Consider the following 57671-nt stretch of genomic DNA (forward strand, 5'->3'; position numbering starts at 1 on the left):
CGGTTGCTCGCGGGGAAGAACCGGGGGGGCGGGGGGGGGGACCGGGGGCCGGGGCGCGGGGGGGGGCGGCGCGCCCGCCCCCGTCCGGCGGGGTCGGAGCTCAGGCCTGACCGTCCGCGCCGCCGTCGGCACCGCCGTCCGCGCCGCCGTCGCCGGCGCCACCGTCGGCCGGGCCGTGACCCGCGCCGCTGTCGGCGCCGCCGTCCGCGCCGCCGTCGCCGGCACCGCTGTCGGCGCCACCGTCGGCACCGCCGTCGCCGCCCGCGGCGCCGCCGTCGGCCGGGCCGTGACCCGCGCCGCCGTCCGCACCGCCGTCAGCACCGCCGTCCGCGCCGCCGTCGGCGCCACCGTCGGCCCCGCCGTCCGCGCCGCCGTCGCCCACGGTGGTCATGTCGTCGTCGTCGAGCGCCATGCTGCTCCCATCGGTCGTGGGGGGGGGGGGGGGGGGGGGGGGGGGGGGGGGGGGGGGGGGGGGGGGGGGCGGGGGGCCCCGCGGCCCCCCCCCCCCCGCCCCGCCCGCGCCCCCGCCGCCCCCCCCCCCCCAGCCGCCCCGCGGGGCGCGCAGAGTTTGTGAGTGTTGTGGTTGTGTTGTCGCTCGACCGCAAGGGGGCGCCCGTGGGGGGCGCCCCCCCCCCCCCCCCCCCGCCGGACGTGCCTTACCTCGATCATCCTGCCCTCACACACCCGCCCCGACCAGCGGAGATCCGGCACGGGACCGGCCGGACAACGGGTCGGTCACGACACGCCGACGACGCGCCGGGAGGGCCCGTCGGGCCGTACTGTCCCCCCAGGGATCGAACAGGTGTTCGAGGAGGGGAGTGGCGTGACGGGCGGGGGCCGGGCGGGGGGACGGGCAGCGGGGTGCCCGGTGCTGCACGTGGACATGGACGCCTTCTTCGCCAGCGTCGAGGTGCGCCGCCGGCCGGAGCTGGCCGGCACGCCGGTGATCGTCGGCGGCCAGGGGAACCGCGGCGTGGTCACCTCGGCGACCTATGAGGCGCGCCGGTACGGCGTGCACGCCGCCATGCCCACCGCCCGCGCGCTGCGGCTGTGCCCGACCGCCACGGTGCTGCCGGGGGACATGGCCCTCTACGCCGAGGTCTCCCGCTCGGTGATGGCCCTGTTCCGGTCGGTCACCCCGCTGGTCGAGCCGCTGTCGATGGACGAGGCGTTCCTCGACGTCTCCGGGGCCGGCCGGCGGCTGGGCGACGCGGCCGAGATCGGGGAGTACCTGCGGGCCCGCGTCTTCGACGAGCAGGGGATCACCTGCTCGGTCGGGGTGGCGCCCACCAAGTTCGTCGCCAAGCTCGCCTCCACCTCCGCCAAGCCCGACGGGCTGCGGGTGGTCCGCCCGGCCGAGGTCATGGACTTCCTGCACCCGCTGCCGGTCGGCGCCCTCTGGGGGGTGGGGGCCAAGACCGAGGAGGTGCTGCTGCGGCTGGGGCTGCGCACCGTCGGCGACCTGGCGCACGTGCCGGCCCGCACCCTGCAGCGGGCGGTGGGCGCGGCGGCCGGCAGCCACCTGCACGAGCTCGCCTGGGGCCGCGACCCGCGGCGGGTGGTGCCCGACGAGCCGGAGAAGTCGACCGGCCACGAGGAGACCTTCGGCACCGACGTCGACGACCCGGCCGTGATCCACCGGGAGCTGCTGCGGCTGGCCGAGCGCACCGCCGGCCGGCTGCGGGCCGGCGGCTGGCTGGCCCGCACGGTGAGCATCAAGGTCCGCTTCGCCGACTTCGCCACGATCACCCGCAGCCGCACCCTCGCCGTGCCCACCGACGTCGGGCAGGAGCTGTACGAGACCGCCCGGGCGCTGTTCGACGCCCTCGGCCTGGACCGGGCCCGGATCCGGCTGGTCGGGGTGCGCGCCGAGCGCCTGGTCGAGACCGGGTCCGCACCCCGGCAGCTCGAGCTCGGGGCCCGCGAGCACGGCCGCCGCGACGCCGAGCTGGCCGCCGACCGCGCGGCCCGCCGGTTCGGCGCCGGGGCGGTGCGCCCGGCCACGCTGCTGCACCGGGCGGGGGAGGGGCGCCCCGACCCGCGCGACGCGCCGGGGCGCCGGGAACCACGGACCCCGCCCGCTCGTCGGACCCGGTGAGGCCACGAGCCCTCACGGGGACCCTCCGCCGGGGCCCTCCGCGACCCGTCGCGGGGGCGACGGCGAGGCTCCCGAGGCACCCTCGGGAGTGATCTCCGGGGCATCGGTGGCGGGTCGGTGCCGACTCGCCTTTCGCGCCCCGCGAACGGCTCGTATCCTCGGTGTCACCGTCGGCGGGAGCCTCCGACGGCCATGGCTCCGCCCACATGGAGGTCCCGGTGCCGCTCTCCGAGCACGAGCAGCGACTGCTGGAGCAGATCGAGCGCGCCCTCGTCGACGACGATCCCAAGTTCGCCTCCTCCGTACGGACCGGCGACCGCCGGCTCAAGGCCCGGCGAAAGCTCCAGCTCGGTGCACTCCTGGTGCTCGTCGGGCTCGGGCTGCTGGTCGGCGGCGTGGCGCAGTGGGTGGTCCTCGGCTTCCTGGGCTTCGTCGTGATGTTCGCCGGCGCGGCTCTCGTCGTCCTGAACTACCGGTCGGCCACCGGCGCGCCCGACCAGGCCGCCGGCGGCGCCCCCGGCGGGCGCGGTCCGGCGGGTCGCGGCCGCGCGGGCAAGGCCCGCCGCCAGCCGCTCAAGAACCGGCTCGAGGAGCGCTTCCGCCGCCGCTACGACCAGTAGCACACCCGGCTCCCGGCAGCCGCCGTCCCCGCGGGGACGGCGGCTGCCGTCGTCCGTGGCCCGTCCGGTCCGCCACCGCCGGCCCCGGGGACACCTGCACACCCGGGCCCCCGCGCGCCGGGCGCTCGCCGCGCCGGCGGAGGGGCGGAGGGTCGCCCGGGCGGCGGGTCGGGTCCCGGCCCGGGCGGACGGGGTCCGCGCTCAGCCCGCGGGGCGCGGGCGGCGCCCGCCGGTCCGCCGGCGCAGCCACCGGCCGGCGCCGAGGCCGCCGAGGGCGCCGGGCACCGAGGCGGGCAGCAGCAGGGCCCGCAGCCGCACCCGCGGCTCTGCCGCGGCCAGCAGACCCCGGCGCGCCACGTGCACCGCCCGCGCCAGCTCCTCCGGCCCGGGGCCGCTGCCGGGGCGGGCGTAGCTGGCCGCCTCCTCCGCCCGGGCCAGCCGGTCCACCGCCTCCCGCGCGCCGGCGCCGCGCCCACCGTCGGAGCGGTGCGCGCCGCGGCCCGGCGGCGGCGCGCCGGGCAGGGCCCGGGCCAGCCGGACGGCGACCTGCCGCGGGGTCTCCCACGGGTCCCAGGGCAGGCCGAGGTCGCGGGCGGTGGCGGCGAGCTCGTCCCACGCCGCGGCCGCGCTGCCGGTGGCCAGCCGGCGGCGGCGCTGCAGCGTCCGCAGCCCGGCCGGCGCCGCGACCAGCGCCGCCGCGCCGAGGACGGCGGCGGCCACGGGCAGCACCGCCCCGGCCCAGCCGGTGTCCGCGCGCGCCGCCCCGGCGGCCGGCACCTCGCCGTCCACCCGGTCGACCGGCGCCTCGGTCGGGGCCGGGACCGGCAGCGGCGCCGTCGGCAGGTCGGTGCGGGGGTCGACCTCCTGGTCCGGGGGACGCGGCGCCCACGGCAGCGCGACCGCGCGGTCGCTGTCGATCGGCGTGGGGTCGTAGGGCACCCAGCCGACGCCGTCGAAGTAGACCTCCACCCAGGCGTGGGCGTCGTTGCTGGTGACCAGCCGGCTGCCGTCGGGCTGGGTGATCCCCGGCGTGTAGCCCAGCACCACCCGGGAGGGCACCCCGGCCGCGCGGACCATCGCGGCCATCGCGCCGGCGTACTGCTCGCAGTAGCCGCGGCGGTTCTCCAGGAAGTCGGCGAGGTCGTCGCCCGTCGTCCCCGGCTCGGTGGTCAGGCTGTACACCCAGCCGTTCGCCGGGTCGGTCATCCAGCCGTAGACGGCCTGCACCCGCTCCGCGGGGGTGGTCGCGCCGGCGGTCAGCGTCCGCACCTGCTCGGCGACCGCCTCGTCCAGCAGCGGCGGGGCGGCCAGGGCGGCCTCCGGCGCGGCCGGCGACAGCTCGCCCGCCCCGGCCAGCTGCTCCGGCGTGGGCTGCGGCTCGACGCCGGTGGTCACGTAGGTCAGCCCCGGCGTCGTCGTGACGCCCGGGCTGAAGACCGTCGCGCTGGCGCGGTCGAACCGCCAGTCCTCGGCGCCGTCCAGCTCGTTGACGTCCAGCGGCGAGCTGAGCACCGGCAGGAAGTGGTCGTCGTGCTCCAGCACGGTCACGGTCGCCTCGACCGGCCGGCTCGCCGTGCGCCCGGGCAGCGGGGCCAGCACGTCGGTGCGGTCCAGCGACTGCCCGTCGCCCAGGTCGTCGAGGGTCCAGCCCACCTCGGGGTCGTACACGTCGAGCGCGACCGCGCGCAGGTAGCCGGGGTCGGCCACGGTGGCCCGCACCTGCAGCAGGTCGATCGGGTCCTCGCGGGTCAGCTCCCCCTGCAGCGACGCGGCCGGGTCCAGCGAGGTGCCCGTGGAGCCCCCGCCGCCGGAGCCCGCCCGCCACCGGTCGGCCAACTCGCCCTCGCCGAGCGTGGGCACCAGCGAGCCCAGCACCATCGCCGCGGCCAGGGCCAGCAGCCCGGTCCGGACGGCGGGCAGCGCCCCGGCCGCCGGCCGCAGCCCGCCGCGGGGCTGCCAGGACAGCCGACGGTGCTGGTCGGCCCACAGCAGCAGCGCCAGCCCCGCCACGGGCAGCGCGACGGCGGCGAGCCCGATCCCCCCGTCGATCGTGCTGACCGGCACGCAGAAGACGACGAGCAGCGGCAGCGCCGCGAGCGCCGGCTGCCGGCCGCCCACGGCGACCAGGTCCACGACGACGGCGAGGATGCCCATCATCAGGACCGTCAGGGCGCAGAGCCCGGCGAGCGGGTCCGCCGGCGTGAACTGCTCCCGGATCTGCGCGCTGCCGTCGCGCAGCACCGCGCCGAGGTCGGCCACGCTCTCCTGGGTCGGCACCAGGTCGAACACCGCCCGGTCCGGGGCGAACAGCGCGGTGAGCACGCAGCCGACCGCGAGCAGCTGGCCGAGCGGGACCAGCGGCACCCCCAGCGCCGACCAACGCAGCGAGGGCGGGCGGCCGCCGCTGGCCCAGTGCCACAGCGCCGGGCCGGCCCAGCGCAGGACGGCGCCGGTGACCGCGACCGCGGCCACGACCAGCAGCACCCCGGGCAGCCAGTCCTGCCGGTTGAACACCGGGGCCAGCGCCCCCGCCCCGAGCGCCGTGGCCACCGCGGCGGTGACCGCCGCGCCGGCGTCCTGGCGCAGGGCCCGGGCCGCCGTCCCCGTGGCCGTCGTGCTCACGCCGGCACCCCCTGCGGGCGGCCGGCCCGCACGAGCGCGTCCCAGACCTCCTCCACCGGCTGTCCGGCCGAGGCGACGGCGACCCGCCAGCCGGCGTCGCGCAGGACCGTGGTGGCCTCCTCGAGCTGGCGGGCCAGCGTCGCGCGGGCGGCGTCGGTGGTCGACCGCCGGCCCCGCGCCCCGCCGGCCGGGACGAACCCGCCGACGTCGACCAGCACGGCGAGGTCCGCTCCCGGCCCGGAGCGGGCCCGCGCCAGCCGGGCCACGTCGTCCGCGCCGACGGCGCCCAGCAGCGCCACCACCGGACCCTCGCCGCCGGCCCGGGCCAGCTGCTCGGCCGCCGCGGCGAGGTCATGGGCCCGGGAGGCCTGCAGGACGGCGAGGCGGTCGAGCAGCTCGGCGGCGCCCAGGCCGCGGCGGCCGTCGGTCGGGGAGAGCTCCCCGGCGTCGGTGAGCACCCGCAGGGCCGCGCCGCGGCCGGCCAGCGCGCTGCCGATGCTCGCGGCGGCCTCGACCAGCCACTCCAGGCTGTCCGCGGGCTCGTCGCCGGCGACCGCCGCGGGCGTGCCGGTGCGGGCGAGCAGGTGGGCGCGGGTCCGGGTGTCCAGCAGCAGGGTGGCCGACGAGCGCCACGGCCGCTCCTCCAGCCGGACCATCAGCTCGCCGGTGCGTGCCGTCGCCCGCCAGTGGACCTTGCGCAGGTCGTCGCCGTGCCGGTAGGCGCGGGTGCTGACGTCGTCCTCGCCGTGGACGGCGATCGAGCGGCGGGCGCCCTCGCCGCTGCGCCCGGCGCCGCCGGTCAACCCGCCCGCGGGCAGCGGCCGCACCCGGGGCACCACCAGCAGCGACCCGGCGTCGGTGCCCGTGACCGACCGGGTCACCAGGCCGAAGGGGTCCACCAGCCGCAGCCGCAGCGGGCCGAGCGGGTACCGGCCGCGCCGGGACCCGGCGACCCGGTAGCGCAGCGGTGCCGTCTCGCCGGCGGGCAGCCGCTCCAGTACGTGGGACGGCGAGGGGCCGAGCTCGGCGGGCAGCGGCTCGGTGAGCAGCCACAGCCCGCCGGCCCGCCGGTCGGCGTTGGTCACCTCGAGCAGCACCTCGGCGCCGCTGCCGCGCGGTACCCGCGGCGGGCTCACGGTGCGCCGGGTGGACAGCCGGAACCGGTGGCGCGCCACGCTCGCGGCCGACAGCAGGGGCAGCACCAGGACGAAGACGGCGACCTGCACCAGCGGCAGCTCCCCGAGCAGGGCGCCCAGCGCCAGCAGCGTCAGCCCCACCGCGACCATGCAGCGGCCGCGGACGGTGAGGGAGGACAGCGCCCGGCCGACGGGCCCCCGCGCCACGGTCAGCGCCCGCGCGGGACGGGGGTGGTCCGCAGCAGGGCGGCCACGACCTGCTCGCCGGTGCGCCGCGCGGCGGTGGCGTCGGCGGACAGCAGCAGCCGGTGGGCCAGCACGGGCACCGCCAGGTCCTGGACGTCGTCGGGCAGCACGTGGTCGCGGCCGGCGAGGGCGGCGGCCGCCCGGGCGGTCCGCAGCAGCTGCACGCCGGCCCGCGGGGAGGCGCCCAGCCGCAGCTCGGGGGAGCGGCGGGTGCCCTCCACCAGGGCCACCACGTAGCGGCGCACCGCGTCGGACACGTGCAGCCCGCCGACCGCGTCGACCAGCGCCCGGACCGTGGCCGCGTCGGCGACCGGCAGCAGCGTGGACAGTGGGTCGACGCCGGTCTGGTCGTCGAGCATGGCCAGCTCGGCCTCGCGGTCGGGGTAGCCCATCGACACCCGGGCGGTGAAGCGGTCGCGCTGCGCCTCGGGGAGGGGGTAGGTGCCCTCCATCTCCACCGGGTTCTGCGTCGCGACGACGATGAACGGCCGGGCCAGCTCGTAGCTGACGCCGTCCACGGTGACCTGTCGCTCCTCCATGCACTCCAGCAGGGCGGACTGGGTCTTGGGGGAGGCCCGGTTGATCTCGTCGGCGACGACGACGTTGGCGAAGACCGCGCCCGGCTTGAACTCGAACTCGCGCGTCTCCTGGTCGTAGACGGCCACGCCGGTCACGTCGCTGGGCAGCAGGTCCGGGGTGAACTGGATGCGGCGCACGCTGGCGTCGATCGACCCGGCGAGCGCCTTGGCCAGCGTCGTCTTGCCCACGCCCGGGACGTCCTCCACCAGGAGGTGCCCCTCGGCCAGCAGGACCACCAGCGCCAGCCGGACGACGTCGGGCTTGCCGCGCACGACGCGGCCCATGTTCGCGAGGATCCGGGCACCGGCGGCGGCGACGTCGGCCGCGGGGACGGGCCGGTACACGTCGGTCACCGGCCCACGGTACGTGCTCGGCGCGCGGGCGGGCCGGTTCCCGGACGCGGTCACCGGCGCCCCCTGTGCCCGGCCGGCCGCGCTCGACGTGTCCACTCCGTCCTGCACGTGCGGTGCGAGCCCGCGGTTCACCGGGGCTCGCCGCGACGTCCCCACCCCGCCGTCCCCACCCGCCGTCCCCACCCGCCGTCCCCACCCGGACCCCACCCGTGCGCTCCCACGGCGCCCCACCCCGGGTCCCACCGGCGCCCCACGCCCGGTCCCCACCGGGCCCCACCCCCCGCCCCACCGCGCCCCACGGGGCGCCCCACCGCGCCCCACCCCGCACCCTCCCGGCGCCCCCGGGGCTCCTCCCGGGCTCCTCCCGCCCACTCCGGACCACCCGTGGCGGGCCCGGCGGAGGGTCGCCGGCGGGCGGCGGGGCCGGGGCGCGCGCCGCCGCGGAACCGCCCTCTCACCTGCACCGGGACCGCGGCGGGCGGCGGTGGGGGAGCGCGGTCACGACATGGTGTCGAGTGGTGTCCAGTGGGGCCCAGTGGGTTACTGTGTGGCCCGGTGGGGAGGCAGGGCCCGTCCCGGGGTCCCCGCGGAGGTCAGGGAGGACGCATGGGGGAGGTGGTCCGGTGTTCGTCGGCAGCTACCCATTGCGCCTCGACGAGAAGGGCCGGCTCGCGCTCCCCGTCCGCTTCCGCGACCAGGTGGGCGACGGCATGGTGATCAAGAAGGGCCAGGAGCGCTGCATCTACGGCCTCACCATGGCCCGGGTCGCCGAGCAGAGCCGCACCGCCGCCGCCATGGCGCCCTCCGACACCGCCGAGGCCCGCATGCGGGCCCGCATGAGCTTCGGGTCGATGGTCGAGGTCGAGCCGGACAAGACCGGCCGCATCACCATCCCGGCGAGCCTGCGCGAGTACGCGGGCCTCGACCGCGACGTCGTCGTCGTCGGCGTCGACACCCGGTTCGAGATCTGGGACGCCGCCACGTGGGACGCCTACGTGGCCGAGCAGGAAGCCGCCTACGCCGCGATGGAGAGCGAGGGGATGCCGACCCTGTCCTGAGCCGCACCGCCCCGCGACACCTCCGCACCGCCCGACCGAGCCGTCTTCCCCGCGGCTCGACCGGCCCGGCCCGAGTCGCCTTCCCCGCGACTCGGTCCACCCGCGGAGCCCCCGCCGACTCCCCTCGGCGCGTCGCGACCCGGCCGCCCGGCCGGGCACCGCGGACTCCGGCGTCCCCGCGGAGCACCTCCTGACGCACTTCCCCGGCGCCAGGCGACCGCTCCGCGGGGCGCCCGGAGACCGCTCCGCACACCTCCGGCCGCGACGGACCCCGCGCCCGATCCCCGCGACATTCCGCGACCCGCCCGGCCACTGACACCGCCGACGCCGCGCTCCGCGCCACCATGGACGAGCCCGCATCCGACCCGTTCGAGGAGCCTGTCGACGATGAGCAGCAGCGAGCCCGCTGTGCACGTCCCGGTGCTGCTCGAGCGGGTCACCGAGCTGCTGGCCCCGGCCTGCGCCGCCCCCGGGGCCGTGCTCGTCGACGCCACCCTCGGCCTGGCCGGCCACTCGCTGGCGATGCTCGACGCGCACCCCGGCCTGCGGCTCATCGGCCTCGACCGCGACCCCGACGCCCGCGCGGAGGCCGCCCGCCGGATCGCCGCCGCCGGCCACGCCGACCGCGCCACCCTGGTGCCGGCCGTCTTCGACGAGCTGCCGCAGGTCCTGGACTCCCTCGGTGTCGCCGAGGTCCAGGGCGTCCTGTTCGACCTCGGCGTCTCCTCCCTGCAGCTCGACCGGCCCGAGCGCGGCTTCAGCTACTCCGCCGACGCCCCGCTCGACATGCGGATGGACCCCACGACCGGGCGCACCGCCGCCGACGTCGTCAACACCTACAGCGCCGGGGAGCTCACCCGCCTGCTGCGCGTCTACGGCGAGGAGCGCTTCGCCGCCCGGATCGCCGCGGCCATCGAGCGGGAGCGCCGCGCCGAGCCGTTCACCCGCACCGGCCGGTTGGCCGAGCTGGTGCGCGCCTCCATCCCGGCGGCGACCCGGCGCACCGGTGGGCACCCGGCGAAGCGGACCTTCCAGGCCCTGCGGATCGAGGTCAACGACGAGCTGGCGGTGCTGGAGCGCGCGCTGCCCGCGGCGCTGGACGCGCTGGCGGTCGGTGGCCGCCTCGTCGTCATCACCTTCCACTCCCTCGAGGACCGCATCGTCAAGCAGGTGCTCGCCGCCGGCGCCACCGACCGGACGCCGCCCGAGCTGCCCGTCCCGGTGCCCGAGCTGGCCCCCGTGCTGCGCCTGGTCACCCGCGGCGGCGAGGCCCCCTCGGAGGCCGAGCTGGCCGCCAACCCGCGGGCCGCGTCGGCCCGTGTCCGTGCCGCCGAGCGCATCCGGAGGGCAGCTGCGTGAGTGCGACCGCCCGGGCGCCCCGCCCCGACGACGACGCCCCCCGGCCCGGCGCGGCCCGCGCCCCGCGGACGTCCCGGCCCGCCCCCCGCGGGGGCGCCCCGCGGACGCCGGCGCCGCGCGGCACCCCCGCGCGGCCCGCTCCGGCGGCCGGCAGCCCCGGGTCCCGGGGCGCCGAGGCCACGGGTGGGAAGGCCCCCGACGCGAAGGCCCCCGTGCCGGTCACCGGCCGCGCGCACAGCGCCCCCGTGCGGGCCGGCGCGCTGCGCGCCCGGTCCCCGCGTCCCGTCCCGCGCCCGGCGCCCGCGCCGGCCGCCGCCGCGGAGCCGCGCCGCCGCGCCGGCACCGGCAGCGCCCGCCGGGCGCCGTTCGTCCTGCTGGTCGTCGGCCTGCTGGTCGGCACCACCCTCGCGCTGCTGTTCCTCAACACGGCCATCGCCGTCAACTCGCTCAAGGCCACCCAGCTGCGGGCGGAGAACACCGAGCGCACGCAGACCCTGGACCGGCTGGAGGAGCAGGTCGTCACCGCGGGCACCCCCGCCGCCATGGCCGCGGCGGCCGCCGCGGCGGGGCTGGTGCCCGTCGGCACCGCCGCCTACCTGGTGCTCGGGCCCGACGGCTCGGCGGTCCTGCGCGGGACGCCGGTGCCGGCCGAGGCGCCGGCGGCTCCCGGCGACGGCGACGAGGGCTGACCGTGACCCCGCCGCACCGCCCGGTCCCCGGCCGCCGCCCGGCCGACCGCACCCCCGCCGCCCGCCGGCCGCGCGCCGGGGCGTCCGAGGCCCCCCGCCCGGCCGGGGCGTTCGTCCCGCGCCGGGAGGCCGGCCGGCGCCGGCGGCGGACGCTCCCGGTCGGCCCGGCCCGCGGCCTGCGCGCCGGCACGATCGTCATCGCCGTCGCCCTGCTGCTGGTCACGGGCAAGCTCGTGCTGCTGCAGGGCGTGGACGGCGGCGAGTACGCCGAGGCCGCCTCGCAGGCCCGGCTGCGCACGGTCGAGATCAGCGCCCTGCGCGGGCAGGTGCTCGACCGGGACGGCAACCTGCTCGCCTACACCGTCGACGCCTCGCTCGTCACCGCCGACCCCTCGCTGATCGCCGACCCGCAGCGGACGGCGCTCGCGCTCACCACGCTGCTCGACGTCCCGGTCTCCGACCTCACCGAGCTGCTGGAGCGCGACGGCCGCTACGTGGAGCTCGCCCACCAGGTGAGCCCGGAGACGGTCGGCGCCATCGAGGACCTCGGGCTGCCCGGCATCCAGTTCGTGGACGAGCCGATGCGGCTGTACCCGGCGGGCTTCGTCGGCGGCCAGGTCGTCGGCTTCGTCGGCCGCGACGGCGAGGGGCTGGCCGGCATCGAGCAGCGCTTCGACGAGCAGCTGTCCGGCACGCCGGGAGAGCGCCGGGTCGAGGTCGGCAGCGGCGGCAACCCGATCCCGTCGGGCATCGACGAGTCGACGCCGGCCGTCGACGGCAGCTCGGTGCAGCTGACCCTGGACCAGGACGTCCAGTTCGTCATGGAGCAGCGGCTCGCGCAGGCCTGCGACGACGGGGCCACCACGCGGGCCTCCGCCGTGGTCCTCGACGTGCACACCGGCGAGGTCGTCGCGATGGGCAGCTGCCCCGGCTACGACCCCGGCGCAGCCCGCACCACCGACCCCGACCTGCTCGGCAACCCCGTCGTCTCCCAGGTGTTCGAGCCCGGCTCGGTGATGAAGGCCGTCACCCTGGCCGGGGCCATCGAGGAGGGGCTGACGACCCCGGACGAGGTGCTCACCGTCCCCGGCCACATCCAGGCCGGCGACGTCACGGTCACCGACGCCCACGACCACGAGCCGGTCGACTGGACCGTCACCGGCATCCTCGCCAAGTCCAGCAACGTCGGCACGATCATGCTCGCCCGCGAGCTCGGGAACGAGCGGCTCGAGGAGTACCTGCGGGCCTTCGGCATCGGCAGCGAGACCGGCATCGAGCTGCCGGGGGAGAGCGCCGGCATCCTGGAGCCCGCCGCGGACTGGAGGGCCAGCCGCGCGGCCAACGTGCCGATCGGCCAGGGCATCTCGGTGACCACCCTGCAGATGGCGTCGGCCTACCAGGCCATCGCCAACGGCGGCGTGCGCATCGAGCCGCGGCTGGTCTCCTCGGTCACTGCGGCCGACGGCACCGTCACCCCGGTCGAGCGGCCGCAGCCGACCCGGGTGGTCAGCGAGGACACCGCCGCCGACGTCGCGTACATGCTCGAGGCGGTGGTCGGCCCCGGCGGCACCGCGCCGCTCGCCGAGGTCGACGGCTTCCGCGTCGCGGGCAAGACCGGCACCGCGCAGCGGGCCAACCCCGAGTGCGGCTGCTACGACGGCGGCGGCTACGTGACCACGTTCGTCGGCTTCGCCCCGGCCGACGACCCGCAGTACGTCGTGGCCGTCGACCTCGAGCGGCCGACCAGCTCCGCCGAGGGCGGGCAGGTCGCCGCGCCGGTGTTCGCCGACGTCATGCGCTACGCCCTGACGGCCGGCGGCGTCGTCCCCTCCGGCACGGCCCGGCCCGAGTTCGTCCTCACCGGCTGAGGGACCGGCCGGGGGACCGGTTGAGACCCGTGCCACCTCCTCGAAGCCCCCACTGACGTCGCGCCGCGGACGGGGCCGCGCGCGACCGACGGTAGATTGGAGCCCCGTGACCCCGACCGCGCCCGGGGCGGCGCCCCGGCCCGCGGGCGCCGCGCCGCTGCCCCTCTCCGCGCTCGCCGACCTCGTCGGCCCGCCCGTGCAGGGCGACCCGGCGACCGAGCTCACCGGCGTCACCCTCGCCTCCGGCGACGTCCGCCCGGGGGACCTGTACGCCGCGCTGCCCGGCGCCCGCACGCACGGCGTCCGGTTCGCCGCCGACGCCGCCGCCCGCGGCGCCCGCGCGCTGCTCACCGACCCCACCGGTGAGGACGACGCCCGCGCCACCGGCCTGCCGGTCTGCGTGACCGCCGACCCGCGCGCCGTGCTGGGCGACGTCGCCGCCCGCGTCTACGGCGAGCCGGCGCGGCGGCTGCAGGTCATCGGCATCACCGGCACCAACGGCAAGACGACGACGGCCTACCTGGTCGAGGCGGGGCTGGCAGCCGCCGGCCGCGGCGCGGGGCTGATCGGCACCGTGCAGACCCGCACCCGGCTGCCCGGCGCCGAGCCGGTCGCCGTGCCCAGCGTGCGCACCACGCCCGAGGCGCCCGCCCTGCACGCGCTGCTGGCCGGCATGGCCGCTTCCGGCGTCGAGGCCGTGGTCATGGAGGTGTCCAGCCACGCGCTGGTGCTCGGCCGCGTCGGCGGCGTGCCGTTCGCCGCGGCCGGGTTCACCAACCTCAGCCAGGACCACCTGGACTTCCACCGCGACCTCGAGGACTACTTCCTCGCCAAGGCCCGGCTCTTCGACGGCCGCGCCGCCGTCGAGGTGGTCGACGTGGACGACCCGCACGGCCGCCGGCTGACCGGCATGCTGGCCGGACGGCGGGCGGTCACCGTCGCGAGCACCGGCGAGCACCCGGCCGACTGGACGGCGTCGGACGTGACCACCGCCCCCGACGGCGGCTCGGACTTCACCCTGCACGGCCCCGGCGGCCTGTCCTGGCCCGCGCACGTGCGGTTGCCCGGCCGGTTCAACGTGGCCAACGCGGTCATGGCCGTCGCGCTGCTGGACGCCGTCGGCGTCCCCGTGGAGACGGCGCTGACCGGCGTGGCCGGGACGGTCGTGCCTGGCCGGATGGAGCCCGTCGACGCCGGCCAGCCGTTCGTCGCCGTCGTCGACTACGCGCACACCCCCGACGCGGTCGCCACCGCCCTGGCCGCGCTCCGCGGCGCCACCCGGGGGCGGGTCATCACCGTGCTCGGCTGCGGCGGGGACCGCGACCCGGGCAAGCGGCCGGCGATGGGCGCGGCCGCCGCCGCGGGCAGCGACCTGCTCGTGGTCACCGACGACAACCCGCGGTCGGAGGACCCGGCCGCGATCCGCGCCGCGATGCTGGCCGGCGTCCCGGCCGGCCGCCGCGACGCGGTGCTGGAGATCGGCGACCGGCGGGCCGCGATCGCCGAGGCGGTCGCCCGGGCCCGCCCGGGGGACACGGTGCTGGTGGCGGGCAAGGGACACGAGACGGGCCAGGAGGCCGCCGGAGTGGTGACGCCGTTCGACGACCGCGAGGTGCTGCGCGAGGCGCTGGGCACCGTCTCCGGCGGGGCCGGCCGGGTCGGCGCCCCGTGATCGCGCTGACCCTGGCCGAGGTCGCGCAGGCCGCCGGCGGGCGGCTCGCGTCCGGGGACCCCGCCGCCGCCGTGACCGGCGCGGTGACCATCGACTCGCGCACCGTCGCCCCCGGCGACCTGTTCGTCGCCCTGCCCGGCGAGCGGGTCGACGGGCACGACTTCCTCGTCGCCGCGGCCGCCGCCGGCGCCGTCGCCGCCCTGACCACCCGCCCGGACGACGCCCTGCCCTGCGTGGTCGTCGACGACCCCGTCGCGGCCCTGGGCCGGCTGGCCGGCGCCGTTCACGCCCGGCTGGTCGAGGGCGGGCTGGTCACCCTCGGCATCACCGGGTCGTCGGGCAAGACGTCGACCAAGGACCTGCTGGGCCAGGTGCTCGCCGCCGGGGGCCCGACGGTGAGCCCGCCCGGGTCGTTCAACAACGACATCGGCCTGCCGCTGACCGTGCTGTCCGCCGGCGCCGACACCCGCTTCCTCGTGCTGGAGATGGGCGCGCGCGGCGTCGGCCACATCGCCCGGCTGTGCGCGGTGGCCCGGCCGCGCATCGGCGTCGTCCTCAACGTCGGCTCGGCGCACCTGGGCGAGTTCGGCTCGCCCGAGGGCACCGCGCGGGCCAAGGGCGAGCTGGTGGAGGCGCTGCCCGCCGAGGGCACCGCCGTGCTCAACGCCGACGACCCCCGCGTGATCGGCATGGCCCCGCGCACCCGCGCCCGGGTGGTCACCACCGGCCGCGGGGCGGACGCCGACGTGCGGGCCACCGCCGTCGCCCTGGACGCCGAGGGCCGGGCCTCCTTCACGCTGACCGCCGGCGCCGAGGAACACCCGGTCGCGCTGCAGGTGGTCGGCGAGCACCAGGTCGCCAACGCGCTCTCGGCCGCCGGCGCCGCGCTGGCCGCCGGCATGACCCCCGCCGCGGTCGCCGCCGCGCTGTCGGCCGCGCAGGTGCGCAGCCGCTGGCGGATGGAGGTCACCCGCCGGCCCGACGGCGTCACCGTCGTCAACGACGCCTACAACGCCAACCCCGAGTCGATGCGGGCCGCGCTCGCCGCGCTGACCGGCATGGCCGGCACCCGCCGGATCGCCGTCCTCGGCGCGATGGGGGAGCTGGGCCCGGCCGCGGCCGACGAGCACGAGCGGCTCGGCCGCGACGCGGTCGCCGCCGGGGTCGAGATCGTCGTGGCCGTCGGCCCCGATGCGGTAGGGATAGCGACGGGTGCCCGCGCCGCGGGCGCCCGGGACGGAGAGGGATCGGTGCACGTGCCGGACCGGGCTGCCGCCCGCGCGCTGCTGACGGAGGTGCTCGTGCCCGGCGACGTCGTGCTGGTCAAGGCCAGCCGCGCCTACGGGCTGGAGCTGCTGGCCGCCGACCTGCTGGGCGGGGCCACCGCGTGAAGTCCGTCCTCATCGCCGGCGCCTTCGGCCTGGTGATCTCCATCCTGCTCACGCCCCTGGCGGTGCACCGGTTCCGCCGGCTGGGCTTCGGCCAGGAGATCCGCGACGACGGCCCCGAGACGCACCTGTCGAAGAAGGGCACGCCCACCATGGGCGGCACCGTCATCGTCGGGGCCACGGTCGGCGGCTACCTGATCGCGCACCTGTTCCTGCTCGGGCAGGAGGGCCGCGGGGTCACCGCCACCGGGCTGCTGCTGCTGTTCCTCATGGTCGGGCTGGGCACGGTCGGCTTCCTCGACGACTACCTCAAGATCCGCTACCGGCGCAGCCTGGGGCTGAACAAGACCGCCAAGCTGGTCGGCCAGCTCGTCGTCGGCCTGACCTTCGCGATCCTGGCGATCAACTTCCCGTCCGACGGCGTCACCCCGGCCTCCACCTGGGTCTCCTACGTCCGCGACATCGCCCCGCTGGCGCTGGGCCCGGTGCTGTTCGTGGTGCTGGCCTACCTGTTCATCGCCGGCTTCTCCAACGCGGTGAACCTCACCGACGGCCTGGACGGGCTGGCCGCCGGCGCCTCGGCGATGGTCTTCGGCTCCTACGTCGTCATCTCCTTCTGGCAGTTCACCCACGACTGCTCCACCGCCGCCGTCGAGGGCTGCTACGAGGTGCGCGACCCGCTCGACGTCACCCTCGTCGCGGTCGCCGCGATGGGCGCCTGCCTGGGCTTCCTGTGGTGGAACACCAGCCCCGCGCGGATCTTCATGGGCGACACCGGCTCGCTGGCCCTCGGCGGCCTGCTGTCGGGGCTCGCCATCGTCACCCGCACCGAGCTGCTGCTGGTCGTGCTCGGCGGCCTGTTCGTGGCCGTGACGCTGTCGGTGGTGATCCAGGTGGCCTTCTTCCGCGCCACCCGGCGCCGGGTGTTCCGGATGGCCCCGCTGCACCACCACTTCGAGCTGGCCGGCTGGGCGGAGAACACCGTCATCGTCCGGTTCTGGCTGGTGACCGGCATGGCGGTCGCCTTCGGGCTGGGCCTCTTCTACGCCGACTGGCTGTCGTTCACCGGCCTGTGACGAAGGGCCACCCTTCCCCCCACGCCTCGCAGGCTCGGCGCGGGCCCCTGGAGGGTGGCCCGAGTCCCGCGGGTCACACGCAACCCACGCGACACGCCCGGCGGCTGCCGCCCGCGGCGGCGGGCAGCGGCGACGATGACGGGATGGACCCCACCGCAGGTCGGGCCGCGGCCGGCCGTGCCCGCGCGGCGGCGCCCCCCACCCCGCCCGCCCGGGACCGGTCGGCGGCCCCCCGCCGCCTCCTCGCGCTCCCGGGCTGGCTCGACGGCCCGATGACCAGCTGCCACCTGGTGATCGGCGCGGCCGGGATGCTGCTGGCCATCGGCCTGGTCATGGTCTTCTCCGCCTCCGCGATCGAGGCCGCCCTCGCCGACCAGCCCGCCTGGCGGCCCGGCGTGGACCAGGTGGTCTTCGCCGTCATCGGCCTGGCCGCGCTGCTGGTCGCGGTGCGGCTGCCGACGGCGGTGCTGCGGCGGTGGGCCCCGGTCGCGCTGCTCGTCGTCCTCGGCCTGCTGCTGCTGGTCGCGGTCCCGGGCATCGGCACCGAGCTGAACGGCTCGCGGGCCTGGTTCGACCTGGGCTTCACCAACTTCCAGCCGTCGGAGGTCGCCAAGCTGGTCCTCGCCCTGTGGGGCGCCCACGTGCTGGCGCTGCGGGCGAGCTACCTGACCGTGAAGAGCCTGCTCGTGCCGCTCGTGCCCGTGTTCCTGGTCATGTGCGGGCTGCTCATGCTCGAGCCCGACTTCGGGGCGACGGTCACCCTCGGCCTCGTGCTGTGCGGCCTGCTGCTGGCCGCCGGCGCGCCGTGGCGGGTGTGGGCGGCCCTGTTCGGGTCGGCCGCCGTGGCGGTCGTCGGCCTCGTCGTCGTCGCGCCCTACCGGATGGAGCGCTGGACGTCGTTCCTCGACCCGTTCGCCGACCCCACCGACTCCGGCTTCCAGGCCATCCGCGGCTTCTACGCCCTGGCCACCGGCGGCTTCTGGGGCGTGGGCCTGGGCAACAGCGCGATGAAGTGGAACCTGCTGCCCGAGGCCGAGTCGGACTACATCTTCGCGATCATCGGCGAGGAGCTGGGCTTCCTCGGCTGCCTGGTGGTCGTCGCGCTCTACGGCGTGCTCGCCGCCGCCGGCTTCCGGATCGCCCGCCGCTCCGCCGACCGGTTCATCCAGCTGGCCAGCGTGGCCATCACCGTGTGGCTGGTCGGTCAGGCGGCGATGAACATGGGGTACGTGGTGGGTCTGGGTCCGGTCACCGGGGTGACGCTGCCGCTGGTCTCGGCCGGCGGCACCTCCCTGGTGCTCACGCTGTTCATCGTCGGGCTGCTCATCCGGTTCGCCCGCTCCGAGCCCGACGCGATCGAGTACCAGCGCGCCCGCGACCCCGGCCGGCTGGCCCGGCTGCTGCTGCCGGTGCCGGCGCACGCCGTCGACCCGGCCCGCCCGCGCAGCCGCCGCCGTCCCGAGGAGGGCACCCGCCCGGCCCGCCGGACCGCCGGCCCCGGCGCGCGCACCGTGGTGCGGGTGCCGCCGGCCGCGGCCGGCCACGCACCCGGCGCGCCCCGCGAGCGGGCCGTCCCGCCCCGGGAGCGGCGGACGACGACGGGCGACCGGCCGCGCGCCGGCGAGGCCCGGCGGCAGCCGCCGCCGCGGGCCCGCGCCGCGGCCCCCGACGCCCCGAGGAGACCCCGATGAGCGCCCCGGCGGGCCGCCCCGGCGGTCCGGTCAGCGTGGTGCTGGCCGGCGGCGGCACCGGCGGCCACATCGAGCCGATGCTCGCCCTGGCCGACGCCCTGCTGCGCCGGGCCGGCGCGGTGGACGGCGGCGTCCGCATCACGTGCCTGGGCACCGCCCGCGGGATGGAGACGAGGCTGGTCCCCGCCCGCGGCTACGACCTGCGGCTCATCCCGCCGGTGCCGCTGCCGCGCAAGCCGACGCCGGACCTGCTGCGGGTGCCCGGCCGGGTGCGCCGCGCCGTCCGGGAGACCCGGGCGCTGATGGTCGAGCTGTCCGCCGACGTCGTCGTCGGCTTCGGCGGCTACGTGGCGCTGCCGGCGTACCTGGCTGCCCGGAAGCGGCGGGGGTGGGCGGGGGTACCGGTGGTGGTGCACGAGCAGAACGCGCTGCCGGGGCTGGCCAACCGGATCGGCGCCCGGATCGCCGCCCGGGTCGCGGTGACCGTGCCCGGCACGCCGCTGCACCGGGCCGAGCACGTCGGCATGCCGCTGCGGACGGCGATCAGCTCGCTGGACCGCCCGGCCCGCCGGGCCGAGGCCCGCGCGGCCTTCGGCCTGGACCCCGACCGGCCCACCCTGCTGGTGTTCGGCGGGTCGCAGGGGGCGGCCTCGCTCAACCGCGCGGCCACCGGCGCCGCCGACGCGCTGACCGCCGCGGGGGTGCAGGTGCTGCACGCCCGCGGACCGAAGAACACCGACGTCACCGTGCCCGCCCGCGCCCCCGGGCAGGCGCCGTACGTGGTCGTGGACTACCTGGAGCGCATGGACCTCGCCTACGCCGCCGCCGACCTGGCACTCTGCCGGGCGGGCGCGGTGACCGTCGCGGAGCTGTCGGCGGTCGGCCTGCCCGCGGCGTTCGTGCCGCTGCCGATCGGCAACGGGGAGCAGCGCCGCAACGCGCTGCCCGTCGTGGAGGCCGGGGGAGGGCTGATCGTGGAGGACGCCGAGCTGTCCTCGGCGTGGATCGCCGACCGGCTGGTGCCGCTGCTGGCCGACCGGGCCGCCCTGGCCGGCTACGCGGCCCACGCCGCCGCGGCCGGGGTGCCGGACGCCGACGAGCGGCTGGCCGACATCGTGCTGGAGGTGGCGGGCCGATGAGCGCCGCGAAGACCACGGGCGAGCGAGCATCGCAGCGAGGAACGAGCGAGGAGCGGAACGAGCCCGGAGTCGAGCCATGAGCGCCGCGGCCGTCGCGGCCTGGAAGGACCCGATCCCGGCGCTGGCCGACCTGGGCGCCGTCCACTTCGTCGGGATCGGGGGTGCCGGCATGAGCGGCATCGCCCGGATCATGCTGGCCCGCGGGGTGCCGGTGTCGGGGAGCGACCGGCGGGACACCCCGACGCTGCTCGCCCTGCGCGCGCTCGGCGCCCGGGTGGCGGTCGGCCACGCCCCGGAGCACCTCGGCGACGCCGACACCGTCGTCGTCTCCACGGCGATCCGGGAGGACAACCCGGAGCTCGCCGCGGCCCGGCAGCGGGGCCTGCGCGTGCTGCCCCGCGCGGTGGCGCTGGCCGCCGTCATGGCCGGCCGGCGCAGCGTCGCGGTGGCCGGCACCCACGGCAAGACCTCGACCACCTCGATGCTCACCGTCGCCGTGCAGGCCTGCGGCGCCGACCCCTCCTTCGCCATCGGCGGCGACCTCAACGAGTCGGGGAGCAACGCCCACGCCGGGGAGGGCGACGTGTTCGTCGCCGAGGCCGACGAGAGCGACCGCTCGTTCCTGCTGCTGGCCCCGCACGGCGCGATCGTCACCAACGTCGAGGCCGACCACCTGGACAACTACGGCGACCTGGCCGCGGTCGAGGAGGCCTTCGACCGGTTCCTCGGCACGCTGCCGCCCGAGGGATTCGTCGTCCTGTGCGCCGACGACCCCGGCGCCGCGCGGCTGCGCGGCGTGCCCACGCCGGCGCGGGTGCGCACCTACGGCACCGCCGCGGGCGCCGACCTGCGGATGGTCGACGTCGAGGTGGGCAGCGAGACGACCGCGTGGACCGCGGTCCTGGACGGCGAGGTGCTCGGCCGGGTGTCGATCCGGGTCCCCGGCGAGCACATGGCCCGCAACAGCGCCGCGGCGCTGCTGGCCGGCCTGGAGCTGGGGCTGCCCGCCGACTGCCTGGTCGCCGGGCTCGGCCGGTTCGGCGGCGTGCACCGCCGCTTCGAGCTCAAGGGCGTCGCCGGGGGCGTGCGGGTCTACGACGACTACGCCCACCACCCGACCGAGGTGACCGCCCAGCTGCGCGCGGCGCGGGCGGTGGCGGGGGAGGGGCGCGTGGTCGTCGCCTTCCAGCCGCACCTGTACAGCCGGACCCGCGAGTTCGCGGCGGGCTTCGGCGAGGCGCTGGGCCTGGCCGACGAGGTCGTGGTGATGGACGTCTACGGCGCCCGCGAGGACCCGGTGCCCGGCGTGACCGGCGCGATGGTCGCCGACGCCGTCCCGCTGCCGGCCGGGCGCGTGCACTTCGAGCCCTCCTGGTCGGCCACGGCGCCGGCGCTGGCCGGGCGCGCCCGCCCCGGCGACCTGGTGATCACCATGGGCGCCGGGAACGTCTCGATGGTCGGGCCCGAGGTGCTCGCCGCGCTCGCCGCCCGCGAGGCCGGCACGGCCCCGTCCCCCGGCTCCGCGTCCCCCGGCTCCGCGTCCCCCGGCTCCGCGTCCCCCGGCTCCGCGTCCCCCGGCTCGCCGCCCGGCGGCCCGGCCCCGTCCCGGTGAGCCGGGCCGCCACCACCCGGGACCGGGCCGCGCGCGGCGCCGAGGCCGGGCGCGGGGCGGCCCGGCCCGCCCGCCGCCCGCGCCGGGTGCTTCCGGCCGACCCGCGCCGCCGGCTGGCCGTGCGGATCGGCCTGGTGCTCACCGCCGTCGCCGTCGCGGCGTGGGTCGTGTGGGGCAGCCCGCTGCTCGCGGTCGCCACGGTGCGGGTGGACGGCGCCGGCTCCCTCACCGCCGACCAGGTGCGCGCCGCCGCGGGGGTGGCCGAGGGGACGCCGCTGCTGCGGGTCGACACCGACGCCGCCGCCGCCCGGGTGGCCCGGCTGCCCCAGGTGGCGTCGGTGCAGGTGACCCGCGGCTGGCCGCAGACGGTCGTGATCACCGTGGCGGAGCGGGTGCCGGTCGCCGTCGTCGAGCAGGCGGGCACGCGCTCGCTGGTCGACGCCGCCGGGGTGCTCTTCGACACGGTCACCGGCGAGCCGCCCACCGGGGTGGTGCCGCTGGAGGTGGCGGCGCCGGGGCCCGAGGACGCGGCCACCCGCGCCGGGCTCGCCGCGCTGGTGGAGCTGCCCCGCGACGTCCGCGCGCAGGTGGCGGCCGTCGCCGCCCCGTCGGCGAACGAGGTGACGCTGACCCTGACCGACGGCACCACCGTCCTGTGGGGCAGCGCCGAGGACTCCGCGGAGAAGGCCGACGTGCTGGTGGCGCTGCTCGGCCAGCTGGCCTCCGGCGCGCTCGAGCCGGCGGACACCATCGACGTCAGCGCGCCGTCGGCCGTCGTCCTGCGCTGATCCCGCGCCCCACCGGGCAACACCGCACTCCCGCCCCGGGTAGATGGGCACTCCTTCCCCGGGCAGGAGAGCACCTCTGGACCGGGCAACAGGGCCCTTCTGCGCGGAGGCGGCCCCGACACGCCCCGGCGCGCGACACGCCCGGGCCGGAAACCGATCTGCGCAGACCTGCGCCGCGGCGTGTCGGCCGGGTGCAGCCGCACATGAGACGGATCGCCCGCGGGTCGTCACGATCAGTGGTGTCGATGTGACCACCGGGTCGCCGGTGCTTCGTGGGATCCCGCCGATGCGACACGCCGCGCCGGTGGCGGTGCTTGTAGCGCCCCTCCGGGCCCACCTAACTTCGTCCGCGTCGACCCAGTTGACATAACTATAAGGCTTTACTTGAGGATGAGGGTCGAGGTCGGGAGCCCCACATGACACCTCCGCACAACTACCTCGCGGTCATCAAGGTCGTCGGCATCGGCGGCGGCGGGGTGAACGCGGTCAACCGGATGATCGAGGTCGGCCTGAAGGGGGTCGAGTTCATCGCCATCAACACCGACGCCCAGGCGCTGCTGATGAGCGACGCCGACGTCAAGCTCGACGTCGGCCGCGAGCTCACCCGCGGCCTGGGCGCCGGCGCGCAGCCCGACGTCGGGCGGCAGGCCGCCGAGGACCACCGCGAGGAGATCGAAGAGGTGCTCAAGGGCGCCGACATGGTCTTCGTGACCGCCGGCGAGGGCGGTGGCACCGGCACCGGCGGCGCGCCCGTCGTCGCGTCGATCGCCCGCAAGCTCGGCGCGCTGACGATCGGCGTCGTCACCCGCCCGTTCTCCTTCGAGGGCAAGCGGCGGGCCGTGCAGGCCGAGTCGGGCATCGAGGAGCTGCGCAACGAGTGCGACACGCTCATCGTGATCCCCAACGACCGGCTGCTGCAGCTCGGCGACCGCAACGTGAGCGTCATGGACGCCTTCCGCACCGCCGACCAGGTGCTGCTCTCCGGTGTCCAGGGCATCACCGACCTGATCACCACGCCCGGCCTGATCAACCTGGACTTCGCCGACGTCAAGTCGGTCATGTCCGGCGCGGGCTCGGCGCTGATGGGCATCGGCAGCGCCCGCGGCGACAACCGGGCGCTGCTGGCCGCGGAGCAGGCGATCGCCAGCCCGCTGCTGGAGGCCTCGATGGAGGGCGCCCACGGCGTGCTGCTGTCGATCTCCGGCGGGTCGGACCTGGGCCTGTTCGAGATCAACGAGGCCGCCTCGCTGGTCTCCGACGCCGCGCACGCCGACGCCAACATCATCTTCGGCGCCGTGATCGACGACGCCCTCGGTGACGAGGTGCGGGTGACCGTCATCGCCGCCGGCTTCGACAGCGGCCGGCCCAGTGCCCGCAAGGACACCGGCCTGTCCACGGTGACCACGGCCCCGCCCGCGGCCCCGGCGGCCCAGCGGCCGGCGCCGGCCCCGCAGCCGATCCGCCCGGTCGCCCCGGCGGCCACGGGGGAGCGGCTCGTCGGCCAGGTCCCGTCGGCCGCACCGGCCCCCGCGCCCGCGGCGCCGGCCCCCGTCCGCCCCGGCGCTCCCGCGGCCGGCGGCATCACCGTCCCGCCGCTGCCGCCGATCCCCGGCCCGGTGTCCGCGAGCGCCGGCCGGCGGCCGCTGTCGAGCGAGGACTTCGAGGAGGAGCTCGACATCCCGGAGTTCCTGCGCCAGTGACGGACGCCGTCCCGCCGGCCGCCCCCTCGGCGGTGCGACCCCGCCGGGTCGTCACCGACCGGCGGGGCGGCCGGTCCGCGTCGCCCTACGACACGTTCAACCTCGGCGCGCACGTCGGCGACGACCCGGCCGCCGTCGCCGCCAACCGCGAGCGGCTCGCCCGCGAGCTCGCCGTCCCGGCCGACCGGCTGGTCTGGATGGACCAGGTGCACGGCACCGGCGTCGCGGTCGTCGACGGCCCGGTCGACGGCCCGCTGCCGGCCACCGACGCGGTCGTCACCGCGACCCCCGGCCTGGTGCTGTGCGTGCTCGTCGCCGACTGCGTGCCGATCCTGCTCGCCGACTCCGACCGGGGGATCGTCGCGGCCGTACACGCCGGCCGCGAGGGCGTCCGGCGGGGCGTCGTCCCGGCCGCGCTGTCGGCGATGGCCAGCCTCGGGGCCCGCGCCCGGCACGTGAGCGCGCTGCTCGGCCCCGCGGTGTGCGGGGCCTGCTACGAGGTGCCCGCCGCCATGCAGACCGAGGTCGCCCGCGTCGCGCCCGCCGCGGCGGTCCCCACCCGCCGGGGGACGCCGGGCCTGGACCTGCGCGCCGGGGTCGAGGAGATCCTCCGCCGGGCCGGCATCCCCGAGGTCGTGCACGACCCGCGCTGCACGGTCGAGGACCCCACGCTGTTCTCCCACCGCCGCGACGGCGTCACCGGCCGCCAGGCGGGCGTGGTCTGGCTCGGCTGACGCCGGGCCCCGCGGACCCCGCGGCGGCGCCCCCGTCGGCGGGACGCGCGGCGCGGGGGAGGATCGGCGGCATGAGCGCGCTCGCCGAGAACCTGCGCGCGGTCCGCGCCCGGATCGACGCCGCCGCGCGGGCGGTCGGGCGCGACCCCGCCTCGGTCGGCCTGCTCGCGGTCAGCAAGACGTTCCCGGCCGACGACGTCCGGGCGCTGGCGGAGCTCGGCCAGCGCGACTTCGGCGAGAACCGCGCGCAGGAGCTGACGACCAAGGCGGCCGCGCTGACCGACGTCGACCTGCGCTGGCACTTCGTCGGCCAGCTGCAGCGGAACAAGGCGACCGCGGTGGCCCGGCTGGGCGCCGTCGTGCACTCCGTCGACCGCGCCGTCCTCCTCGGGCCGCTCGGCCGGGTCGGCGCCGAGACCGGCCGGCCGGTCGGGGTGTACCTGCAGGTCGACCTCGGCGGGCCGGCCGGGGAGCTCGCCGCCCGGGGCGGCGCCGCGCCGGACGACGTCCCGGCCCTGGCCGACGCGGCCGCGGCCACCGAGGGCGTGCGCCTGCTCGGGCTCATGGCGGTGGCGCCGCGCGACGAGGAGCCCGCGGCGGCCTTCGCCCGGCTCGCCGGCGTCGCCGAGCGGCTGCGCGCCGACCACCCGGAGGCCACGGGTCTGTCCGCCGGGATGAGCGGGGACCTGGAGGCCGCGGTCGCCGCCGGCAGCACGCTCGTGCGTGTCGGTACCGCGATCTTCGGCAGCCGGCCCCTACCCTCCCCGTCAGATGCGGCTCACCAGCCACGCGAGTCACACCAGTCACACGGACCCCAGCGGTCCGAGTAGAGGGGGAGGTCCGATGGCCGGAGCCATGCGGAAGATGGGCATCTACCTCGGGCTCGTCGAGGACGACGACGCCCGCGCCTACGGCCGGTACGACGCCCGTTCGTCCGACGACCGCTACGACGACCGCCGCTACGGCCGCTACCTGCCCGAGGACGGCTACGACGACGGGCACCTCGACGGCCGTGAGGAGCGCTACGACTACTACGAGGAGGAGTTGCCGGCCCCCGAGCCGCAGCCCGCACCCGAGCCGGTGACCCTCCGCCGCGCCGGGTCGACCCGCAACCTGGGCCTCGCGCCCGCGGCGGGCTCGACGGCCGCGAGCCGGGTCTCGTCGGCCGGCGGGGCGGCCGCGGCCGTGCGCGAGCCCGTGGCGGCCGCCGCCCCCGCGCCGGCGCCCGAGCCCGCCCCCGTGCCGCAGCCCTACCGGATCACCACCCTGCACCCGCGCACCTACAACGAGGCCCGCCAGATTGGCGAGAGCTTCCGCGACGGCATGCCGGTGATCATGAACCTGACGGAGATGGACGACGCCGACGCGAAGCGTCTCGTCGACTTCGCCGCGGGCCTGTCCTTCGGGCTGCGCGGTAGTATCGAGCGCGTCACGGCGAAGGTGTTCCTGCTCAGTCCGCGGGACGTCGACGTGACGGCCGAGGACAAGGCGAAGATCCGCGAGGGCGGCTTCTTCAACCAGTCCTAGGCGCCGCCGGCCGCCGTGGCCGGTGGTCGGCGCGGCACGTCGGTGCCCCTGGACGAGCGAGGACCGTGGCTCTCTTCTGGACGATCGTGTCGTCGGTGCTGCTCGTCTTCCTCGTGCTCATGTTCGCGCGGTTCGTCGTCGACTGGGTCATGGTGCTGGCCCGCAGCTGGCGCCCGTCGGGCCTGGTCGCGGCCGGTCTCGAGGTGGTCTACGCGACCACCGACCCGCCGCTGAAGGCCGTCCGCAAGGTGATCCCCCCGCTGAACCTGGGCGCCATCCGCCTGGACCTCGGGTTTATGGTGCTCCTGATCGCCGTGTACATCCTGCGCAGCATCACGAGGCAGTTGGCCATCACCGCATGAGTGCCGATCTGCGCCGTCCGCGGCGTCGCCGCGCGTCGGGCGGCAATCGCCGCCGCTCGTCCGAGAACGTCCCTGTTCCCGCCGTCCGACCCGAGGTGAGCTAGGTGCCACTCACTCCCGCCGACGTCCACAACGTCGTCTTCAAGAAGCCCCCGATCGGCAAGCGGGGCTACGACGAGGACGAGGTGGACGCCTTCCTCGACGTGGTCGAGGCGGAGCTCGCCCGGCTGATCGAGGAGAACAACGAGCTGCGCGCCGGGGCCCGCGGCCCGGCGACCGTCGTCGAGCAGCAGCCCGCCCCGGCGCCGGCCCCCGTGCAGGCGCCCCCGCCGCCGCCGGCCGCCGCGCCGCGCGAGGACGACAGCGCCCGCGCCTCGCGGATGCTGGCCCTGGCCACTGAGACGGCCGACCGGTACGTCAACGAGGCCAAGGCGCAGGCCGACGAGATGGTCGCCAGCGCCAAGACCACCAGCGACCGCATGGTGACCGACGCCCGCGCCAAGAGCGAGCAGATGGTCAGCGAGGCCAAGATGCGCGCGGACACCATGATCTCCGACGCCCGCACCCGGGCCGAGACCATGGAGCGCGAGGCCCGCGCCAAGGCCGCCGCGCTCGAGCAGGACGCCGAGCGCCGGCACGCCGAGGTCGTCAGCGGCCTGGAGCAGAAGCGCACCAGCCTCGAGCGGAAGATCGAGGAGCTGCGCACCTACGAGCGCGAGTACCGCACCCGCCTGCGGTCCTACCTGGAGTCGCACCTGCGCGACCTGGACGGCCGCGGCTCCGCCGAGCCGGCGCCGGCGGGCCGGCAGAACCAGCACGCCAGCGCGTAGCAGCGAGCACCCAGGACGCCCCGCCGTCCCCGAGGGCCCCCGGACCGCTTCGGTCCGGGGGCCCTCGCGCGTGGGCGTCGGGGCGCGATCCGGGTGTGTCCGCGGCTACAGTTCAGCGGTGATCTTGGCGGCCGGACTGCTGGTGCTCGCGGGGCTGGGCCTGTTCGTGGGCGGCCTCGCGACCGGGACGACGAGCTTCTACTGGGGCTGCGTGGCCTGCTGCGCGGCCGCCGCGGTCCTGCTGATCGCGGTGCGGCTGCGGCCGGGGACGCGGGTGGCGCCGGCCGCCGAGCGGCGGGCCGCCGACGACCGGGCGGTCGCCGCGCGGAAGGCGACGCCCGCGGGGACGACCGCGGAGGGGAAGGCGACCGCGGGGGAGGCAACCGCGGCGGGGGCGGCCACCCCGGCGGCCCCCGCCGAGGACGACGCGCCCACCGGCCGGCACGCCCGCCACGCCGTGGCACCGGACGCCACGGACGACACCGCGCAGGACACCGCGGAGGACCCCGCGCCCGCCGAGGGCGGGTCCGGCGCCACGCCCGCCACGCCGCCCGCCGCCACGCCGCCCGCCGCCTCGCCGGCCGAGCCACCGCCCGTCGAGCCGCCGCCCGCCGCGGCCCGGGTCGCGAGCCGCCACGCCGCCGGCCCGGCCGCGCTGGACGGCGGCGACCCCGGCGAGGAGGACGTCGAGGTCACCGACCTGCTGATGGTCGTCGACATGCGCGACGAGGTGCTCGTCGTCGACGAGCACCCCCGCTACCACCTGGCCGAGTGCGCCTGGCTGCGCGGCCGCGCCACCATCCCGCTGCCCGTCACCGAGGCCCGCGCCGACGGTTTCACCCCGTGCGCCGTCTGCCGGCCCGACAGCCACCTGGCCGACCTGGCGCGCGCCCGCAAGGCCGCGAAGAAGTAGCGCGGGAGCCCGCCGCCCACCGGCCGCGGGCGATGAGTCCGGGGCCGCCGGGCCGTCCTCCCTGGGTACCGGCTGCCCGGCCCCAGAGCCCCCGGAGGACGCCATGGCCACCACGTCGGACCACCCCGCCACCGCGCTGCCCGGCCGCCCGCCCGTCGTCCACCTGGCCACCTGGCAGGCCGCCCGGGCGGAGCTGCTGGTCCGGGAGAAGGCCCACACCCGCGAGGGCGACGCGATCGCCGCGGCCCGCCGCCGGCTGCCGATGGTCGAGGTCGACGCCGCGACCGAGGTGGTCGGGGCCGCCGGGCCGGTGCCGTTCCTGGACCTCTTCCAGGGCCGCGAGGAGCTCGTCGTCTACCACTCCATGTGGTACGACGGCGCGCCGCCGCAGGGCCAGTGCGAGGGCTGCACCTTCACCCTGTGGCACCTGCGCGACGCCGCCTACCTGAACGCCCGCGGCGTCTCGTTCGCCGTCCTGACCTCGGGCCCGTGGGACGAGGTCGCCGCCTTCGTCCAGTTCATGGGCTACACCCAGCCCTGGCACTCGGTGCGGGGCGTCGAGGCGCCGATCGCCACCGCGGAGGGCCACCTCGTCTGCTACCTGCGCGACGGCGACCGGGCCTACCTCACGTACTCGACGACCGGCCGGGGCAACGAGCCGGCGGCCGGGACCTTCGGGCTGCTCGACATGACCCCCTACGGCCGCCGCGAGGCGTGGCAGGACGACCCCGAGGGGTGGCCGGAGGCCCCGGACGCCGGCTCGCCGGTCGGCGGGCACGGCGCACCGATCTGCTGGTACTGGCGGTCGGACGCCGGCGGGCACGCCACCTGGGGCCCGACCAGCCGGCCCGTGCCGCAGTGGACCCGCCCCGGCGCGACCCCCGTGACGACGCTCGGCCGGCACGGGGGCCACTCCTAGACCGGCGGGCTCAGCCGGCCCGGACCACCCAGAACCGCGAGTCGCCGGGGCCCTCGACGCCGGGCCCCTCGCCGGGGGTGCCGGCGTGCACGGCCACCGCGAGCACCTCGGCCGCCACCGAGTCGGCCTGCTCGGTCAGCGCCTGGGCGATCGCGCCCTCGCCGGTCCAGCGCAGCTCGATCCGGTCGCTCACGGCCAGCCCGGCGGCCTTGCGGGCCTCCTGCACCAGCCGCACGGCCTCGCGGACCAGCCCGGCGCGCTCGAGCTCCGGGGTGAGCGTCAGGTCCAGCGCCACGGTGAGCCCGCCGCCGCTGGCCACGGCCCAGCCCTCGCGCGGGGTCTCGGTGACGACCAGGTCGCCGTCCTCCAGGGCGACGGTCGCGCCGTCGACCTCGACCGACGCCGTCCCCGCCCGGTAGGCGGCCACCAGGTCGCGCGCGTCGACGGCGGCCACGGCCTTCGCCACCGCCTGCACCTGCTTGCCCAGCCGCCGGCCGACGGCGCGGAAGTCGATCTTCACGCTGACGTCGACCAGCCCGCCCTCGACGGCCGACAGCTCGGTGAGCTCCTGCACGTTGAGCTCGTCGGCGACCTCGGCGACCAGGTCCCGCGGCAGCTGCGCCCAGCCGGGGGCGGCCACCAGGGCCCGGGCCAGCGGCTGGCGGGTGCGGACCTTGGCCGAGGTGCGGGCCGAGCGGCCCAGCTCCACCAGCCGGCGGACCAGGGACACCTGCTCCACCAGCCGCGGGTCGCGGGCCTCGGCGTCCACCTGCGGCCAGGAGGCCAGGTGCACCGAGTCCACGGCGTCCGCGCGGCCGGGGCGCACCGCGCGCGTCCACACCTCCTCGGTGACGAACGGCGTGAACGGCGCCATGAGCCGGGTCAGCCCGTCGAGCACCTCGTGCAGCGTGCCCAGCGCGGCCGGGTCGCCGTCCCAGAAGCGGCGGCGGGAGCGGCGCACGTACCAGTTGGACAGGTCGTCGACGAAGGAGGCCAGCAGCCGGCCGGCGCCCTGGGTGTCGAAGTCCTCCAGCGCCGCGGTGACGCCCTCGGTGACCTCGGCCAGGGTGGCCAGCGCCCAGCGGTCCAGCAGCGGCCGCTCGACCCGCGGGGGAGCGGGGGTGGCGGCCGGGTCCCAGCCGTTGGTCTCCGCGTACAGGGTGAAGAAGCTCGCGGTGTTCCAGTAGGTCAGCAGGACCTTGCGGACCACCTCGGACAGCGTCTCGTGGCCCACCCGGCGGGCCGACCACGGCGAGCCGCCGGCCAGCATGAACCAGCGGACGGCGTCGGCGCCGTGCCGGTCCATCAGCGGGATGGGCTCGAGGATGTTGCCCAGGTGCTTGCTCATCTTGCGGCCGTCCTCCGCGAGGATGTGGCCCAGGCAGAGCACGTTCTCGTAGGAGCTCTGGTCGAACACCAGCGTGCCGACGGCCATGAGCGAGTAGAACCAGCCGCGGGTCTGGTCGATCGCCTCGCAGATGAACTGCGCGGGGTAGGCGGCCTCGAACTGCTCCTGGTTGCGGTACGGCGCGCCCCACTGCGCGAAGGGCATCGAGCCGGAGTCGTACCAGGCGTCGATGACCTGCGGCACCCGGCGGAAGGTGCCCTCCTCGCCGGGCAGCGTGAAGGTGACCTCGTCGATGAACGGCCGGTGCGGGTCGAGGCCGGACAGGTCGCGGCCGGTCAGCTCCGACAGCTCGGCCAGCGACCCGACGGCCACGACGCGGGTCGGGTCGGCGTCGTTGCGCCAGATCGGCAGCGGGGTGCCCCAGTACCGGTCGCGCGACAGCGCCCAGTCGACGTTGTTGTGCAGCCAGTCGCCGTAGCGGCCCCACTGGATGGTCTCGGGGTACCAGCGGGTCTTCTCGTTCTCCGCGAGCAGCCGGTCCTTGATCGAGCTGGTCCGGATGTACCAGGACGGCTGCGCGTAGTACATGAGCGGCGTGTGGCAGCGCCAGCAGTGCGGGTAGCTGTGCTCGTAGCGCTGCTCCCGCCACAGCACGCCGCGGCCCTGCAGGTCCTCCACCAGCGCCTCGTCGGCCACCTTGAAGAACCGGCCGCCGACCAGCGGGATGTCGGCCAGGAAGTGCCCGGTCGAGTCGATCGGGTTCACCACGGGCAGCCCGTAGCCGCGGCACACGGCGAGGTCGTCGGCGCCGAACGCGGGGGACTGGTGGACCAGCCCGGTGCCGTCGTCGGTGGTGACGTAGTCGGCGAGGACGACGTAGTGCGCGTCCTCCCCCTCGGGGAAGTCGACGATCTCGAACGGCCGCCGGTAGTGCACCCGCTCCCAGTCCCGGCCGGTGGTGCGGGCCAGCACCTCCCGCGGGGCGTCGGGGTCGAGGACGGCGTCGACCAGCGGCTCGGCGACGACGACGGTCGCCTCCCGGCCCTGGTGCTCGGTGCGGACGACGACGTAGGTCACGTCGGGGTGGACGGCGACGGCGGTGTTGGACGGCAGCGTCCACGGCGTCGTCGTCCAGATCAGCAGGTCGGCCCTCCCGGCCCACTCGCCGCTGGTGACCGGTAGGCGGACGTACACCGACGGGTCGGTGATCGACTCGTAGCCCTGGGCGACCTCGTGGTCGGACAGACCGGTGCCGCAGCGCGGGCAGTACGGGGCGACCCGGTGGTCCTCGGTCAGCAGGCCCTTCTCGAAGACCTGCTTGAGCGACCACCAGACGCTCTCGACGTAGTGCGGGTCCATCGTCCAGTAGGCGGTGGACATGTCGACCCAGTAGCCCATCCGGCGGGTGAGCTCGGAGAACGAGTCGACGTGCCGCAGCACCGACTCCCGGCACCGCTCGTTGAACTCCGCGATGCCGTACCGCTCGATGTCGGGCTTCCCGGCGAAGCCCAGCTCCTGCTCGACGGCGATCTCCACCGGCAGCCCGTGGCAGTCCCAGCCGGCGCGGCGCGGCACGTGCCAGCCCTGCATGGTCTTGAACCGCGGGAAGACGTCCTTGAACGCGCGGGCCTCGATGTGGTGGGTGCCCGGCCGGCCGTTGGCGGTGGGCGGGCCCTCGTAGAAGTTCCACTGCGGCCTGCCCTGGCTGTCCGCCAGGCTCCGGGCGAACACCTCCGCCTCCTCCCAGCGGCGCAGGACGTCGTGCTCCAGGGCGGGCAGGTCGACCTGCGGGGGCAGTGCCCGGAAGGGCCCGGAGGACGCGGCGCGGGAGGGACCGGGAGAGCTCACACGCCCATTGTCCCCGAGGCGTCGAGCGCGATGTCCGCCGTGTCCGGGTCACCGGCGCCGGGCGGCGGCACGCGTACGGGACACTGCCCCCGTGCTGGGGGCCGGGCGGTGAACACGTCGGTCACCGTCGCGCTCGCCATCGGCTCGATCGTGGTGCTGGTCGCCGCGGTCGCGCTGCGGCTGGCCGACCGGCTGGGCCTGCCCAGCCTCCTGCTCTACCTCGCCCTGGGGGTCGCCCTGGGGGAGAGCGGCCTGGGCGTGCAGTTCGAGGACGTCGAGCTCACCCAGACCCTCGGCGTCGCCGCGCTCGTGGTCATCCTCGCCGAGGGCGGGCTGACCACCCGCTGGGCCGACGTGCGCCGGGCGCTGGGCCCGGGCATCGCGCTGTCCACGGTCGGGGTGGTGGTCAGCGTGGCCGTGACCGCCGCGGTCGCCGTCTGGCTGCTGGACCTCGACTGGCCGTTCGCCCTGCTGCTCGGCGCCGTCGTCAGCTCCACCGACGCCGCCGCCGTCTTCGCGACGCTGCGCCGGCTGCCGCTGCCGCGCCGGATGGTCGCGGCGCTGGAGGTGGAGAGCGGGCTGAACGACGCGCCGGTCATCCTCCTCGTCGTCGTCCTCGCCGAGCGGCTCACCGGCGGCGAGACGCACGTGTGGTGGGTGACCGCCGTCGAGGTGGTCGCCGAGCTGGTGGGCGGTGCGGTCATCGGGGTCGCCCTCGGCGCCGGCGGCGCGTGGCTGCTGCGCCGGTCGGCGCTGCCGCTGTCGGGGTTCTACCCGCTGGCCACCGTGGCGCTGTGCGTGCTGGCGTTCGCCTCGGCCGACCTGCTGCACGCGTCCGGGTTCGTCGCGGTCTACCTGTGCGGGCTGGTGCTGGGCAACGCGCCGCTGCCGCACCGCTCGGCGAGCATCGGGTTCGCCGAGGGCATGGCCTCGCTCGCCCAGATCGGGCTGTTCGTCCTGCTGGGCCTGCTCGCCTCGCCCGCCCGGCTGCTCGACGCCCTCGGCCCCGCGCTGCTCATCGGTGGTGCGCTGCTGCTCGTGGCCCGGCCGTTGTCGGTCGCCGCGAGCCTGGTGTGGTTCCGGATGCCGCCGGCGCAACTGGCCTTCATCTCGTGGGCGGGGCTGCGCGGCGCCGTCCCCATCGTCCTGGCGACGTTCCCCATCGCGGCGGGGGTGCCCCGGGCGACGACGGTGTTCGACACGGTGTTCGTGCTCGTCGTCGTCTTCACCCTCGTGCAGGGGAGGTCGCTGCCCTGGGTGGCGCGGCGGCTGGGCATCGCCGCGCCGGTCACCCCGCGCGAGGTGCAGGTCGAGGCCGCGCCGCTGGAGGAGCTGGACGCCGAGCTGATGCAGCTCACCGTGCCGGCCGGGTCCCGGCTGCACGGGGTCTACCTGCCCGAGCTGCGGCTGCCCGACGACGCCGCCGTCGTCCTCATCGTCCGGGACGGGCGGTCGTTCGTGCCCGACGCCACCACCCGGCTGATGCGCGGCGACCAGGCGCTGCTGGTCGCCGCCCGGCGCTCGCGGGCCGAGGCCGAGCGCCGGCTGCGGGCCGTCAGCCGCGCCGGCCGCCTCGCGAGCTGGCGCGGCGAGTCCGGCTCACCCACCGAGGCCGACTGAGCGGAGTCGCCGGGGAGGGGGGACCGTTCCCCGGCGAGTCCGCTCGGGCTCAGGCGACGAGCTCGAGGGTCTTCGTCGTCTCGGCGCGGACCTCGGCCAGCAGCGCCAGGTCCGTCGACAGGCTCCGGCCGTAGGAAGGGATCGCCTCCTGCAGCTTCGGCCGCCACGCGTCGACGTGCTGCGGGAAGCAGCGCTCCATCAGCGTCAGCATCGCCGAGACCGCCGTCGACGCGCCCGGGGAGGCGCCGAGCAGGCCGGCGATCGTGCCGTCGGCGCCGGTGATGAGCTCCGTGCCGAACTGCAGGACGCCCTTGCCGGTGGCCGGGTCCCGCTTGATGACCTGCACCCGCTGCCCGGCGGTGATCATGTCCCAGTCGCCCTGCTCCGCCAGCGGGACGAAGCCCTGCAGCGTGCGGTGCCGCGCGGCGCGGGACTGCAGGAGCTCGCCGATCAGGTACTTGGTCAGCGCCAGCTCGGTGCGGGCCACCCCGAGCATCGAGCCCAGGTTGTTCGGCTTCACCGACAGCGGCAGGTCGAACATCGACCCGGCCTTGAGGAACTTGGGCGACCAGCCCGCGTACGGCCCGAACAGCAGCGAGTACTCGCCGTCGACCAGGCGCAGGTCCAGGTGCGGCACCGACATCGGCGGGGCGCCGACGGCGGCCTGGCCGTACACCTTCGCCTGGTGCCGGGCGACCAGCTCGGGGGAGCGGGTGCGCAGGAACTCCCCGCTCACCGGGAAGCCGCCGAAGCCGCGGATCTCCGGGATCGCGGCCTTCTGCAGCAGCGGCAGCGCGCCGCCGCCGGCGCCGACGAACACGAAGCGCGCGCGCACGGTGCGGTGCTCGCCGGTGACGACGTCCGTGACCGTGACCGTCCACCGGCCGTCGTCGCGGCGCTCGAGGTCGGTCACCCGCTGGTCGACGTGCACGTGCACCCCGCGGGTCTCGGCGTCGGCCAGCTGCAGCCGGGTGAGGGCGCCGAAGTTGACGTCGGTGCCGGCGACGGCGCGGGTGCCGGCGACGACCTCGGCGGGGTCGCGGCCGGCCATCATCAGCGGCACCCACTCGGCGAACGTGGCCGCGTCGTCGGTGTACTCCAGGCCCTCGAACAGCGGGTGCGAGGCGAGGGCCGCGTACCGGTTGGCCATGTAGGCCCGGCCGTCCTCGCCGCTCACGAAGCTGATGTGCGGGACCGGGGTGATGAAGTCCTTCGGCGACCCGGTCAGCCCGTTGCGCACCAGGTGCGACCAGAACTGGCGCGACAGCTGGAACTGCTCGTTGATCGTGGCGGCCTTGGTGGCGTCCACCCGGCCGTCGGGCCCGGCGGGGGTGTAGTTCAGCTCGCACAGCGCGGCGTGCCCGGTGCCCGCGTTGTTCCACGGGTCGGAGCTCTCCCCGGCCACGGCCGGCCCCGACTCGAAGACGGTGATGCTCCAGTCGGGGGCGACGATGCCGAGCAGCGACGCGAGCGTCGCGCTCATGATGCCGCCGCCGACCAGCACTACGTCGGGGTCGGTGGCGGGGGCGAGCTGGGTGGACACGGTTGCCTTCCTGGCCGGTGAACGAGGTCCGACACCGACCATCGGCCTTCCGGGGCCCGGGTACGCCCCCTCGTCGGTGTGAGATGCGTCGTACCCGGCATGAGATGGATCACGCCGGGTCGGCCGAGCGGCCCCGGAGCGCCGTGGCGGCGCGGCCGGTCGACCCGCGCGGGCTATCGTCGGACGACCGTCCGGCCGGGTCGGCCAGACCCGGCGCCCCGAACCGAGGAGCGCGTGCTGTCCGCTGAGCCCGAGGACGCCCGCGACGACGGAACCGGAGACGCCGGCGCCGGGACCGCACCCGCGCGCCGCCCGCGGACCCGCCTGCTGCTGGCGATCGCGCTGGTGGTGCTGCTGCTGGACCTCGGCACCAAGCTGCTGGTGGTCGCCACCCTGGACCGCGGCGAGGACGTGCGGCTCCTCGGCGGCGCGCTGCACCTGACGCACGCCCGCAACACCGGGGCCGCCTTCTCCTTCGCCGAGGGCTTCACCGTCGTCTTCACGCTGATCGCGGCGGCCGTCGCCGTCGTCATCGTGCGCACCGCGCGGCGGCTGTTCTCCCTGGGCTGGGCCGTCGCCCTCGGCCTGGTGCTCGGCGGCGCGGTCGGCAACCTCGTCGACCGGGTGTTCCGCGACCCCGGCTTCCTGCGCGGCGGCGTCGTCGACTTCATCTCGGTGTTCGCGCCGGGCGGGGAGTTCTTCCCGATCTTCAACCTCGCGGACTCGGCGATCACCTGCGGCGGGATCCTGGGCGCGGTGCTCGCCCTGCGCGGCATCGAGTTCGACGGGTCCCGCGCCGGGGACGGCGAGCGCAGCGGCGACCGCGGCTGATGCCCGGCCGCGCCGCGTCCGGGACGTCGGCACCGACGTCCACAATGGCCCCGTGAGCACCGGCCTGCACCGCGCCCTGCCGGTGCCCGACGGGCTCGAGGGCCAGCGGGTCGACCAGGCCCTGTCCCGGCTGTTCGGCCTGACCCGCACCGCGGCCGCGGAGCTGGCCGATGCGGGCGCCGTCGTCGTGGACGGGCGGGTGCGCGGCAAGGGCGACCGGCTGGCCGGCGGCAGCTGGCTGGAGGTCGAGCTGCCCCCGCCGCCCGGCGAGCCGGCCGCGCCGCAGCCGGTCGCCGGGCTGACCGTCGTGCACGACGACGACGACCTCGTGGTGGTCGACAAGCCGGTCGGCGTGGCCGCCCACCCCAGCCCGGGGTGGGAGGGGCCCACCGTGGTCGGCGGGCTGGCCGCCGCCGGCTACCGGGTCTCCACCTCCGGGGCGGCCGAGCGGCAGGGCGTCGTCCACCGCCTGGACGCCGCGACCACCGGCCTGATGGTCGTGGCCAAGAGCGAGCGGGCCTACACCGCGCTCAAGGCGGCGTTCAAGGAGCGGACGGTCGACAAGGGCTACCACGCGCTGGTGCAGGGCCACCCCGACCCGTCCCGCGGCACCATCGACGCCCCGATCGACCGGCACCCGAGGCACGACTGGAAGTTCGCCGTCGTCACCGGCGGCCGGCCGTCGGTGACCCACTACGAGGTCGTCGAGGCCTTCCCGGCCGCCAGCCTGGTCGACGTCCACCTGGAGACCGGCCGCACGCACCAGATCCGCGTGCACTTCTCCGCGCTGCGCCACCCCTGTGTCGGCGACCCCCTGTACGGCGCCGACCCGACCCTGGCCGCCCGGCTGGGCGTGCAGCGGCAGTGGCTGCACGCCGTCCGGCTGGGCTTCGAGCACCCCGCCGACGGCCGCTGGGTGGAGTTCACCAGCGACTACCCGCCCGACCTCGCCGGCGCGCTGGCGATCCTGCGGTCCGAGGCCTGAGGCCTGAGGGGGGATCGGGGCGTGGACGGGCTGCCGACGACACTCGCCGACTACGGCCCCGCGGCCCTGTCGGCCGTCGTCGTCGCGGGCTACCTGGTGCTCGGCGAGCCGGTGGTCGGCGCGGTGCTGCACCGCCGCTTCGAGGGCCGGCTGCGCACCGACGCCGGCGCCCGCCGCTCCTTCTACCGGCGGCTGCTGGTCCTGGAGTGGGGCCTGGCGCTGCTGGCGCTGGTGATCTGGCTGTCCGCGCCGGACGTCGACGCCGCCGCCGTCGGGCTGGCCTGGCCGGAGTCCTGGCCCGGCCCGCTGGCCGGCGGCCTGGCGCTGCTGGTGGTGGTGTTCGTCCTGGCCTCCACCCGGGCGCTGCGCGGCGGCGCGCTCGCCCGGCTGCCCGCCCCGGAGGGCGACGGCCGGCACGCCGAGCTGCCGGTGCACGCCACGCTCGCCCTGCTGCCGCGCACCCGCGGGGAGCGGCGGCTGTTCACCGTCGTCGGCGTGACCGCCGGCGTCTGCGAGGAGTGGCTGTACCGGGGGTTCTTCCTGGCCGTCGTGTCCGCGGTGGCCGGCGGCCTGCCGACGGCGGCGCTGGTGGCCGTCGCCGCGGTCGCCTTCGGGCTGGCGCACGCCTACCAGGGCGTGGCCGGGGTGGTGACCACCGGCGTGCTCGGCGCGGTGATGGCCGGCCTGTACGTCGACACCGGCAGCCTGCTGCTGCCCGTGCTGCTGCACGCGCTGGTCGACCTGCGCTTCCTGGCCGTCCCCGCCCGGGCGCTGCCCCCGCTGGGGGCCCGGTGAGCGCCGCCGTCGCCGGGCCGGGGGACTGGCCCGAGCTGGTGGCGCTGCGCACCCGGGTCTTCGTCGAGGAGTAGGGCGTCCCGCCCGAGCTGGAGCAGGACGCCACCGACGCCGTGGCGGTGCACGCGGTCGGCCGCGACGCCGCCGGCCGCGTCGTCGCCACCGGGCGGCTGTTCGAGCGCGACGGCCGCGGCGTCATCGGCCGGATGGCCGTGGACGCCGGCGTCCGCGGCGGCGGCCACGGCGCCGACGTGCTCGCCGTGCTGCACCGGGAGGCGCGGCGGCTGGGGCTCGCGGAGGTGGAGCTGCACGCGCAGCTGTCCGCCCGCGGGTTCTACGAGCGGGCCGGCTACGCCGCGGTCGGCGAGGAGTACGAGGAGGCCGGCATCCGGCACGTCACCATGCGCCGGCGCCTCGACGACCCGGCGGCGGACCGTCCCGGGGCGTGAGCACGGCCTCGCCGACACCGAACTGTCGGTGCTTCGGAGTAGACCTCCTCGGTGCGAGGATCAGGGTTCCCGCCGCCCCGACCCCGCACCGCCGGTCTTCCCCACCGGTCGCCCGCCGGCCCGCCGACGGTCGGGCACGCACGACCACGAGGAGCACGACCGAACCGTGAGCAGCGACTCCTTCGTCCACCTGCACGTCCACACCGAGTACTCGATGCTGGACGGCGCGGCGAAGCTGCCCGAGGTGACCAAGGCAGCCGCCGAGCAGGGGATGCCGGCGCTGGCGATGACCGACCACGGGAACGTGTTCGGCGCCTACGACTTCTACAAGCAGGCGAAGTCGGCCGGGGTGAAGCCGATCATCGGCATGGAGGGCTACTACACGCCGGGGTCGCGCTTCGACCGGGCGCCGTACGACTTCGGCGACAACCTCATCGACGAGGAGGGCGACGGCGGGTCGAACCGGGGCAAGGCGGCGTACACGCACATGACGCTGCTGGCCCGGACCACGGAGGGGATGCACAACCTCTTCCGGATCTCCTCGCTGGCCAGCCTCGAGGGCCAGTACCGCAAGCCGCGCTTCGACCGCGACCTGCTGGAGCGGTACGGCAAGGGCCTGATCGCCACGACCGGCTGCCCGTCGGGCGAGGTCAACATGTGGCTGCGCGCCGGCAAGGAGGACAGGGCCCGCCAGGCCGCGGCCGACTTCCAGGACATCTTCGGCAAGGAGAACTTCTACGCCGAGCTGATGGACCACGGGCTGGCCATCGAGAAGAAGACCCGCCCGGCGCTCATGCGGATCGCGAAGGACCTCGGCATCCCGCTGCTGGCCACCAACGACCTGCACTACACGCACAAGGAGGACGCGGAGGCGCACGACGCGCTCCTGTGCATCCAGACCGGGTCGCGGCTCAACGAGACCAACCGCTTCCGGTTCAACGGCGACGGCTACTACCTCAAGAGCGCCGCGGAGATGCGCGCGCTGTTCGAGGGCGACCTGCGCTCCGCCTGCGACAACACCCTGCTGGTGGCCGAGCAGTGCGAGGTGGAGTTCACCGAGGGCGCCGACCTCATGCCGCGCTTCCCGCTGCCGCCGGGGGAGGACGAGACCTCCTGGTTCGTCAAGGAGGTCGAGCGCGGGCTGCACAAGCGCTACCCGGGCGGCATCCCCGACCACGTGCGCAAGCAGGCCGACTACGAGGTCGGGATCATCACGCAGATGGGCTTCCCGGGGTACTTCCTCGTGGTCGCCGACTTCATCAACTGGGCCAAGGACAACGGCATCCGCGTCGGCCCGGGCCGCGGCTCGGCCGCCGGCTCGCTGGCCGCCTACGCCATGGGCATCACCGACCTCGACCCGCTCGCGCACGGCCTGATCTTCGAGCGCTTCCTCAACCCCGAGCGCGTCTCGATGCCCGACGTCGACATCGACTTCGACGACCGCCGCCGCGGCGAGGTCATCCAGTACGTCTCGCGCAAGTACGGCGAGGAGCGGGTCAGCCAGATCGTCACCTACGGCACCATCAAGGCCAAGGCCGCGATCAAGGACGCCGCCCGCGTGCTCGACCGCCCCTTCTCGGTCGGCGACGAGCTGACCAAGCTCATGCCGCCGGACGTGATGGGCAAGGGCATCCCGCTGTCGGGGGTCTTCGACCCGGCCCACCCGCGCTACAAGGAGGCCGCGGAGTTCCGCGCCCGCTACGAGTCCGACCCGGGCGCCGCCGAGGTCGTGGACCAGGCCCGCAAGCTCGAGGGCCTGAAGCGGCAGTGGGGCGTGCACGCCGCCGGGGTCATCATCGGCCGCTACCCGCTGATCGACAGCATCCCGATCATGCGCCGGGAGGCCGACGGCGCGATCATCACGCAGTTCGACTACCCGACCTGCGAGACGCTCGGCCTGCTCAAGATGGACTTCCTGGGCCTGCGCAACCTGACAGTCATCGACGACGCGCTGCGCAACATCGTCGCGAACGGCAAGGAGCCGATCGACCTCGACGAGATCAGCAAGGACCTCACCGACAAGGCCACCTACGACCTGCTGGCCCGCGGGGACACGCTCGGCGTCTTCCAGTTCGACGGCGGGCCGATGCGGTCGCTGCTGCGGCTCATGCGGCCGGACAACTTCGAGGACATCTCGGCCGTCGGCGCGCTCTACCGGCCCGGCCCCATGGGCGCCAACTCGCACACCAACTACGCGCTGCGCAAGAACGGCCAGCAGGAGATCACGCCGATCCACCCCGAGCTGGCCGAGCCGCTCGAGGAGATCCTGGGCGGCACGTACGGCCTGATCGTGTACCAGGAGCAGGTCATGGCGATCGCGCAGAAGGTCGCCGGGTACTCGCTCGGCAAGGCCGACCTGCTGCGCCGCGCGATGGGCAAGAAGAAGAAGTCGGTCCTGGACGCCGAGTTCGTCGGCTTCGAGGCCGGCATGAAGGAGCGCGGCTACTCCGACGCGGCGATCAAGACCCTGTGGGACATCCTCGTCCCCTTCGCCGACTACGCGTTCAACAAGGCGCACTCCGCGGCGTACGGCCTGGTCTCGTACTGGACGGCGTACCTCAAGGCCAACTACCCGGCCGAGTACATGGCCGGCCTGCTCACCAGCGTCGGCGACGACAAGGACCGGCGGCCGATCTACCTGGCCGAGTGCCGGCGCATGGGCATCAAGGTGCTGCCGCCGGACGTCAACGAGTCGTCGTGGGACTTCGCCGCCGTCGGCACCGACCTCCGCTTCGGCCTGGCGTCGGTGCGCAACGTCGGGACCAACGTCGTCGAGTCGATCGTCCGGGCGCGCGAGGAGAAGGGCGCGTTCAAGGACTTCTCCGACTTCATGCGCAAGATCGACACGGTGGCCTGCAACAAGAAGGTCATCGAGTCCCTGGCCAAGGCCGGCGCGTTCGACTCCCTCGGCCACTCCCGGCAGGGCATCGTCGCGATCCACGCCCAGGCCGTCGACTCCGCGATGGGCCTCAAGCGCAAGGAGGCCGAGGGGCAGTTCGACCTGTTCGGCAGCTTCGGCGACGAGGCCGGCGCGGAGGACCCCTTCGGCGGGGCGCTGGAGATCACCATCCCCACGGCCGACTGGTCGAAGAGCGAGCGGCTCATGTTCGAGCGCGACATGCTCGGCCTCTACGTCTCCGACCACCCGCTGCACGGCGTGGAGCACGTGCTCACCTCGCACGCCGACACCCCGATCGCGGAGATCAACGCCGGGGGAGTGGAGGACGGCGCCAACGTCACGATCGCCGGCATCCTCACCTCGGTCGCCCCGCGCACCAACAAGCAGGGCGCCCCGTGGGCCATCGCCACGCTGGAGGACCTCGAGTCCGGCATCGAGGTGCTGTTCTTCCCCAAGACCTGGGCCGAGGTGTCCGAGCGGGTCGTCCGGGACCAGATCGTCGTGGTCAAGGGCCGGATCAGCCGGCGCGACGACCAGCCGTCGGTGTTCGGGTCCGAGGTCACCGTCCCCGAGCTGACCGAGGGGCCGCGCGGGCCGGTGCTGGTGTCGATGCCGGCGGCCCGGTGCACCCCGCCGGTGGTGGAGCGGCTGCGCGAGGTGCTCGGCAGCCACCCGGGCACGACCGAGGTCCAGCTCAAGCTGATCAACGGCGGCCGCGAGACCGTGCTGCGGCTCGACCAGGGCCTGCGGGTGCGGCCGAGCACGGCGCTGATGGGCGACATCAAGGCGCTGCTCGGGCCGACCAGCGTCGCCCTGCTGTGAGTCCCCGGGGCACGCGTCCGGGCGAGAAGGGTTCACTGGGGGCGTGAGCGACACCGCCGGCCCGGTCCCGGCCGCCGAGGCCGGGCCCGCCCCCGGGCCCCGTCCCGACGCCCCCGCCGACCGGCGGGCCGGTCGCGGCGCCGACCGCCGTGCCGCCGGCGGCCCCGGCCGCCGGGGCGGAACCGCCCGGTGGGGCGGGCTCGCCGAGCTGCGCGCCGACGTGCTGCCGGCGCTGCGGCTGACCGCCGTCCTGGTGCTGACCGGGATCCCGGCCGGGCTGCTGTGGTGGCTGCTGGCGCCGCGGGAGGACTACCGCGTCCTGGCCGACGGCGGCGTCGCGGCGCTCGGCGACACGTCCGCCGAGCTGTTCGCCGCGGACGACGCCGTCTTCGTGCTGGTCATGGCCGGGCTCGGGCTGCTCGCCGGGCTCGCGGGCTGGCTGCTGCGCCGGCGCCGGGGCGTGGCGCTGCTGGCCGCGCTGGCGGCGGGCACCGGCCTGGCCGGCGTGCTCGCCTGGCAGCTGGGCGAGCTGCTGGGGCCCGGGCCCACCCGCGAGCAGCTCACCGACGTCGGCGCCACGGTCACCACCCGGCTGGAGCTGGCGTCGCTGCCCGCGGCCCTCATGGTCGCGCCGTTCGTCGCGGTCCTGGTGTACGTGGTGGCCACCCTGCTGGCCGCGGGCGACGACCTCGGCCGCACCCCGCCCGCCCCGGACGCCCGGGCCGCTCCGGCGGTGTCCGCGCCGCCGCCGGGCCCGGCGCTGCAGGCCGACCCCGCGGAGCGCCGGTTCCTCAGCTGACGCCGCCCGGCTGACGTCGTCCGGCTCAGTTGACGCTGCGGGGCCCCGCGAAGCGCTGCAGCGGCGCGGGCACCGCGCCGATGGTCTCCAGCAGGGTGAGCTCCCGGCGCAGCAGCCGGGACTCCGCGCCGAGCCGCCGCCGGGTCGCCGACTCGGCCAGCAGCGCCTGCCGGTCCTCGGTGGTGAGCAGCGCGGCCGAGGCCACCAGGTAGGACAGCGCCCGCGGGTCGTCGCCGACGGCCTCCATCAGCGCCGCGCTCTCCTCGTCGCTGCTGCCCATGCCCTCGGCGGCCTCCTCGTCGCCGACCCGCAGCGCGGCCACCGCGGCGACGTAGCGGGCGAACAGGTCGCCGACGTTGCGCACCAGCACGTCCATCGAGCCCCGGGCGACGGAGTCGACCAGCTCGTCGAGTCCGGCGGCGGACGCCTCGTCCGGCGGCCCGAGCGGGGCCTCGCCGGGCAGCCCGACCATGCCGTCGGCGTCGCCGGCGGCCTCCTCGGCGGCCTCCTCGTCGGCCAGCCACTCCACCTCGGCGCGCAGGTACGGCGGATCCTCGGCGACCAGGACGTCGAGCAGCCGGAACCGGTCGCCGCCGACGGTGACGATGGCGAACCCGCCGTCGGACAGCGGGCGGACCGACTGCAGCTTGGCGGTGCAGCCGACGTCGTAGAGCGCCTCCGCGGGCGCCACCTGCTCGACCTCCCAGCCCTGCCGGATCGCGACGACCCCGAAGAAGCCGGGCTGCTGCTCCTCGGCGCGCCGCACGAGCAGGTCGCGCATCAGCCGGCGGTAGCGCGGCTCGAACACGCGCAGGGGCAGGACGACGCCGGGGAACAGGGGCGTCCCCAGCGGGAAGAGCGGGATGACCTGGCCCACGCGGCGAGCCTAGGGCCCCGGCACCGGGCGACCGGCGGCAGGCGGCGCGCCGGGCCGGGCCGGTGCGCCGGGCCGGTGCGCCCGGGCGGGCCCCGGGCGCGGCCGGGCGATCGCGGGGCGGCCCGGGGGGCGCGGCTACCCTGGGAGGTCGCCGTCCCCCGCGCGCCGTCCTGCCCCGGCGCGTCCCGCCCCGCCGCCGTCCCGGAGGTCCGTCCGTGCTCAGCCGCATCGACCTGCGCGGGTCCGCGCTCCCCGGGGTGCGCGAGCTCTCCGGGCTGCTGCCCCGCGCCGCCACCGACATCGACTCGGTGCTGACCACGGTCCGCCCGCTGTGCGAGGACGTCCGGGTGCGCGGCGCCCAGGCGGTCCGCGAGATCACCGCCCGCCTGGACGGCGTGGACCTCGAGGACTTCGCGGTGCCGCCGCAGGCGATCACCGACGCGCTGGCCACGATCGACCCCGCCGTGCGCGCGGCCCTGGAGGAGGCGATCGCCCGCGTGCGGCGGGTGCACGCCGACCAGGCCCGCTCCGACGTCACCACCCAGGTGGTCCGCGGCGGCACCGTCACCGAGCGCTGGGTGCCCGTCCGGCGGGTGGGGCTCTACGTGCCCGGCGGGCTGGCGCCGCTGCTGTCCAGCGTGGTCATGAACGTCGTCCCGGCGCAGATCGCCGGCGTCGAGTCCATCGCCGTGGCCTCCCCGCCGCAGCGGGACAACGGCGGCCTGCCCGACCCCGGCGTGCTCGCCGCCTGCGCCCTGCTCGGGGTGACCGAGGTGTACGCCGTCGGCGGCGCGCAGGCGATCGCCGTGTTCGGCTACGGCGCCGGCTCCTGCGAGCCGGTCGACATGGTCACCGGCCCCGGCAACGTCTACGTGACGGCGGCCAAGCGGCTGCTGCGCGGGCTGATCGGCATCGACTCCGAGGCCGGCCCCACCGAGGTCGCGATCCTCGCCGACGAGACGGCCGACCCGGTGCACGTGGCCGCCGACCTGATCAGCCAGGCCGAGCACGACCCGCTGGCCGGCGCCGTGCTGGTCACCGACAGCGAGGAGCTGGCCGACGCCGTCCTCGGGCTCGTCCCCGGCCAGGTGGCGGCCACCAAGCACTCCGACCGGATCACCACGGCGCTGGACGGCAGCCAGTCCGGCATCGTGCTGGTCGACGACGTCGAGGCCGGCCTGCGCGTGGTGGACGCCTACGCCGCCGAGCACCTGGAGATCCAGACCCGCGACGCGCGCGAGGTGGCGCTGCGGGTGCGCAACGCCGGAGCGATCTTCGTCGGCGCGTACTCGCCGGTGAGCCTCGGCGACTACTGCGCCGGCTCCAACCACGTGCTGCCCACCGGCGGCTGCGCCCGGCACTCCAGCGGCCTGTCGGTGCAGTCGTTCCTGCGCGGCATCCACGTCGTCGAGTACGACGAGCAGGCGCTGGCCGAGGTGGGCGGCCACATCGACGCCCTGGCCGGCGCCGAGGACCTGCCGGCGCACGCGGCCGCGGTGCGCGCCCGCCAGCGCGCATGACGGCCACCGCCCGCACGTCCCTGGACGAGCTGCCGCTGCGGCCGGAGCTGCGCGGGAAGACCCCCTACGGCGCGCCGCAGCTGCGGGTCACCCACCGGCTCAACACCAACGAGAACCCCTACCCGCTGCCCCCGGAGCTGCTCGCCGACCTCGGCGCGGCCCTGGCGGAGGCCTCGGTGGAGCTCAACCGCTACCCCGACCGGGACGCCGTGGCGCTGCGCACCGACCTGGCGGCGTACCTGACCCGCACCGCCGGCGAGCAGGTGACCCCGGACCAGGTGTGGGCGGCCAACGGGTCCAACGAGGTGCTGCAGCAGGTGCTGCAGGCCTTCGGCGGCGCGGGCCGGACGGCGCTGGGCTTCACGCCGTCCTACTCGATGCACCCGATCATCTCCGCGGGCACCGGCACCGCCTGGGTCGACGGGCACCGCCGCGCCGACTTCACCATCGACGCCGACGTCGCCGCCGCGCAGGTCCGCGAGGTGGCGCCCGACGTCGTCTTCGTCACCAGCCCGAACAACCCGACCGGCACGGCGGTCGAGCCGGCGACGGTCGAGGCCCTCTACGACGCGACCCCCGGCGTCCTGGTCGTGGACGAGGCGTACGCCGAGTTCGCCCGCCCCGGCACGCCGTCGGCGCTGAGCCTGCTGCCCGGCCGGCCGCGGCTGATCGTGAGCCGCACGATGAGCAAGGCGTTCGGCATGGCCGGGCTGCGGCTGGGCTACCTGGCCGCCGACCCCGCCGTCGTCGACGCGCTGCAGCTGGTCCGCCTGCCCTACCACCTGTCCGCGCTCACCCAGGCCGCCGCCCGGGCCGCGCTCGCGCACACCGACGCGCTGCTGGCCACCGTCGACGCGGTCAAGGCCGAGCGGGACCGGATCGTCGCCGCGCTGCCCGGGCTCGGCCTGACCAGCGTGCCCAGCGACGCCAACTTCGTGCTGTTCGGCCGGTTCGCCGACGCGCACGCCGCGTGGCGGGCGCTGCTGGACGCCGACGTGCTCGTGCGCGACGTCGGCATCCCGGGGTGGCTGCGGGTCACCGCCGGCACCCCCGCCGAGACCGAGGCCTTCCTCACCGCCCTGGGTGAGGTGGCACCCGCCCACCGCCTGGGAGACTGACAGCCATGAGCCGCAGCGCACGCGTCGAGCGCGCCACCAGCGAGACCAAGCTCGTCGTCGAGCTCGACCTCGACGGCACCGGGTCGAGCTCGATCAGCACCGGCGTCGGCTTCTACGACCACATGCTCACCGCGCTGAGCAAGCACAGCGGCATCGACCTCACCGTGCGCGCCGAGGGCGACCTGCACATCGACGCCCACCACACGGTGGAGGACGTCGCCATCGCGCTGGGCCAGGCGTTCGCCGAGGCCCTGGGCGACAAGCGGGGCATCACCCGCTACGGCGACGCCACCATCCCGATGGACGAGGTGCTGGTGCAGGCCGCCGTCGACCTCTCCGGCCGGCCCTACTTCGTGCACGCCGAGCCCGAGAACATGACGCCGATGATCGGGCCGGACTACCCGACGTCGCTGACGAAGCACGTGCTGGAGACGTTCGCGTTCAACGCCCGGATCACCCTGCACGTGCGGGTGCTGTACGCCGGCCGCGACGCCCACCACATCGTCGAGGGCCAGTTCAAGGCGCTCGCCCGGGCGCTGCGCACCGCGGTCGCGCTCGACGCGCGGACCAGCGGCGTGCCCTCCACCAAGGGCGCCCTGTAACCCGTGGGGTTCGGTCTGGCGCTGCTGCTGGTCGGCGGGTTCCTGCTCGGCGGCGTCTGGAGCGTCTGGAAGTCCGAGCCGGCCGGCGGGGGCCGCAGCGCCGGTCAGGTCGCCGGCGCCGCCGTCCTGCTCGTCGCGGCCGCCCTGGCCACCGCCGCCGGCATCCTCTGGATGGTGGGTGACTGAGGAGCGGTTCTGGACGTCGTCCCGGCCGACCCGACCATGGCCGCCGTCCTCGACCGGGCGCCGGCGCTGGGCGTCGCGGATCGGTGGCTGACCGCGGGCCTGCTGATGCAGACGACCTGTTCGCCGGCCTGGCCGTGCCCGTCGAGATCCGCAACGAGGCGCGGGTGCACCTCTGGTACGCCGACCGCTCCGGCGTCCCCGCCCCGCCGTTCCGCGACTGCGACGACGCGACTGCGCCGACGCGACTGCGCCGACGCGACCGACCACGTCGCCGCCGTCTGCTGCTGCCCCGGCGTCACGGTCGGGGACGGCGGCCGCCCGTGGGTCTACGCGCCGGAGAGGACCCCGTCCTCCTCATCCCTCGCGAGCTCGGGACGAGCCTCGGGACGGGGCCGGATCCAGGCGCGGCGGTGGTCCTCGGTGTGGCCGGAGCTGACCGTCCTGCCGTGGGACGGCTGACACCGGGAATCCCGGCGGGCCCCCGGTCGCTGGTCAGTACCGTGGCAGGCGTGAACAAGAAGGTCGTCGTCTTCGACTACGGGTCGGGCAACCTGCGCTCGGCCGAGCGGGCGCTGGCCCGGGTGGGCGCCGAGGTGACCGTGACGGCCGACGCGCACGCGGCCCTCGAGGCCGACGGCCTGGTCGTCCCCGGCGTCGGCGCGTTCGCCGCCTGCATGGACGGGCTGCGCGCGGTCGACGGCCCCCGGGTGATCGGCCGCCGGCTGGCCGGCGGGCGCCCCGTGCTCGGCGTCTGCGTCGGCATGCAGATCCTGTTCGAGAAGGGCGTCGAGCACGGCCACGACGCGGAGGGCTGCGGCGAGTGGCCCGGCGTCGTGGAGCCGCTGCAGGCGCCGGTGCTGCCGCACATGGGCTGGAACACCGTCGAGGCGCCCGAGGGCTCGGTGCTCTTCGACGGGCTGGCCGACCAGCGCTTCTACTTCGTGCACTCCTACGGCGTCCGCGACTTCACCCTCGGCCAGGACGGCGTGCCGTCGCGGCTGCGCCCGCCGCTGGTGACCTGGGCCCAGCACGGCGACCGGTTCGTGGCCGGCGTCGAGAACGGCGCCCTGTCGGCCACCCAGTTCCACCCCGAGAAGAGCGGCGACGCCGGCGCGCAGCTGCTCACCAACTGGGTCAACACCCTCTGACGGCGCCGCGGCCGTCAGCCGCCGGGGGAGGGGTCGAGCCGGACGAGTGCCCGGTCCTGGTACGCGGTGGCCCACAGCGCCCCCGCGGCCACGAGCACGTCCCCGCCCGCCGTGGCCTCGTCCCACGAGTAGCCGGCCACCGGCCGACCGTCGGCGGCGTCGAGCGCGACCAGGAAGTGCTCCGCGTTGCGCACCCACACCCGGTCGTCGGCCACGGCCAGGCCGCCGTCCTGGCCGGTGCCGAACCCCGCGGTGACGAGCACCGATCCGCTCTCCGGGTCGATGCGCGTGGTCGTCGACCCGCCGCTGACCCACACCTGGTCGGTCACGGCGGCCACCATCGGCCGTCCCAGCCCGTCGACGCGGCGGTCGACGGCCGCGGTCCCCGGGTCGACGCGGACCGCGGCGCCGTCGACCGCGCTCACCACCCAGAGCCCGGCCTCACCGGCGGCGAGGTCGGTGCCGCGGACGCCGAGCGCCACGGTGGTCGTGGCGGCCCCGGTCGCGGGGTCCAGGCCGAGCAGTGTGCCGCCGTCACCGGTGAGGACCCACAGCAGGCCGGCCGCGGTCGCCAGGTGCCCCTGGCTGTAGGCCTTGTTGACGGGGAAGGTGGCGTCGACCTCGCCGGTCGCGGGGTCGACGCGGGCGATGTCGGTGCCCGAGCACGACCACACGAACCCGAGCCCGGCGCCGATGCCCTGGCACACGTCCCCGCCGACCGCGACGGTGGCCTCGGTCTCCCCGGTCTCCGGGTCCAGCAGCAGGACCTCACCGCCGTCCAGGCGCACCCACACCGCCTCCCCGTCGGTGGCCAGCCAGTCGGGGCTGGGCAGGGTGACGACGGCGTCGTCGGGCACCTCGTGCACGGGGAACCCGGCGGGGGCGGTGGTCACCGCCGCGGCGGGGCTCCCACCGGCGCTCGTCCCGGTCCCCCCGTCGTCGCCTCCGCAGGCAGCGACGACGAGGCAGCCGCAGACGGCCAGGACGGGCGGACGGCAGCGCATGGCACCCCCCGGCGACGTGCTCGCGGGCCGCGCCAGTGTCCCGGCCGGACGCCGCCGGCGCCCAGGGTCCAAGGGCGGCGGCCGCCCCGGGCGGCGATCCCGGCCCAGCACGGCGCGCGGTCCCTGCCGCACCTAGGGTGACCGGCGTCCCCAGGTCGTCGCCCGTGAGGAGCCCCGTGCCCGCGACCCGCAGCGAGTCGTCGGCGGCTCCCGCACGCTCCCGCCTGCCGGGGCTGCTGGTCCTCGGCCTCCTCGCCGGGCTCACCGCCTGGAGCGTGCTCGCCCTGCAGCCGCCGGACCCGGCCGGCGCCGACGCCCCCGCCGGCTCGTTCAGCGCCACCCGCGCGTTCGAGCACGTCGAGTGGATCGCGGCGGAGACCCACGTGACCGGCAGCGCCGCCCAGGACCGGGTGGTCGACCGGCTGCTCGCGACGCTCACCGACCTCGGTCTCGACGCCCGCGTGCAGGAGGGGGTGGGCACCTACCAGTCCGAGGCGGGCGTCGCGGAGATGGCCGCGGTCCGCAACGTCGTCGCCGTGCTGCCCGGCACCGACCCGACCGGGCGGCTGTTCCTGATGGCGCACTCGGACTCGGTGGAGACCGGCCCCGGCGCCAGCGACGACGCCGGCGGGGTCGCCGCCCTGCTGGAGACCGTCCGCGCCCTGCAGGAGGGGCCGGCGCCGCGCAACGACGTCGTCGTGGTCGTCACCGACGCCGAGGAGGCCTGCCTGTGCGGCGCCGAGGCGTTCGCCTCGGCAGACCCGCTGGCCGCCGACGGCGGGGTGGTGCTCAACCTGGAGGCGCGCGGGACCACCGGGCCTCCGGTCATGTTCGAGACGTCGCTGGGCAACGCCGGGCTGGCCGCGCGCTTCGCCGCCGCCGCGCCGCACCCGGTGGCCAGCAGCTTCGCCGTCGAGGTCTACCGCGCGCTGCCCAACGACACCGACTTCAGCGTGCTGCTCGACGACGGGGACTTCGCCGGGCTGAACACCGCCCACATCGACGGCGCCGCCGGCTACCACACCCCGCAGGACACCCCCGAGCGGCTGGACCGCGCCACTCTGCAGGCGCTCGGCGACAACACCCTCGCCCTCACCCGGGAGCTGGGCGGCGCGGACCTCGGCGGGCTGACCGCCACCGACGGCGGCGACGCCACCTACTTCCCGCTGCTCGGCGGGCTCGTGCGCTACCCCGGCCGGCTCGTGTGGCCGCTGGCCACCGCCGCCCTCGCGGCCGTCGGCGCGCTGGCCTGGGCGGCCCGGCGCCGCGGCGTCGCCCCGCTGCGGCGGACGGCGGCCGGCGCGCTGCTCGCCGTCGTCCCGCTGGTGCTGGCGCCGGCGGCGGTGCAGGGCCTGTGGGCGTTGCTCGTACTGGTCCGGCCGGACTACGGCTCGATGCTCGACCCGTGGCGGCCGGGCTGGTACCGGCTGGCCGCGGTCGCGCTCGTCGCCGCGGTGGTGCTGGCCTGGTTCGTGCTGCTGCGCCGGCGGATCGGGACGACGGCGCTGGTCACCGGCGCGCTCGGGCTGCTGGCCGCGCTCGCCGCCGTCCTGGCCGCCGTCGCGCCGGGCGGGTCGTACCTGGCCGCGGTGCCGGTGCTGGCGGGCGCGCTCGCGGGGCTCGTCGCGCTGCTCCGCCCCACGCCGGCGGTGCGGGCCGGGGCCGCGCTGGCGGCCGGTGCGGTCGCCGTCGTCGTCCTCGCCCCGACGGTCGCCCTGTTCTTCCCGGCGCTCGGCCTGTCCGGGGGCGCCGCGCCCGCCGTGGTCGCCACCCTGCTGGCGCTGGCCCTGCTTCCGGCGTTCGACGCGGTCGCCCCGGGCCCGGGGGCGCGCCGCCGCGGCCCCGCGCTGCTGCCCGGGGGAGCGGCGCTGCTCGCGGTCGCCTGCACCGCCACCGGCCTGGCCGTCGACCGCTTCGACGCCGACCACCCGGTGCCCAGCCAGCTGGTGTACGCGATGGAGGCCGACACCGGCGAGGCGTGGTGGGCCAGCACCGAGGACGACCCCGGCTCCTACACCGCCCGCTACGTCGACGGCCGCGAGGTGCTGCCGCACGACTACCCGTACCTGGCCGGGCTGGAGGTCGCCACCGGCCCGGCCGAGGTCGCGGACCTGCCGCCCGCGACCGTGGAGACCGTCGCCGACCGGACCGAGGGCGACCGGCGGACGGTCACCGTCCGGGTCACCCCGCAGCGGCCGGTGCGGCTGGTCGTGCTCGACCTCGACGCCGACGGCGGGCGGCTGGTCGCGGCCGAGGCGGAGGGCCGCGACGTCCCCGCCGACGCGCTCGGCGGGGACCGGCTGTGGATCACCTTCCACGCACCCCCGGCCGGCGGCGTGGAGGCGACGTTCGTGGTCGAGGGCGGCGGCGAGCTCGCCCTGCGCACCGTCGACGGCAGCGACGGACTGACCGGGCTGCCCGGCTTCGAGCCGCGGCCCGCGGGCGTGGACGCGGCCGGCTCGCACAGCTCGGACCTGGTCGTGGTCGGGGCGACGACGCCGCTGGGCTGAGCCCCGCGGGTCACCAGCGGCCGCGGTGCACGACCTCGTCGACGCCCCGCCGGCCGCGGCGCAGGGACGGCGACCGGCGGTCCCCGTCCCCGGGGTGGCCGACCGCGACCACCCCGACCGGGCGGTACGCCTCCGGGACGCCGAACGCCGACCGCAGCGCGCCGACCCGGTCCGCCGGCACGCCGAAGAAGCAGGCCCCGAGCCCCTCGTCGACGGCGGTGAGCAGCATCAGCAGCGCCGCCATGCCGGTGTCGACGTCCCAGTAGGGGACCGGCCAGCGGGCCTCGTCCCGGTCGGTCCAGCCCTTGTCCGGCTCGGCGTACCGGTCCAGGTAGGCGTCCTTGCAGCTGAACGGCACCACGAGCAGCGGCGCGCGGCGCATCCGGGTGAGCCAGCCGTCGGGCGTGCCGCCGTCGGTCGTGGCCGCCCAGAACGCCGCCCGCTCCTCCTCGGTGTCCAGCACGAGGAACGCCCAGCCCTGGCTGAATCCCGCCGACGGCGCCCGGATCGCGTGCGCCAGCAGCCGCTCGCGCACCTCGGGCGGCACCGGCCGGTCGGGGTCGTAGTCGCGGACCATGCGGCGGCGGCGGACGACCTCGGCGAACTCCACGGCAGCACTCCCTACACCCTCCCGCCCGGCGCGGGCCCGCCGCCCTGCCCCGGGCGGCCCGGCGCGGGATGGCGAGACTGCGGGGACACCCCATCTCACCGACGGAGGACGACGGACATGGCAGGACGGGTAGCGGGCAAGGTCGCGTTCATCACCGGCGCGGGCCGCGGTCAGGGACGGGCGCACGCGCTGCGGCTGGCGGGGGAGGGCGCCGACGTCATCGCGCTGGACGTCGCGGGCCCGCTGCCCGGCATCCGCTACCAGCAGCCGACGCAGGAGGACCTGGACGAGACCGTGCGCCGGGTCGAGGCCCTGGACCGGCGGATCGTGCCGGTGGTGGCCGACGTCCGCGACCTCGAGGGGATGCGCACCCAGGTCGACGCGGCGGTGGCCGAGCTCGGCGGGCTGGACGTCGTCGTCGCCAACGCGGGCATCTGCACCCCCACCGCGTGGGACTCGGTCACCCCGCAGCAGTTCCAGGACACGATGGACATCAACGTCACCGGCGTCTGGAACACCGTGATGGTCGGCGCCCCGCACCTGGTGCGCCGCGGCGGCGGCTCGATCGTCATCACCAGCTCGGCGGCCGGCCTGAAGGTGCAGCCGTTCATGGTCCACTACACGACCAGCAAGTTCGCCGTCCGCGGCATGGCCAAGGCGTTCGCCGCCGAGCTGGCCCGCCACTCGATCCGGGTCAACAGCGTGCACCCGACCGGCGTGGCCACCCCGATGGGCACCGGCGACATGCAGGCGGTGCTCGGCGAGGCCATGGCCGCCGACCAGCGGCTGGGCGCGATGTTCATGAACATGCTGCCGGTCGACACCACCCAGCCGGAGGACGTCGCCGACGCCGTGCTGTTCCTCGCGTCGGACGAGAGCCGGTTCGTCACGGCGCACGAGCTGGCGGTGGACGCGGGCGTCACCCAGATGTAGCCGCGGGGACGTCGACGGCGGAGATCTAGGCTGCACGCCGTGCCGAAGCTGCAGCTGCTCCCCGCCGTCGACGTCGCCGAGGGCCAGGCCGTGCGCCTGGTGCAGGGCGAGGCCGGCAGCGAGACCTCCTACGGCGACCCGCTGGACGCGGCGCTGACCTGGCAGCGCGACGGCGCCGAGTGGGTGCACCTGGTCGACCTCGACGCCGCCTTCGGCCGCGGCAGCAACCGCGAGCTGCTGGCCCGCGTGGTCGGCGAGCTCGACGTGGACGTGGAGCTGTCCGGCGGCATCCGGGACGACGAGTCCCTGGCCGCCGCCCTGGCCACCGGCTGCCGCCGGGTCAACCTGGGCACCGCCGCGCTGGAGTCGCCCGAGTGGTGCGCCCGCGCGATCGCCGAGCACGGCGACCGGATCGCCGTCGGCCTCGACGTGCGCGGCACCCGGCTGGCCGCCCGCGGCTGGACCCGCGAGGGCGGCGAGCTGTACGAGACCCTCGCCCGGCTGGACGCCGAGGGCTGCGCCCGCTACGTGGTCACCGACATCACCAAGGACGGCACCCTGCGCGGGCCCAACCTCGACCTGCTGCGGGAGGTCTGCGCCGCCACCCCGAAGCCGGTGATCGCCTCCGGCGGGGTCAGCTCGCTCGACGACATCCGCGCGCTGGCCGGCCTCGCCGGCGTCGGCGTCGAGGGCGCGATCGTCGGCAAGGCGCTGTACGCGGGGGCGTTCACGCTGCCCGAGGCGCTGCGGGTCACCGAGGAGGCGGCCGCATGACGGTGCTGAAGCTGGGGTCGGACAACCCCTGGGAGGCGGTGGTCGGCTACAGCCGGATCGTCGTCCGCGGCGACACCGCCTGGGTGAGCGGCACGACGGCGGTCGTCGACGGCGTGGTCGCGCACCCCGGCGACGCGGCCGCGCAGACCCGCCAGGCGCTGGCCACCATCGAGCGGTCGCTGGAGCGGGCCGGGTTCACGCTGGCCGACGTCGTCCGCACCCGGCTGTACGTGACCGACATCGGCCGCTGGGAGGAGGTCGGCCGCGCCCACGGCGAGGTGTTCGGCGACATCCGGCCGGCCGCCACCATGGTCGAGGTCTCGGCGCTGATCGACCCCGCGATGCTGGTCGAGATCGAGGCCGACGCCGTCCGGGAGCCCGCAGCGTGAGCGAGTTCACGAGCTCACCCATGGGCAGGGCGAGCCGGCGAACGCCGCCGACGAGCGCCAGCGAGGAGGTGCAGTGAGCCTGGCCGTGCGGGTGATCCCGTGCCTGGACGTCGACGCCGGCCGGGTGGTCAAGGGCGTCAACTTCGTCGACCTGCGCGACGCCGGCGACCCGGTGGAGATGGCCCGGGTCTACGACGCCGAGGGCGCCGACGAGCTCACCTTCCTCGACATCACCGCCAGCTCCGGGGACCGGGAGACCACCTACGACGTCGTCCGCCGGACCGCGGAGAGCGTGTTCATCCCGCTGACCGTGGGCGGTGGGGTGCGCAGCCCCGACGACGTCGACCGGCTGCTGCGCGCCGGCGCCGACAAGGTCGCCGTCAACACCGCGGCGGTCGCCCGGCCCGAGCTGATCGGCGAGATCGCCGACCGGTTCGGCAACCAGGTGCTGGTGCTCTCCCTGGACGCCCGCCGCTGCGCCGACGGCGCGGTCACCGACTCCGGCTTCGAGATCACCACCCACGGCGGGCGCCGCGGCACCGGCCGCGACGCCGTCGAGTGGGTCGTGCAGGCCGCGGAGCTCGGGGTCGGCGAGGTGCTGCTCAACTCCATGGACGCCGACGGCACGCTGGCCGGCTTCGACCTCGAGCTCATCCGCGCCGTCCGCCGCGAGGTGACCGTGCCGGTCATCGCCAGCGGCGGCGCGGGGGACGTCTCGCACTTCGCCCCGGCGGTCGAGGCGGGCGCCGACGCGGTGCTGGCCGCCAGCGTGTTCCACTTCGGCCGGATGCGGATCGGCGAGGTCAAGGCCGCCCTGGCCGGCGCCGGCGTCCCCGTCCGCGCCGAGGCCGACCACCCCCAGCCCTGAGCGGAGTCGCTCGGTGGCGGAAACCGTCACCGAGCGACTCCGACAGGTGCCACCATGGCCGGCGTGCCCGGCTCCGCCGCCGATCGGCTGGCCCGGCTGGCCGACGGCTACCTGGTCACCCAGCTGCTGCACGTCGCGATCGCCCTCGGCGTGCCGGAGGCGCTCGCCGCCGGCCCGCGGGACGCCGGGGAGCTCGCCGCCGCGCTGGGCGCCCGGCCCGGTCCGCTGCGCCGGGTGCTGCGCGGGCTGGCCGCCGAGCAGGTGCTCGAGGAGGACGCGGACGGCCGGTTCTCCCTCGGCGACACCGGGCGGCTGCTCCTGCCCGGCGTCCCGTCGTCGCTGCGCGGCGCGGTGACCGCGCGGGCCGAGGTGTACTACGCCGCGGCCGCCGGTCTGCTCGACGCCGTCCGCACCGGCGGCACCCCCTTCGAGCTGGTGCACGGCCGGCCCTTCTTCGCCCACCTGTCCGCGGCGCCCGAGCGGCTGGCCGCCTTCCACGCGTCGATGGCCGACCGCTCCGCCCGTGAGGCCCGGGCCGTGGTGGACGCCTACGACGTCTCCGGCCTCGCCTCCGTGGTCGACGTCGGCGGCGGGCGCGGCACCCTGCTGCGCGCGGTGCGCGAGCGCGCGCCGCGGGCGGAGCTCACGCTGTTCGACCTCCCGGAGGTCGTCGCGGGCAGCGACCTGCCCGCCGTCGGCGGCGACTTCTTCGCGCGCGTGCCCGCCGGCGCCGACGCCTACCTGCTCTCCCGGGTGCTGCACGACTGGGACGACGCGGACGCCGGGCGGATCCTGGCGGTCACGCGCGCGGGGATGCGGCCGGACTCGCGGCTGCTCGTGGTCGAGGCGGTGGTCCCGGACCGGGCCGCCGACGACCCCGCCGCGGTGCGGATGGACCTGCACATGTTGGTGCTGCTGCACGGGCGCGAGCGCACCGCGGCGGAGTTCGCCGCCCTGCTCGGCGCCGCGGGGCTGGAGCTCACCGCCGACGTCCCGACCCCGGCCGGCGTGCACGTGCTGGAGGCCCGCCCCCGGTAGCGGAGTCGCTCGAGCGCGGGAACCGCGCTCGAGCGACTCCGCTCAGTCCTCGCGGTGGACCTTGTGCTGGGCGGCCTGCGCCCGCGGGCGGACGACGAGCAGGTCGACGTTCACGTGGTGCGGGCGGGTCAGCGTCCAGGCGATGCAGTCGGCGACGTCCTCGGCCACCAGCGGCTCGCGCACCCCGCGGTACACCGCGGCGGCGGCGTCGGCCGAGCCCGTGCGGTTGAGCGCGAACTCGTCGGTGCGGACCATCCCCGGCGCGATCTCGATCACCCGCACCGGCTCGCCGACCAGCTCCAGCCGCAGGGTCTCGGCCAGGGTGTGCACGCCGTGCTTGGCGGCCGTGTAGGAGGCCCCGCCCTCGTAGCTGACCATCCCGGCGGTCGAGCCCACGAACAGGACGTCGCCCGCGCCCGACGCGCGCAGCGCCGGCAGCAGCGCCTTGGTCAGCCGGACCGTGCCCAGCACGTTGACGTCGAAGGAGCGCTGCCAGGAGTCCAGGTCGGCCTCGGCGACGGGCTTGGCGTCGAAGGCGCCGCCGGCGTTGTTCACCAGCACGTCCACCCGGTCCAGCCCCGCGACGAAGGCGTCCACCGACGCGGGGTCGGTCACGTCCAGCAGCAGCGCCCGGGCGCCGATCCGCTCGGCGAGCGCGGTCAGCCGGTCCAGCCGGCGGGCGCCGAGGACGACGTCGAACCCCTCGGCCGCCAGCCGCTCGGCGGTCGCGGCGCCGATGCCGCTGGAGGCGCCGGTGACGACGGCGGTGCGGCCGGAACCGGGCAGGGAGGGGGCGTGTGACGGACCGGACATGCCCCCATCCTGGCGCTGTTGGAAGATGGGAGGCCGACAGGGGTGTCCCGCCGGAGCCCCGCACGACAGGAGCCGTTGGGTCCGGGCAGGGAGGTCCTCCGCGTGGTCGGCCGCCTGCACACCCCCGGCCCGCTGCACCGGGTGGCCACGCTGTCGGTGCACACCAGCCCGCTCGACCAGCCCGGCGCCGGCGACGCGGGTGGGATGAACGTCTACATCGTCGAGGTCTCCCGCCGGCTGGCCGCCCGCGGCATCGCCGTCGACGTCTTCACCCGCGCGACCTCCAGCGACCTGCCGCCGGTGGTGGAGATGAGCCCCGGCGTCCGCGTCCGGCACGTCACCGCCGGGCCGTTCGAGGGGCTG

Annotated in this window: 50 protein-coding genes (1 of these 50 running past the window's edge); 40 read left to right on the forward strand and 10 right to left on the reverse strand. The window is 76.6% G+C overall.

Annotated features, from left to right (window positions below; all coding sequences use genetic code 11):
- Window positions 1-100 precede the first annotated feature (100 nt).
- Window positions 101-412, reverse strand: coding sequence for a BatC protein (locus tag ACI79F_RS13410; RefSeq protein ID WP_456544808.1), 312 nt, complete (start codon window positions 410-412; stop codon window positions 101-103).
- A gap of 456 nt (window positions 413-868) precedes the next feature.
- Here ACI79F_RS13410 and dinB point away from each other — a divergent pair, with 456 nt between their 5' ends.
- Window positions 869-2098, forward strand: coding sequence for a DNA polymerase IV (dinB, locus tag ACI79F_RS13415; protein WP_456544807.1), 1230 nt, complete (start codon window positions 869-871; stop codon window positions 2096-2098).
- 218 nt (window positions 2099-2316) lie between these two features.
- Window positions 2317-2718 carry a DUF3040 domain-containing protein gene (locus ACI79F_RS13420; RefSeq protein WP_456544806.1) on the forward strand — a complete coding sequence of 134 codons (402 nt, stop codon included), beginning with the start codon at window positions 2317-2319 and terminating at the stop codon, window positions 2716-2718.
- A gap of 201 nt (window positions 2719-2919) precedes the next feature.
- Here the strand turns inward: ACI79F_RS13420 and ACI79F_RS13425 are convergent, their stop codons facing one another.
- Genes ACI79F_RS13425 through ACI79F_RS13435 form a run of 3 tightly spaced genes read right to left on the reverse strand, consistent with a single transcriptional unit; the run spans window position 2920 to window position 7654 of the window.
- Complete coding sequence (locus tag ACI79F_RS13425; RefSeq protein WP_456547101.1) at window positions 2920-5340, reverse strand: transglutaminase family protein; 2421 nt, start codon at window positions 5338-5340, stop codon at window positions 2920-2922.
- Window positions 5337-6683: a DUF58 domain-containing protein gene (locus ACI79F_RS13430; RefSeq protein ID WP_456547102.1), complete on the reverse strand. Its 1347-nt coding sequence runs from the start codon at window positions 6681-6683 to the stop codon at window positions 5337-5339. Before ACI79F_RS13430 ends, ACI79F_RS13425 begins: the two co-directional genes overlap by 4 nt.
- A 2-nt stretch (window positions 6684-6685) precedes the next feature.
- On the reverse strand, window positions 6686-7654 hold the full coding sequence (locus ACI79F_RS13435) for an AAA family ATPase (protein WP_456547103.1): 969 nt from the start codon (window positions 7652-7654) through the stop codon (window positions 6686-6688).
- A gap of 623 nt (window positions 7655-8277) precedes the next feature.
- On the opposite strand from ACI79F_RS13435, the gene mraZ reads away from it, so the two are divergent.
- From mraZ to ACI79F_RS13530, 19 genes are all read left to right on the forward strand, one after another.
- Window positions 8278-8712: a division/cell wall cluster transcriptional repressor MraZ gene (gene mraZ / locus ACI79F_RS13440; protein ID WP_456547104.1), complete on the forward strand. Its 435-nt coding sequence runs from the start codon at window positions 8278-8280 to the stop codon at window positions 8710-8712.
- A gap of 387 nt (window positions 8713-9099) precedes the next feature.
- The gene (gene rsmH, locus ACI79F_RS13445; RefSeq protein WP_456547105.1) at window positions 9100-10071 is read left to right on the forward strand and encodes a 16S rRNA (cytosine(1402)-N(4))-methyltransferase RsmH; all 972 of its coding nucleotides are present in this window, start codon (window positions 9100-9102) and stop codon (window positions 10069-10071) included.
- The gene (locus ACI79F_RS13450) at window positions 10068-10760 is read left to right on the forward strand and encodes a hypothetical protein (RefSeq protein WP_456547106.1); all 693 of its coding nucleotides are present in this window, start codon (window positions 10068-10070) and stop codon (window positions 10758-10760) included. Before rsmH ends, ACI79F_RS13450 begins: the two co-directional genes overlap by 4 nt.
- A 2-nt stretch (window positions 10761-10762) precedes the next feature.
- Window positions 10763-12628, forward strand: coding sequence for a peptidoglycan D,D-transpeptidase FtsI family protein (locus ACI79F_RS13455; protein WP_456547107.1), 1866 nt, complete (start codon window positions 10763-10765; stop codon window positions 12626-12628).
- 106 nt (window positions 12629-12734) lie between these two features.
- A complete protein-coding gene (locus tag ACI79F_RS13460; RefSeq protein ID WP_456547108.1) occupies window positions 12735-14300 on the forward strand; it encodes a UDP-N-acetylmuramoyl-L-alanyl-D-glutamate--2,6-diaminopimelate ligase in 1566 nt (521 codons plus the stop codon).
- On the forward strand, window positions 14297-15691 hold the full coding sequence (locus ACI79F_RS13465) for a UDP-N-acetylmuramoyl-tripeptide--D-alanyl-D-alanine ligase (protein WP_456547109.1): 1395 nt from the start codon (window positions 14297-14299) through the stop codon (window positions 15689-15691). The genes ACI79F_RS13460 and ACI79F_RS13465 overlap by 4 nt, the downstream gene beginning before the upstream one ends.
- Window positions 15688-16764, forward strand: coding sequence for a phospho-N-acetylmuramoyl-pentapeptide-transferase (mraY, locus tag ACI79F_RS13470; RefSeq protein WP_456547110.1), 1077 nt, complete (start codon window positions 15688-15690; stop codon window positions 16762-16764). Before ACI79F_RS13465 ends, mraY begins: the two co-directional genes overlap by 4 nt.
- Before the next feature lie 143 nt (window positions 16765-16907).
- On the forward strand, window positions 16908-18455 hold the full coding sequence (gene ftsW / locus ACI79F_RS13475) for a putative lipid II flippase FtsW (RefSeq protein ID WP_456547111.1): 1548 nt from the start codon (window positions 16908-16910) through the stop codon (window positions 18453-18455).
- Entirely contained in the window at window positions 18452-19594 is a 1143-nt protein-coding gene (gene murG, locus ACI79F_RS13480; RefSeq protein ID WP_456547112.1) for an undecaprenyldiphospho-muramoylpentapeptide beta-N-acetylglucosaminyltransferase, read from the forward strand. Before ftsW ends, murG begins: the two co-directional genes overlap by 4 nt.
- Window positions 19595-19670: 76 nt before the next feature.
- Window positions 19671-21206: a UDP-N-acetylmuramate--L-alanine ligase gene (gene murC, locus ACI79F_RS13485; protein WP_456547113.1), complete on the forward strand. Its 1536-nt coding sequence runs from the start codon at window positions 19671-19673 to the stop codon at window positions 21204-21206.
- A complete protein-coding gene (locus ACI79F_RS13490) occupies window positions 21203-21994 on the forward strand; it encodes a cell division protein FtsQ/DivIB (RefSeq protein ID WP_456547114.1) in 792 nt (263 codons plus the stop codon). Before murC ends, ACI79F_RS13490 begins: the two co-directional genes overlap by 4 nt.
- Before the next feature lie 416 nt (window positions 21995-22410).
- The gene (gene ftsZ / locus ACI79F_RS13495) at window positions 22411-23694 is read left to right on the forward strand and encodes a cell division protein FtsZ (protein WP_456547115.1); all 1284 of its coding nucleotides are present in this window, start codon (window positions 22411-22413) and stop codon (window positions 23692-23694) included.
- Complete coding sequence (gene pgeF / locus ACI79F_RS13500; protein WP_456547116.1) at window positions 23691-24428, forward strand: peptidoglycan editing factor PgeF; 738 nt, start codon at window positions 23691-23693, stop codon at window positions 24426-24428. The genes ftsZ and pgeF overlap by 4 nt, the downstream gene beginning before the upstream one ends.
- A 71-nt stretch (window positions 24429-24499) precedes the next feature.
- Entirely contained in the window at window positions 24500-25258 is a 759-nt protein-coding gene (locus tag ACI79F_RS13505) for a YggS family pyridoxal phosphate-dependent enzyme (protein ID WP_456547117.1), read from the forward strand.
- A gap of 13 nt (window positions 25259-25271) precedes the next feature.
- A complete protein-coding gene (locus tag ACI79F_RS13510) occupies window positions 25272-25955 on the forward strand; it encodes a cell division protein SepF (protein ID WP_456547118.1) in 684 nt (227 codons plus the stop codon).
- Window positions 25956-26020: 65 nt separating this feature from the next.
- A complete protein-coding gene (locus ACI79F_RS13515; protein ID WP_456547119.1) occupies window positions 26021-26317 on the forward strand; it encodes a YggT family protein in 297 nt (98 codons plus the stop codon).
- Between the two features lie 104 nt (window positions 26318-26421).
- Window positions 26422-27147 carry a DivIVA-like cell division protein Wag31 gene (gene wag31, locus ACI79F_RS13520; RefSeq protein WP_456547120.1) on the forward strand — a complete coding sequence of 242 codons (726 nt, stop codon included), beginning with the start codon at window positions 26422-26424 and terminating at the stop codon, window positions 27145-27147.
- Between the two features lie 118 nt (window positions 27148-27265).
- A complete protein-coding gene (locus ACI79F_RS13525; RefSeq protein WP_456547121.1) occupies window positions 27266-28060 on the forward strand; it encodes a hypothetical protein in 795 nt (264 codons plus the stop codon).
- A gap of 103 nt (window positions 28061-28163) precedes the next feature.
- Window positions 28164-28979 carry a DUF899 family protein gene (locus ACI79F_RS13530; protein ID WP_456547122.1) on the forward strand — a complete coding sequence of 272 codons (816 nt, stop codon included), beginning with the start codon at window positions 28164-28166 and terminating at the stop codon, window positions 28977-28979.
- Window positions 28980-28989: 10 nt separating this feature from the next.
- On the opposite strand, the gene ileS is transcribed toward ACI79F_RS13530, so the two are convergent.
- On the reverse strand, window positions 28990-32175 hold the full coding sequence (gene ileS, locus ACI79F_RS13535) for an isoleucine--tRNA ligase (RefSeq protein ID WP_456547123.1): 3186 nt from the start codon (window positions 32173-32175) through the stop codon (window positions 28990-28992).
- Window positions 32176-32283: 108 nt separating this feature from the next.
- On the opposite strand from ileS, the gene ACI79F_RS13540 reads away from it, so the two are divergent.
- The gene (locus tag ACI79F_RS13540) at window positions 32284-33795 is read left to right on the forward strand and encodes a potassium/proton antiporter (RefSeq protein WP_456547124.1); all 1512 of its coding nucleotides are present in this window, start codon (window positions 32284-32286) and stop codon (window positions 33793-33795) included.
- A gap of 49 nt (window positions 33796-33844) precedes the next feature.
- On the opposite strand, the gene mqo is transcribed toward ACI79F_RS13540, so the two are convergent.
- Window positions 33845-35338, reverse strand: coding sequence for a malate dehydrogenase (quinone) (gene mqo, locus ACI79F_RS13545; protein WP_456547125.1), 1494 nt, complete (start codon window positions 35336-35338; stop codon window positions 33845-33847).
- Window positions 35339-35572: 234 nt separating this feature from the next.
- Here mqo and lspA point away from each other — a divergent pair, with 234 nt between their 5' ends.
- From lspA to ACI79F_RS13575, 6 genes are all read left to right on the forward strand, one after another.
- The gene (gene lspA, locus ACI79F_RS13550; protein ID WP_456547126.1) at window positions 35573-36169 is read left to right on the forward strand and encodes a signal peptidase II; all 597 of its coding nucleotides are present in this window, start codon (window positions 35573-35575) and stop codon (window positions 36167-36169) included.
- Window positions 36170-36221: 52 nt separating this feature from the next.
- The gene (locus ACI79F_RS13555; RefSeq protein ID WP_456547127.1) at window positions 36222-37154 is read left to right on the forward strand and encodes an RluA family pseudouridine synthase; all 933 of its coding nucleotides are present in this window, start codon (window positions 36222-36224) and stop codon (window positions 37152-37154) included.
- Between the two features lie 21 nt (window positions 37155-37175).
- Window positions 37176-37949, forward strand: a complete 774-nt coding sequence (locus ACI79F_RS13560; RefSeq protein ID WP_456547128.1) for a CPBP family intramembrane glutamic endopeptidase — start codon at window positions 37176-37178, stop codon at window positions 37947-37949.
- A 113-nt stretch (window positions 37950-38062) separates the two neighbouring features.
- Window positions 38063-38398 carry a GNAT family N-acetyltransferase gene (locus ACI79F_RS13565; protein ID WP_456547129.1) on the forward strand — a complete coding sequence of 112 codons (336 nt, stop codon included), beginning with the start codon at window positions 38063-38065 and terminating at the stop codon, window positions 38396-38398.
- Between the two features lie 166 nt (window positions 38399-38564).
- The gene (gene dnaE, locus ACI79F_RS13570; RefSeq protein ID WP_456547130.1) at window positions 38565-42119 is read left to right on the forward strand and encodes a DNA polymerase III subunit alpha; all 3555 of its coding nucleotides are present in this window, start codon (window positions 38565-38567) and stop codon (window positions 42117-42119) included.
- Window positions 42120-42162: 43 nt separating this feature from the next.
- Entirely contained in the window at window positions 42163-42918 is a 756-nt protein-coding gene (locus ACI79F_RS13575; RefSeq protein ID WP_456547131.1) for an LPXTG cell wall anchor domain-containing protein, read from the forward strand.
- A 25-nt stretch (window positions 42919-42943) separates the two neighbouring features.
- Here ACI79F_RS13575 and ACI79F_RS13580 read toward each other — a convergent pair whose 3' ends face one another.
- Complete coding sequence (locus ACI79F_RS13580; protein WP_456547132.1) at window positions 42944-43795, reverse strand: LON peptidase substrate-binding domain-containing protein; 852 nt, start codon at window positions 43793-43795, stop codon at window positions 42944-42946.
- Between the two features lie 215 nt (window positions 43796-44010).
- On the opposite strand from ACI79F_RS13580, the gene hisD reads away from it, so the two are divergent.
- The 5 genes from hisD (at window position 44011) to hisH (ending at window position 48369) form a co-directional block, all read left to right on the forward strand.
- Window positions 44011-45315: a histidinol dehydrogenase gene (gene hisD, locus ACI79F_RS13585; RefSeq protein ID WP_456547133.1), complete on the forward strand. Its 1305-nt coding sequence runs from the start codon at window positions 44011-44013 to the stop codon at window positions 45313-45315.
- Entirely contained in the window at window positions 45312-46433 is a 1122-nt protein-coding gene (locus ACI79F_RS13590; RefSeq protein WP_456547134.1) for a histidinol-phosphate transaminase, read from the forward strand. Before hisD ends, ACI79F_RS13590 begins: the two co-directional genes overlap by 4 nt.
- 5 nt (window positions 46434-46438) lie before the next feature.
- Complete coding sequence (gene hisB / locus ACI79F_RS13595) at window positions 46439-47035, forward strand: imidazoleglycerol-phosphate dehydratase HisB (RefSeq protein WP_456547135.1); 597 nt, start codon at window positions 46439-46441, stop codon at window positions 47033-47035.
- Window positions 47036-47038: 3 nt separating this feature from the next.
- Window positions 47039-47221, forward strand: coding sequence for a hypothetical protein (locus ACI79F_RS13600; RefSeq protein WP_456547136.1), 183 nt, complete (start codon window positions 47039-47041; stop codon window positions 47219-47221).
- Window positions 47222-47730: 509 nt separating this feature from the next.
- A complete protein-coding gene (gene hisH / locus ACI79F_RS13605; protein WP_456547137.1) occupies window positions 47731-48369 on the forward strand; it encodes an imidazole glycerol phosphate synthase subunit HisH in 639 nt (212 codons plus the stop codon).
- A gap of 14 nt (window positions 48370-48383) precedes the next feature.
- Here the strand turns inward: hisH and ACI79F_RS13610 are convergent, their stop codons facing one another.
- Window positions 48384-49262, reverse strand: a complete 879-nt coding sequence (locus ACI79F_RS13610) for an outer membrane protein assembly factor BamB family protein (protein WP_456547138.1) — start codon at window positions 49260-49262, stop codon at window positions 48384-48386.
- A gap of 287 nt (window positions 49263-49549) precedes the next feature.
- On the opposite strand from ACI79F_RS13610, the gene ACI79F_RS13615 reads away from it, so the two are divergent.
- Window positions 49550-51883, forward strand: coding sequence for a M20/M25/M40 family metallo-hydrolase (locus ACI79F_RS13615; RefSeq protein ID WP_456547139.1), 2334 nt, complete (start codon window positions 49550-49552; stop codon window positions 51881-51883).
- Window positions 51884-51893: 10 nt separating this feature from the next.
- Here ACI79F_RS13615 and ACI79F_RS13620 read toward each other — a convergent pair whose 3' ends face one another.
- On the reverse strand, window positions 51894-52493 hold the full coding sequence (locus ACI79F_RS13620) for a nitroreductase family protein (protein WP_456547140.1): 600 nt from the start codon (window positions 52491-52493) through the stop codon (window positions 51894-51896).
- A gap of 117 nt (window positions 52494-52610) precedes the next feature.
- Here ACI79F_RS13620 and ACI79F_RS13625 point away from each other — a divergent pair, with 117 nt between their 5' ends.
- From ACI79F_RS13625 to ACI79F_RS13645, 5 genes are all read left to right on the forward strand, one after another.
- Window positions 52611-53426: a mycofactocin-coupled SDR family oxidoreductase gene (locus tag ACI79F_RS13625; protein ID WP_456547141.1), complete on the forward strand. Its 816-nt coding sequence runs from the start codon at window positions 52611-52613 to the stop codon at window positions 53424-53426.
- 39 nt (window positions 53427-53465) lie between these two features.
- Window positions 53466-54200 (forward strand): bifunctional 1-(5-phosphoribosyl)-5-((5-phosphoribosylamino)methylideneamino)imidazole-4-carboxamide isomerase/phosphoribosylanthranilate isomerase PriA, encoded by a 735-nt coding sequence (gene priA / locus ACI79F_RS13630; protein WP_456547142.1) that lies wholly within the window; start codon window positions 53466-53468, stop codon window positions 54198-54200.
- Window positions 54197-54589 (forward strand): RidA family protein, encoded by a 393-nt coding sequence (locus ACI79F_RS13635; protein WP_456547143.1) that lies wholly within the window; start codon window positions 54197-54199, stop codon window positions 54587-54589. The genes priA and ACI79F_RS13635 overlap by 4 nt, the downstream gene beginning before the upstream one ends.
- 73 nt (window positions 54590-54662) lie before the next feature.
- A complete protein-coding gene (gene hisF, locus ACI79F_RS13640) occupies window positions 54663-55457 on the forward strand; it encodes an imidazole glycerol phosphate synthase subunit HisF (RefSeq protein ID WP_456547144.1) in 795 nt (264 codons plus the stop codon).
- Window positions 55458-55520: 63 nt separating this feature from the next.
- Window positions 55521-56495, forward strand: coding sequence for a methyltransferase (locus ACI79F_RS13645; RefSeq protein WP_456547145.1), 975 nt, complete (start codon window positions 55521-55523; stop codon window positions 56493-56495).
- A gap of 42 nt (window positions 56496-56537) precedes the next feature.
- Here ACI79F_RS13645 and ACI79F_RS13650 read toward each other — a convergent pair whose 3' ends face one another.
- Window positions 56538-57308: an SDR family oxidoreductase gene (locus ACI79F_RS13650; RefSeq protein ID WP_456544752.1), complete on the reverse strand. Its 771-nt coding sequence runs from the start codon at window positions 57306-57308 to the stop codon at window positions 56538-56540.
- 102 nt (window positions 57309-57410) lie between these two features.
- Between ACI79F_RS13650 and mshA the strand changes: the two genes are divergently transcribed.
- Window positions 57411-57671 carry the beginning of a D-inositol-3-phosphate glycosyltransferase gene (gene mshA, locus ACI79F_RS13655; RefSeq protein WP_456544753.1) on the forward strand. The gene runs 1062 nt beyond the window's last position, so the window shows 261 of its 1323 coding nt (coding positions 1-261); it begins with the start codon at window positions 57411-57413; the stop codon falls past the right edge of the window.

The sequence above is a fragment of the Blastococcus sp. SYSU D00868 genome (genome assembly GCF_054050575.1).

What these genes read in the sequence shown, in the direction of transcription:
- ACI79F_RS13410 (WP_456544808.1), bottom strand. Translation starts at nt 412, where the DNA reads ATGGCGCTCGACGACGACGACATGACCACCGTGGGCGACGGCGGCGCG.
- rsmH (WP_456547105.1), top strand. Translation starts at nt 9,100, where the DNA reads ATGAGCAGCAGCGAGCCCGCTGTGCACGTCCCGGTGCTGCTCGAGCGG.
- ftsW (WP_456547111.1), top strand. Translation starts at nt 16,908, where the DNA reads ATGGACCCCACCGCAGGTCGGGCCGCGGCCGGCCGTGCCCGCGCGGCG.
- murG (WP_456547112.1), top strand. Translation starts at nt 18,452, where the DNA reads ATGAGCGCCCCGGCGGGCCGCCCCGGCGGTCCGGTCAGCGTGGTGCTG.
- murC (WP_456547113.1), top strand. Translation starts at nt 19,671, where the DNA reads ATGAGCGCCGCGGCCGTCGCGGCCTGGAAGGACCCGATCCCGGCGCTG.
- ftsZ (WP_456547115.1), top strand. Translation starts at nt 22,411, where the DNA reads ATGACACCTCCGCACAACTACCTCGCGGTCATCAAGGTCGTCGGCATC.
- ACI79F_RS13505 (WP_456547117.1), top strand. Translation starts at nt 24,500, where the DNA reads ATGAGCGCGCTCGCCGAGAACCTGCGCGCGGTCCGCGCCCGGATCGAC.
- ACI79F_RS13510 (WP_456547118.1), top strand. Translation starts at nt 25,272, where the DNA reads ATGGCCGGAGCCATGCGGAAGATGGGCATCTACCTCGGGCTCGTCGAG.
- ACI79F_RS13530 (WP_456547122.1), top strand. Translation starts at nt 28,164, where the DNA reads ATGGCCACCACGTCGGACCACCCCGCCACCGCGCTGCCCGGCCGCCCG.
- ACI79F_RS13590 (WP_456547134.1), top strand. Translation starts at nt 45,312, where the DNA reads ATGACGGCCACCGCCCGCACGTCCCTGGACGAGCTGCCGCTGCGGCCG.
- hisB (WP_456547135.1), top strand. Translation starts at nt 46,439, where the DNA reads ATGAGCCGCAGCGCACGCGTCGAGCGCGCCACCAGCGAGACCAAGCTC.
- ACI79F_RS13625 (WP_456547141.1), top strand. Translation starts at nt 52,611, where the DNA reads ATGGCAGGACGGGTAGCGGGCAAGGTCGCGTTCATCACCGGCGCGGGC.
- ACI79F_RS13635 (WP_456547143.1), top strand. Translation starts at nt 54,197, where the DNA reads ATGACGGTGCTGAAGCTGGGGTCGGACAACCCCTGGGAGGCGGTGGTC.
- ACI79F_RS13650 (WP_456544752.1), bottom strand. Translation starts at nt 57,308, where the DNA reads ATGTCCGGTCCGTCACACGCCCCCTCCCTGCCCGGTTCCGGCCGCACC.